At 37.6% G+C, this 47499-nt stretch carries 44 protein-coding genes and 3 pseudogenes; 36 read left to right on the top strand and 11 right to left on the bottom strand.

The genetic code is table 11. The features are described from left to right. The first annotated feature begins 224 nt into the window (after nucleotides 1–224). From cdaA to QM406_RS07965, 12 genes are all read left to right on the top strand, one after another. A complete protein-coding gene (cdaA, locus tag QM406_RS08020) occupies nucleotides 225–1082 on the top strand; it encodes a diadenylate cyclase CdaA (protein WP_414273911.1) in 858 nt (285 codons plus the stop codon). Further along, nucleotides 1069–1860: a YbbR-like domain-containing protein gene (locus QM406_RS08015; RefSeq protein ID WP_414273910.1), complete on the top strand. Its 792-nt coding sequence runs from the start codon at nucleotides 1069–1071 to the stop codon at nucleotides 1858–1860. Before cdaA ends, QM406_RS08015 begins: the two co-directional genes overlap by 14 nt. A gap of 25 nt (nucleotides 1861–1885) precedes the next feature. Continuing rightward, the gene (glmM, locus tag QM406_RS08010; RefSeq protein ID WP_414273909.1) at nucleotides 1886–3235 is read left to right on the top strand and encodes a phosphoglucosamine mutase; all 1350 of its coding nucleotides are present in this window, start codon (nucleotides 1886–1888) and stop codon (nucleotides 3233–3235) included. Nucleotides 3236–3300: 65 nt separating this feature from the next. Continuing rightward, nucleotides 3301–3675 (top strand): DUF1149 family protein, encoded by a 375-nt coding sequence (locus QM406_RS08005; RefSeq protein ID WP_001050093.1) that lies wholly within the window; start codon nucleotides 3301–3303, stop codon nucleotides 3673–3675. Nucleotides 3676–3678: 3 nt separating this feature from the next. Then, the gene (locus tag QM406_RS08000) at nucleotides 3679–4527 is read left to right on the top strand and encodes a DegV family protein (RefSeq protein WP_414273908.1); all 849 of its coding nucleotides are present in this window, start codon (nucleotides 3679–3681) and stop codon (nucleotides 4525–4527) included. A 281-nt stretch (nucleotides 4528–4808) separates the two neighbouring features. Beyond that, nucleotides 4809–5576: a 4-hydroxy-tetrahydrodipicolinate reductase gene (gene dapB / locus QM406_RS07995; protein ID WP_414273907.1), complete on the top strand. Its 768-nt coding sequence runs from the start codon at nucleotides 4809–4811 to the stop codon at nucleotides 5574–5576. Beyond that, the gene (locus QM406_RS07990) at nucleotides 5573–6772 is read left to right on the top strand and encodes a CCA tRNA nucleotidyltransferase (RefSeq protein ID WP_075232108.1); all 1200 of its coding nucleotides are present in this window, start codon (nucleotides 5573–5575) and stop codon (nucleotides 6770–6772) included. The genes dapB and QM406_RS07990 overlap by 4 nt, the downstream gene beginning before the upstream one ends. Beyond that, nucleotides 6769–8637, top strand: coding sequence for an ABC-F family ATP-binding cassette domain-containing protein (locus tag QM406_RS07985; RefSeq protein ID WP_414273906.1), 1869 nt, complete (start codon nucleotides 6769–6771; stop codon nucleotides 8635–8637). Before QM406_RS07990 ends, QM406_RS07985 begins: the two co-directional genes overlap by 4 nt. Next, on the top strand, nucleotides 8637–9233 hold the full coding sequence (locus QM406_RS07980; protein WP_414273905.1) for a hypothetical protein: 597 nt from the start codon (nucleotides 8637–8639) through the stop codon (nucleotides 9231–9233). The genes QM406_RS07985 and QM406_RS07980 overlap by 1 nt, the downstream gene beginning before the upstream one ends. Before the next feature lie 131 nt (nucleotides 9234–9364). Then, nucleotides 9365–9877 carry an adenine phosphoribosyltransferase gene (locus QM406_RS07975; RefSeq protein WP_006145170.1) on the top strand — a complete coding sequence of 171 codons (513 nt, stop codon included), beginning with the start codon at nucleotides 9365–9367 and terminating at the stop codon, nucleotides 9875–9877. Between the two features lie 192 nt (nucleotides 9878–10069). Then, nucleotides 10070–11014 carry a homoserine O-acetyltransferase MetA gene (gene metA, locus QM406_RS07970; protein WP_075232105.1) on the top strand — a complete coding sequence of 315 codons (945 nt, stop codon included), beginning with the start codon at nucleotides 10070–10072 and terminating at the stop codon, nucleotides 11012–11014. 8 nt (nucleotides 11015–11022) lie between these two features. Then, nucleotides 11023–11697: a DnaD domain-containing protein gene (locus QM406_RS07965; protein WP_075232104.1), complete on the top strand. Its 675-nt coding sequence runs from the start codon at nucleotides 11023–11025 to the stop codon at nucleotides 11695–11697. A 235-nt stretch (nucleotides 11698–11932) separates the two neighbouring features. Here the strand turns inward: QM406_RS07965 and QM406_RS07960 are convergent, their stop codons facing one another. Then, nucleotides 11933–13384, bottom strand: a complete 1452-nt coding sequence (locus tag QM406_RS07960) for an alpha-amylase (RefSeq protein ID WP_075232103.1) — start codon at nucleotides 13382–13384, stop codon at nucleotides 11933–11935. Between the two features lie 246 nt (nucleotides 13385–13630). On the opposite strand from QM406_RS07960, the gene QM406_RS07955 reads away from it, so the two are divergent. The 12 genes from QM406_RS07955 (at nucleotide 13631) to QM406_RS07900 (ending at nucleotide 24676) form a co-directional block, all read left to right on the top strand. Further along, nucleotides 13631–14794, top strand: a complete 1164-nt coding sequence (locus tag QM406_RS07955) for a class I SAM-dependent rRNA methyltransferase (RefSeq protein ID WP_075232102.1) — start codon at nucleotides 13631–13633, stop codon at nucleotides 14792–14794. Beyond that, nucleotides 14791–15468 (top strand): type I 3-dehydroquinate dehydratase, encoded by a 678-nt coding sequence (gene aroD / locus QM406_RS07950; RefSeq protein ID WP_414273904.1) that lies wholly within the window; start codon nucleotides 14791–14793, stop codon nucleotides 15466–15468. The genes QM406_RS07955 and aroD overlap by 4 nt, the downstream gene beginning before the upstream one ends. Further along, nucleotides 15458–16312 (top strand): shikimate dehydrogenase, encoded by an 855-nt coding sequence (locus QM406_RS07945; RefSeq protein ID WP_075232101.1) that lies wholly within the window; start codon nucleotides 15458–15460, stop codon nucleotides 16310–16312. The genes aroD and QM406_RS07945 overlap by 11 nt, the downstream gene beginning before the upstream one ends. 18 nt (nucleotides 16313–16330) lie before the next feature. Next, the gene (aroB, locus tag QM406_RS07940) at nucleotides 16331–17398 is read left to right on the top strand and encodes a 3-dehydroquinate synthase (protein WP_414273903.1); all 1068 of its coding nucleotides are present in this window, start codon (nucleotides 16331–16333) and stop codon (nucleotides 17396–17398) included. 9 nt (nucleotides 17399–17407) lie between these two features. Continuing rightward, complete coding sequence (aroC, locus tag QM406_RS07935; protein ID WP_075232099.1) at nucleotides 17408–18574, top strand: chorismate synthase; 1167 nt, start codon at nucleotides 17408–17410, stop codon at nucleotides 18572–18574. 9 nt (nucleotides 18575–18583) lie between these two features. Next, nucleotides 18584–19687: a prephenate dehydrogenase gene (locus tag QM406_RS07930; RefSeq protein WP_075232098.1), complete on the top strand. Its 1104-nt coding sequence runs from the start codon at nucleotides 18584–18586 to the stop codon at nucleotides 19685–19687. 10 nt (nucleotides 19688–19697) lie between these two features. Continuing rightward, nucleotides 19698–20279 carry a hypothetical protein gene (locus QM406_RS07925; RefSeq protein WP_075232097.1) on the top strand — a complete coding sequence of 194 codons (582 nt, stop codon included), beginning with the start codon at nucleotides 19698–19700 and terminating at the stop codon, nucleotides 20277–20279. Between the two features lie 53 nt (nucleotides 20280–20332). After that, nucleotides 20333–20671 (top strand): YlbF/YmcA family competence regulator, encoded by a 339-nt coding sequence (locus QM406_RS07920; protein WP_045611301.1) that lies wholly within the window; start codon nucleotides 20333–20335, stop codon nucleotides 20669–20671. 91 nt (nucleotides 20672–20762) lie between these two features. Continuing rightward, nucleotides 20763–22046: a 3-phosphoshikimate 1-carboxyvinyltransferase gene (gene aroA / locus QM406_RS07915; protein ID WP_075232096.1), complete on the top strand. Its 1284-nt coding sequence runs from the start codon at nucleotides 20763–20765 to the stop codon at nucleotides 22044–22046. Then, the gene (locus QM406_RS07910; protein ID WP_075232095.1) at nucleotides 22039–22515 is read left to right on the top strand and encodes a shikimate kinase; all 477 of its coding nucleotides are present in this window, start codon (nucleotides 22039–22041) and stop codon (nucleotides 22513–22515) included. Before aroA ends, QM406_RS07910 begins: the two co-directional genes overlap by 8 nt. Next, on the top strand, nucleotides 22512–23360 hold the full coding sequence (gene pheA / locus QM406_RS07905; RefSeq protein ID WP_414273902.1) for a prephenate dehydratase: 849 nt from the start codon (nucleotides 22512–22514) through the stop codon (nucleotides 23358–23360). The genes QM406_RS07910 and pheA overlap by 4 nt, the downstream gene beginning before the upstream one ends. Then, entirely contained in the window at nucleotides 23357–24676 is a 1320-nt protein-coding gene (locus tag QM406_RS07900) for an LCP family protein (protein WP_311522678.1), read from the top strand. Before pheA ends, QM406_RS07900 begins: the two co-directional genes overlap by 4 nt. 304 nt (nucleotides 24677–24980) lie before the next feature. Here the strand turns inward: QM406_RS07900 and QM406_RS07895 are convergent, their stop codons facing one another. Further along, nucleotides 24981–26147 (bottom strand): IS30 family transposase, encoded by a 1167-nt coding sequence (locus tag QM406_RS07895; RefSeq protein WP_414273901.1) that lies wholly within the window; start codon nucleotides 26145–26147, stop codon nucleotides 24981–24983. Between the two features lie 215 nt (nucleotides 26148–26362). Here QM406_RS07895 and QM406_RS07890 point away from each other — a divergent pair, with 215 nt between their 5' ends. The 5 genes from QM406_RS07890 to QM406_RS07870 are packed head-to-tail and all read left to right on the top strand — an operon-like array spanning nucleotide 26363 to nucleotide 31792. Beyond that, nucleotides 26363–27199 (top strand): phosphorylcholine transferase LicD, encoded by an 837-nt coding sequence (locus QM406_RS07890; protein ID WP_311522676.1) that lies wholly within the window; start codon nucleotides 26363–26365, stop codon nucleotides 27197–27199. Next, entirely contained in the window at nucleotides 27189–28292 is a 1104-nt protein-coding gene (locus tag QM406_RS07885) for a glycosyltransferase (RefSeq protein WP_414273900.1), read from the top strand. The genes QM406_RS07890 and QM406_RS07885 overlap by 11 nt, the downstream gene beginning before the upstream one ends. Before the next feature lies 1 nt (nucleotide 28293). Next, on the top strand, nucleotides 28294–29280 hold the full coding sequence (locus QM406_RS07880; RefSeq protein WP_414273899.1) for a glycosyltransferase family 2 protein: 987 nt from the start codon (nucleotides 28294–28296) through the stop codon (nucleotides 29278–29280). 15 nt (nucleotides 29281–29295) lie between these two features. Next, the gene (locus QM406_RS07875; protein WP_311522673.1) at nucleotides 29296–30762 is read left to right on the top strand and encodes an O-antigen polysaccharide polymerase Wzy family protein; all 1467 of its coding nucleotides are present in this window, start codon (nucleotides 29296–29298) and stop codon (nucleotides 30760–30762) included. Beyond that, complete coding sequence (locus QM406_RS07870; RefSeq protein WP_311522672.1) at nucleotides 30755–31792, top strand: prephenate dehydratase; 1038 nt, start codon at nucleotides 30755–30757, stop codon at nucleotides 31790–31792. Before QM406_RS07875 ends, QM406_RS07870 begins: the two co-directional genes overlap by 8 nt. A gap of 4 nt (nucleotides 31793–31796) precedes the next feature. On the opposite strand, the pseudogene QM406_RS07865 reads toward QM406_RS07870, so the two are convergent. Continuing rightward, nucleotides 31797–32613: pseudogene (locus QM406_RS07865) on the bottom strand (IS630 family transposase). A gap of 184 nt (nucleotides 32614–32797) precedes the next feature. Here QM406_RS07865 and QM406_RS07860 point away from each other — a divergent pair. The 4 genes and pseudogenes from QM406_RS07860 to QM406_RS07845 all read left to right on the top strand — a co-directional run. After that, nucleotides 32798–34312: a lipopolysaccharide biosynthesis protein gene (locus QM406_RS07860; protein WP_311522671.1), complete on the top strand. Its 1515-nt coding sequence runs from the start codon at nucleotides 32798–32800 to the stop codon at nucleotides 34310–34312. Next, nucleotides 34293–35096, top strand: a complete 804-nt coding sequence (locus QM406_RS07855) for a LicD family protein (protein WP_311522670.1) — start codon at nucleotides 34293–34295, stop codon at nucleotides 35094–35096. The genes QM406_RS07860 and QM406_RS07855 overlap by 20 nt, the downstream gene beginning before the upstream one ends. Beyond that, entirely contained in the window at nucleotides 35097–35903 is an 807-nt protein-coding gene (locus QM406_RS07850) for a phosphorylcholine transferase LicD (protein ID WP_311522669.1), read from the top strand. Between the two features lie 29 nt (nucleotides 35904–35932). After that, a pseudogene (locus QM406_RS07845) lies at nucleotides 35933–36214 on the top strand (MBL fold metallo-hydrolase); the annotation flags it as partial. Between the two features lie 76 nt (nucleotides 36215–36290). On the opposite strand, the pseudogene QM406_RS07840 reads toward QM406_RS07845, so the two are convergent. Next, nucleotides 36291–36852, bottom strand: a pseudogene (locus QM406_RS07840) (transposase); the annotation flags it as partial. Between QM406_RS07840 and QM406_RS07835 the strand changes: the two are divergent. Beyond that, nucleotides 36827–37656 (top strand): IS630 family transposase gene (locus tag QM406_RS07835; protein WP_414273898.1). Its coding sequence is split into 2 segments (ribosomal slippage): nucleotides 36827–37142 and nucleotides 37142–37656, totalling 831 coding nucleotides; the frame shifts between segments, so codons are not numbered across the junction. The pseudogene QM406_RS07840 and the gene QM406_RS07835 overlap by 26 nt on opposite strands. An 86-nt stretch (nucleotides 37657–37742) precedes the next feature. On the opposite strand, the gene QM406_RS07830 is transcribed toward QM406_RS07835, so the two are convergent. From QM406_RS07830 to QM406_RS07805, 6 genes are all read right to left on the bottom strand, one after another. Further along, entirely contained in the window at nucleotides 37743–38873 is a 1131-nt protein-coding gene (locus QM406_RS07830) for a tyrosine-type recombinase/integrase (protein ID WP_414273897.1), read from the bottom strand. A 54-nt stretch (nucleotides 38874–38927) separates the two neighbouring features. Beyond that, entirely contained in the window at nucleotides 38928–39269 is a 342-nt protein-coding gene (locus QM406_RS07825; protein ID WP_414273896.1) for a DUF771 domain-containing protein, read from the bottom strand. A 62-nt stretch (nucleotides 39270–39331) separates the two neighbouring features. After that, nucleotides 39332–40567 carry a replication protein RepA gene (locus QM406_RS07820; protein WP_414273895.1) on the bottom strand — a complete coding sequence of 412 codons (1236 nt, stop codon included), beginning with the start codon at nucleotides 40565–40567 and terminating at the stop codon, nucleotides 39332–39334. Nucleotides 40568–40755: 188 nt separating this feature from the next. Then, on the bottom strand, nucleotides 40756–41373 hold the full coding sequence (locus QM406_RS07815; protein WP_414273894.1) for a hypothetical protein: 618 nt from the start codon (nucleotides 41371–41373) through the stop codon (nucleotides 40756–40758). Beyond that, nucleotides 41370–42539, bottom strand: a complete 1170-nt coding sequence (locus QM406_RS07810; RefSeq protein WP_414273893.1) for a cell division protein FtsK — start codon at nucleotides 42537–42539, stop codon at nucleotides 41370–41372. The genes QM406_RS07815 and QM406_RS07810 overlap by 4 nt, the downstream gene beginning before the upstream one ends. Nucleotides 42540–42542: 3 nt before the next feature. Beyond that, nucleotides 42543–42902: a hypothetical protein gene (locus QM406_RS07805; RefSeq protein ID WP_414273892.1), complete on the bottom strand. Its 360-nt coding sequence runs from the start codon at nucleotides 42900–42902 to the stop codon at nucleotides 42543–42545. 184 nt (nucleotides 42903–43086) lie between these two features. Here QM406_RS07805 and QM406_RS07800 point away from each other — a divergent pair, with 184 nt between their 5' ends. Beyond that, nucleotides 43087–43686 carry a hypothetical protein gene (locus QM406_RS07800; protein ID WP_414273891.1) on the top strand — a complete coding sequence of 200 codons (600 nt, stop codon included), beginning with the start codon at nucleotides 43087–43089 and terminating at the stop codon, nucleotides 43684–43686. Nucleotides 43687–43716: 30 nt separating this feature from the next. Here the strand turns inward: QM406_RS07800 and QM406_RS07795 are convergent, their stop codons facing one another. Continuing rightward, complete coding sequence (locus tag QM406_RS07795) at nucleotides 43717–44064, bottom strand: helix-turn-helix domain-containing protein (protein WP_414273890.1); 348 nt, start codon at nucleotides 44062–44064, stop codon at nucleotides 43717–43719. Nucleotides 44065–44271: 207 nt separating this feature from the next. Between QM406_RS07795 and QM406_RS07790 the strand changes: the two genes are divergently transcribed. Beyond that, nucleotides 44272–47142 carry an SEC10/PgrA surface exclusion domain-containing protein gene (locus QM406_RS07790; protein WP_414273889.1) on the top strand — a complete coding sequence of 957 codons (2871 nt, stop codon included), beginning with the start codon at nucleotides 44272–44274 and terminating at the stop codon, nucleotides 47140–47142. The last annotated feature ends 357 nt before the right edge of the window (nucleotides 47143–47499 follow it).

The raw sequence follows: 47499 nt of genomic DNA, 5'->3' as shown, positions 1-47499 counted from the left end.
TATGTTTGGTCATAGTAGGCCTCATTTCTACCACAAACGTCTCACACTTAATTCCACCATAAAAATCCGTTTTAGACTAATTTCCACTTTGGTCAGATAAGTGGAAGTTACTTTGAGAAGTTTCCATCATATTTTCTACCAATTTAAAATGAAGTAGGGGGAAGAAAATTTTCATATAAAATGATATAATGAAGAGTAGCTTTTTTATGGAGAGGAGGCCCAGAATGAATTTTCAGCAATTATCTAATCTTCAATACTGGTCTAGTTTATTTTCCAGTCCTTGGAGTATTCTGATAAATGTGATTGATATTCTTATCGTTGCCTATATCTTATACCAATTTACAAAATCAATTGCAGGAACTAAAATTATGATTTTAGTTCGTGGGGTTTTGGTCTTTATTCTAGCTCAGATTATCGCCAACACTCTAGGTTTGACAACCATTTCCTGGTTGATCAATCAATTGATTACTTATGGGGTTATTGCAGCAGTTGTTATCTTTTCTCCAGAGATTCGGACAGGCTTGGAACGATTGGGGCGTGCAACAGAATTCTTTTCGAGTACACCCATCAGTTCAGAAGAACAGATGATTCAGGCCTTTGTTAAAGCAGTTGAATATATGAGCCCGCGAAAAATTGGAGCACTTGTATCAGTTCAGCGTGTCAGAACCTTGCAGGAATATATTTCCACGGGGATTCCTTTAGATGCTAAGATTTCTGCAGAACTCTTAATCAATATCTTCATTCCAAACACACCTTTACATGATGGTGCAGTCATTATAAAAGGTGATCGAATAGCTGTAACATCTGCTTATCTTCCACTTACTGAAGACACTGGTATTTCTAAGGAGTTTGGAACGCGACACCGTGCAGCCATTGGTTTATCTGAGGTTTCTGATGCTCTCACTTTTGTGGTATCAGAGGAAACTGGAGGTATTTCCATTACCTATAATGGTGTCTTTAAGCATGATTTAACGATGGAAGAATTTGAGGAAGAGCTACGTCGTATACTGATTCCGGAAAATTCACAAGAGCCAAGCTTAACAGAGCGTATATTAGGAGGCTGGAAGAATGAAAAAAAATAGTTTATATATCATCTCCTCACTCCTCTTTGCTTGCGTTTTATTTATTTACGCTACCTCTATTAATTATCAAAATAATAATAATGCAAGACCGGCTCGAACAGAAACCTATACCAATACGGTCGTAAATGTACCAATTGATATTCAGTACGATAGTGAGCAGTATTTTATTAGCGGTTTTAGTTCAGAAGTAACAGTATTTTTAACTGGATCCAATCGAGTAACCTTGGCTAGTGAGATGCAAGAAAGCACTCGTAAATTTAAGGTTACTGCAGATTTAACACAGGCGACAGAAGGAACCGTTGAAGTTCCCTTGACCATTGAAAATCTTCCGAGCGGTTTAACAGCCCTAGCAACACCGCAGAAAATCACCGTTAAAATTGGGAAGAAAGCAACACGGGATAATTTACCAGTCACTCCACAGATTGACTCTGGTAAGGTTGATGAACGGATTCTCATCGATAGTGTGACTGTTTCAGATGAACGCGTTTCGGTTACTAGTGATGCTGATACCTTATCCAAGATTGATAAGATTGTGGCTGTTTTACCAACTAGTGAAAAAATTACAGGAAATTATACGGGTTCAGTTCCTCTACAAGCTATTGATAAGAATGGAACAGTTTTACCAACGGTGATTACACCGTATGAAACAACCATGAAGATAACAACGAAACAAGTTCGATCAGCAAGTAGTTCTAGTTCATCAACGACAAGCTCATCTTCGGGCAGTTCGTCTTCAACTGGTTCTGAAACCAAGCCAGACTCTTCAAAAAAAGATTAATAAAACAATAGAAAAGGATAAAAAAATGGGTAAATATTTTGGAACGGATGGAGTCCGTGGAGAAGCAAACGTAGAACTTACGCCAGAATTAGCTTTTAAATTGGGACGTTTTGGAGGTTATGTTCTCAGTCAACATACGACTGAAGCACCAAAAGTTTTTGTAGGACGTGACACTCGTATCTCAGGTCAAATGCTAGAAGCGGCTTTGATTGCTGGTCTCCTTTCAGTCGGAATTCACGTTTATAAACTAGGTGTTCTTGCAACACCAGCAGTAGCTTATCTTGTTAAAACTGAAGGTGCAAGCGCAGGTGTTATGATTTCAGCAAGTCATAACCCAGCCCTTGATAACGGAATTAAATTCTTTGGTGGTGACGGCTTTAAATTAGACGATGACAAAGAAGCAGAAATCGAAGCCTTGCTTGATGCAAGTGAAGATACTCTTCCACGTCCAAGTGCAGAGGGCTTAGGTACGGTTGTAGACTACCCAGAAGGTTTGCGTAAATATGAAGCCTACCTCGTTTCAACTGGAACTCCTCTTGAAGGGATGAAGGTTGCCTTGGACACTGCTAACGGAGCAGCTGCAACAAGTGCTCGTCAAATTTTTGCAGACCTAGGTGCTCAATTAACAGTCATTGGAGAAACTCCAGATGGTTTGAACATCAACTTGAACGTTGGTTCAACTCATCCAGAAGCTTTGCAAGAACTTGTAAAAGAAAGTCAATCTGCCATTGGTTTAGCCTTTGATGGTGATAGCGACCGTTTGATTGCAGTTGATGAAAATGGCGAAATTGTCGATGGTGACAAGATTATGTACATTATTGGTAAATACCTTTCTGAAAAAGGTCAGTTGGCTCAAAATACGATTGTGACAACAGTTATGTCCAACCTTGGTTTCCATAAGGCCTTGGATCGTGAAGGAATCAATAAAGCAGTTACTGCTGTTGGAGACCGCTATGTCGTTGAAGAAATGAGAAAATCTGGCTACAATCTCGGTGGTGAGCAGTCAGGTCACGTTATCTTGATGGACTACAATACAACAGGTGATGGTCAGCTTTCAGCAGTTCAATTGACGAAGATCATGCAAGAAACAGGTAAGAGTTTGTCTCAATTGGCCTCAGAAGTGACCATTTACCCACAAAAATTGGTCAATATCCGTGTGGAAAATGCCATGAAAGAAAAAGCTATGGAAGTTCCAGCTATCAAGGCTATTATTGATAAGATGGAAGAAGAGATGGCAGGTAACGGACGCATCCTCGTTCGCCCAAGTGGAACGGAGCCACTCTTGCGTGTCATGGCTGAAGCCCCAACCACTGAGGAAGTAGACTACTATGTAGACACTATTGCTGAAGTTGTTAAAACTGAGATTGGTATTTAGTAAATCTAGCAGAAAATAAAAAAATATGGTACAATGGCAAATATATTGTACCAATGGAGATGAAAATGAATTTAAAACGTGAACAAGAATTTGTTAGTCAGTATCACTTCGATGCGCGTAACTTTGAATGGGAAAATGAAAATGGAGCACCTGAAACTAAGGTTGATGTAAACTTCCAGTTGCTTCAGCATGATCAAGAAAATCAAGTGACCTCTTTAGTAGTTGTTTTGAGCTTTATGATTGTCTTTGATAGATTTGTCATTAGTGGAACGATTTCTCAAGTCAATCATGTTGAAGGTCGTATTATCGACCAACCAAGTGATTTCAGCCAAGAAGAGGTTGAGACACTAGCTCGTCCATGTTTGGATATGCTTAATCGTTTGACTTATGAAGTAACAGAAATTGCCCTTGATTTACCGGGAATTAATTTGGAGTTTTAAGAAATGAAATTAGCGGTCATAACAGACTCATCTGCTTTTCTACAAGCGGAAACCTTGCGGAAAGAAGATTTATTTGTGCTAGACATTCCTGTGAATATCGATGGACAGGAGTATGTTGAAGGTGTAAATCTAACCGCTCAAGAATTTTATGAAAAAATGTCTTCAGCAAGCGAATTGCCAAAAACGAGCCAACCAAGTATTGCCAAGTTGGATGAAATTTTATCATCATTGAAAGATAAAGGCTATACACATGCTTTGGGGCTTTTCCTATCTTCTGGAATTTCAGGATTTCACCAAAATATCCAGTATATGAAGGATGAATATGAAGGGTTAACCATTGCCTTTCCTGATACCCGTATTACAAGCGCTCCTCTAGGCTATATGGTTGAGAGTGTCTTTAGATGGGCTGAGCAGGGAGATAGCTTTGAGTCTATCTTAGATAAGTTAGCAGAACAGATTGAAAATACTTCTGCCTTTATCATGGTGGATGATCTTGACCATCTAGTTAAGGGGGGACGACTCTCTAATGGTGCAGCCATTTTGGGGAATCTCCTTAGTATCAAGCCAATCCTATATTTCAATGACCAAGGTGTGATAGAAGTATATGAAAAGGTTCGTACAGAGAAAAAGGCTACAAAACGTTTAGTTGAAATTGTTAAAGAAGCAACCGCTAATGGGAATTACCAGATTACTGTCATTCACGGGAATGCTCCTCAAAAAGCAGCAGATTTGCGCCAGCTTTTGATAGATGGTGGAGTGGCTACAGATGTTTCAATTGCAACCTTCGGTAGTGTTATTGGGACTCACCTGGGAGAAGGAAGTATTGCTCTGGGCTATACACCCATAATCTAGACTATTTTTCATGGACAGCTAAGGTCCTTTGGATCTTAGAATTGAACACGCCTGGAACTCTGTGTGAAAAAGATAGTTCTTTTAAGGAGTAGACACTCCTTGATCAGAACTCCTATTTTCACTTTGTGTTCTTTCAGGCTTTGTATCTTAGAAATTGAACACGGACTACCTACCTCTTGAAAAAAGATGCCTGTCTTGCCTTTCGTGTAAAGTCAGCGCCATTCCCTATTTTTCATGGGCAGCTAAGGTCCTTTGTATCTTAAACAGGAGTAGAGATTGAGATGAGTATTCGAGTAATTATTGCTGGTTTTAAGGGGAGAATGGGACAATCTGCTTGTCAGATGGTTTTGTCTGATCCTGAACTTGAACTGGTAGCAGTATTGGATCCTTTCGAAACTGCAACAGAATGGCAGGGAATTCCTGTATTTAATGATAAGGCTGCCTTAGAAGGCTTTGAAGCAGATGTATGGGTGGACTTTACAACACCAGCTGTTGCCTATGAGAATACCCGTTTTGCGCTTGAAAATGGCTTTGCACCTGTCGTTGGAACAACAGGTTTCACTAGTCAAGAGATTGAAGAACTAAAAGAATTTTCTCGTTCCAAAGACTTGGGTGGCTTAATTGCTCCTAACTTTGCCTTGGGTGCTGTCTTACTCATGCAATTTGCGGCACAAGCTGCAAAATACTTCCCAAATGTAGAGATTATTGAGCTTCACCATGACAAGAAAAAAGATGCCCCTAGTGGAACAGCTATCAAAACAGCTGAGTTGATGGCAGAGGTTCGTGAGTCTATCCAACAAGGTGCTAGCGATGAGGAAGAACTCATTGCAGGTGCACGTGGAGCTAATTTTGATGGTATGCGAATCCACTCAGTCCGTTTACCAGGTTTGGTAGCTCATCAGGAAGTTATATTTGGAAATCAGGGAGAAGGATTGACCCTACGTCATGACTCCTATGATCGTAGCTCCTTCATGACAGGGGTGAATTTGGGAATCAAAGAAGTTGTCAAGCGTCATGAGCTTGTCTATGGATTAGAACACTTATTATGAGATTAACACAAATGCCTTCTGAATTTCAGAAGGCTTTACCAGTATTAGAAAAAATTAAAGAAGATGGCTTTGAAGCCTATTTTGTTGGAGGCTCTGTTAGGGATGCCCTACTTAATCGTCCCATCCATGATGTGGATATTGCGACGTCATCTTATCCAGAAGAGACCAAGCAGATTTTTCCACGGACAGCTGACATTGGCATTGAGCATGGAACCGTTTTGGTTTTAGACGGAGATGAAGAATACGAAGTAACTACTTTTCGAACAGAAGATGTCTATGTAGACTACCGTAGACCAAGTTCAGTTTCTTTTGTTCGTTCGCTAGAAGAGGACCTCAAACGACGTGATTTCACAGTTAATGCCTTTGCTTTAGATGAGACAGGGGAAATCATTGATTTGTTTGATGGTTTGAGAGATCTAGAAAATCAAGTTTTACGAGCAGTTGGTGTAGCTAGTGAGCGTTTCAACGAAGATGCCCTACGCATTATGCGCGGATTTCGTTTTCAAGCCAGTCTTGGTTTTGAACTCGAGCAAGAAACCTTTGAAGCGATGAAGACCTTAACACCACTCTTAGAGAAAATTTCTGTGGAACGTACTTTTGTTGAATTTGATAAACTTCTACTAGCTCCTCATTGGCGAGTAGGTCTGTCTTCTATGATTGCAAGTAAAGCTTATGATTATCTTCCAGATATGGCTGGTAGTCAGGAGAACCTCCAATTTCTATTTGACTTAGATGCTGATTTTACCTTTGAATCTTCTGAACAAGCCTGGGCTGCTCTATTGTGGGCTTTAGAGGTGAAGGATGCGCAACAATTTTTGAAAGATTGGAAGACTTCGCGTCAATTCGCTAAGCAGGTTCAAGATTTGTTGCTCATTTTAGCTCTGCGTGAAGAAGGTGAATTAAATAAACGTGACTGTTACCGTTTTGATCTAGATTTGCTTTTACAGGCTGAAAATCTTCGTCAGGCTCAAGGAAAAGAAGTTAATCCACAGGCTATCGAAGAGACTTACCATAGCTTAACCATCCATGATAAGAAAGAAATTCAAATCAATGGTGGGATTTTGATCAAAGAATATGGCTATCAACCAGGACCAGAAATGGGAGAAATTTTAGCAGAGATTGAGTATGCTATTGTAGATGGAGATTTGGAAAATGACCGTCAAGCCATCCATGCTTATCTGAGGGAGAAAAAATGAGTGATTTTATTGTTGAAAAACTAAGTAAATCCGTAGGAGACAAGACTGTCTTTAAGGATATTTCCTTTATTATCCATGACTTGGATCGCATCGGTCTCATTGGTGTCAACGGAACTGGGAAAACGACTCTTTTAGATGTGCTTTCAGGGGTTTCTGGTTTTGATGGTGACGTAAGCCCTTTTTCGGCAAAAAACGACTACAAGATTGGTTATCTGACCCAGGACCCAGATTTTGATGATAGCAAGACTGTCTTGGATACAGTCCTATCCAGCGATCTCAAGGAAATCCAGCTTATTCGTGAGTATGAATTGATCATGCTCAACTATAGTGAGGACAAGCAGGCACGTTTGGAACGGGTCATGGCAGAAATGGACTCTCTCCAAGCTTGGGAAATTGAGAGTCAGGTCAAGACGGTTCTTAGCAAGCTGGGGATTCAGGACTTATCTACTCCTGTTGGGGAATTGTCAGGTGGTCTGAGAAGACGGGTCCAGTTGGCGCAAGTCTTACTTGGCAATCACGACCTTTTGCTTTTGGATGAGCCGACCAACCATCTGGATATTGCGACTATTGAGTGGCTGACCCTCTTTTTGAAAAATTCCAAGAAAACGGTTCTCTTTATCACCCACGACCGGTACTTCCTAGATGCGCTCTCGACGCGAATTTTTGAGTTGGACCGTGCTGGTTTGACCGAATATCAAGGAAATTACCAAGACTATGTTCGCCTCAAGGCTGAACAGGATGAGCGCGATGCAGCTCTTCTTCACAAAAAGGAACAACTCTATAAGCAAGAATTGGCCTGGATGAGACGACAACCACAGGCTCGTGCAACCAAGCAACAAGCACGGATTAATCGATTCCATGACTTGAAAAAAGAAGTCTCAGGAACTACAGCTGAGACAGACTTGAGCATGAATTTTGAAACCAGCCGTATCGGGAAAAAAGTCATCGAATTTAAGGATGTTTCCTTTGCCTATGATGATAAACCAATTTTACAGGATTTTAGTCTCTTGGTGCAAGCCAAAGACCGTATCGGAATCGTCGGGGACAATGGTGTTGGGAAGTCAACCCTTCTTAACCTTATTGCAGGAAGTTTGAAACCGACTGAAGGAGAGGTTATTATCGGTGAAACAGTTCGCATCGCCTATTTCTCTCAGCAAATCGAAGGATTGGATGAAAGCAAGCGGGTTATTAATTATTTGCAGGAAGTGGCAGAAGAGGTTAAGACCAGTGGTGGCTCTACGACCTCTATCGCGGAGTTATTAGAACAGTTCCTTTTCCCGCGCTCAACTCACGGCACCTTGATTGAGAAGTTGTCGGGTGGTGAGAAAAAACGACTTTACCTCCTCAAGTTGCTATTGGAAAAACCCAATGTGCTACTTTTGGACGAGCCTACAAATGATTTAGATATTGCGACCTTAACTGTTCTAGAAAATTTCTTACAAGGTTTTGCAGGTCCAGTCTTGACAGTTAGTCACGATCGCTATTTTCTTGATAAGGTGGCGACTAAGATCCTTGCCTTTGAAAATGGCACGATACGTCCCTTCTTTGGCCACTATACCGATTATCTGGATGAAAAGGCCTTCGAAGAAGAAGCGACAAGTCAAGTTCAAAAGGCTGAGAAGGAAAAAGTCGTCAAAGTCCGTGAAGAAAAGAAACGCATGACCTACCAAGAAAAGCAAGAGTGGGCAAGTATTGAAGGCGATATCGAAAACTTGGAGAACCGTATTTCTGAGATTGAAGAAGAAATGCAGGCCAATGGCTCTGACTTTGGCAAGCTAGCTACTCTTCAAAAAGAGTTAGATGAGAAGAATGAAGCCTTGCTTGAAAAATATGAACGCTATGAATATTTAAGTGAGTTAGCTTAATGGAAGAAAAAATCATAAAATGGAGCAGCAAGAAAATCATCTGGAATATTACTCTCTGCTTAGTTGAGTTAGCTTTTCTGCTTTGGATACTCTCTTTTATGATGACATACCCCAAAGAAGCACCAATGGGATTTGTGGTATTAATACTCTTTGTTGGCTTCTTAATCATCATTGTTGGATGGATTTTGTATGAACGTTTTCAAATTCTTTTTTCAGATAAAGAGTATTTGAAATGTACGCCTCAAGGATTTTCCTATAAGCCTCATCCAAAAAAAGAAAGTCAGTTTTATTCTTGGGGACAAGTAGAAACATTTTCTCTTATGAGAATTAAAGGTGGTAGAAGTTCGAGGGATTTTTATCAGATTGAAATTTATTTTTTTGACAAAGACCTTGTAAAAACAAAATCTCTATGGAATCGTCTACGAAGTAGATTTACGGCTGCTAAACATTCTAACGTTTTAAAAATTCCAATCTACTTACTGGATGTCGGTTTACCGCGAAGAGTCTTTGAAGCCATGTCCTACTTTGAGCGAGAGTGGCGAATCCAACAAAATTGTCAACGCAATCAAAAATCTAAAAGCAAAAAGAAGAAATGATTTTATTAAGCGAGCAATAGTTAAAGATTTGATTAGAAGCCTTGGACTCAGTTTCCAGGGTTTCTTTCTATTTCTCTTTTCTAGGAATTATGGTATAATAGGGAGTAAAAATTTAAAAAGAAAGAAATGCTATGAACTTAAAAGATTACATTGCAAGTATTGAAAATTATCCACAAGAAGGAATTACATTCCGTGACATCAGCCCTTTGATGGCCAACGGAAATGCCTACAGCTATGCTGTTCGTGAAATTGTTCAATATGCTACTGACAAAAAGATCGATATGATCGTAGGACCAGAAGCGCGTGGATTTATCGTTGGATGTCCAGTTGCTTTTGAGTTGGGAATTGGTTTTGCACCTGTGCGTAAACCAGGAAAATTGCCACGCGAAGTCATTTCAGCTGACTACGAAAAAGAATATGGTGTTGATACTTTGACTATGCACGCAGATGCTATCAAACCAGGTCAACGTGTTCTCATCGTAGATGACCTTTTGGCAACAGGTGGTACTGTTAAAGCGACTATCGAAATGATTGAAAAACTTGGTGGTATCGTAGCTGGTTGTGCCTTCTTGATTGAGCTTGATGAGCTTAAAGGTCGCGAAGCTATCGGAGATTACGATTATAAAGTGCTTATGCATTATTAATGAAAAACAGTCCCTAGGGCTGTTTTCTCTTCATCTGATATAAAAAAAGGCTATATCTAGTTAGAGAAAAACTATAATTGAAAACTATATCTTCTTACAGTATAATAAAGGGAAGGACTTTCGTCAGCTGATTTTTCATTTGACGACTGTATTTTCGTTTGAGCCTAGAATTGATACAGTAAGGAGATTTCCATGCCGATTCGAATTGATAAAAAATTACCAGCAGTTGAGATTTTACGAACGGAAAATATTTTCGTCATGGATGACCAGCGGGCGGCTCATCAGGATATTCGACCACTGAAAATTCTGATTTTAAACTTGATGCCACAGAAGATGGTTACAGAGACTCAGCTTTTACGACATTTAGCTAATACTCCTTTGCAGTTAGATATTGATTTCTTATATATGGAAAGTCATCAGTCGAAAACAACTCGTTCTGAGCATATGGAGACTTTTTATAAGACCTTCTCGGAAGTTCAAGACCAGTATTTTGATGGCTTGATTATCACGGGAGCGCCGGTTGAGCATCTTCCTTTTAAAGAAGTGGACTATTGGGAGGAATTTACTCAGGTCATCGATTGGTCAAAGACACATGTCTTTTCAACCCTGCATATTTGCTGGGGAGCACAGGCTGGCCTCTACTATCGTTACGGCGTAGATAAACACCAGATGGCTCAAAAGCTTTCGGGAATTTATCCTCAGGATGTTTTAAAAGAAGGTCATCTTTTGCTGAGAGGTTTTGATGATTTGTATGTGTCTCCCCATTCTCGTCACACAGAAATTCTCAAAGAAGACATTGTAAATAAAACCAATCTAGAGATTTTAGCATCTGGAAAAGAGGTGGGAATCTCTATCCTTGCAAGCCGAGATTTAAGAGAAGTTTATAGCTTTGGGCATTTAGAGTATGATCGTGATACTCTAGCGAAAGAATATTTTAGAGATCTAGATGCTGGTTTAGATCCCCATATACCAGAAAATTATTTCAAAAATGATGACATCCATGAACTTCCTTGTATGCGTTGGAGTTCCTCAGCAGCTCTCTTTTTCAGTAACTGGGTAAATTATGCAGTTTACCAAGAAACCCCTTTTGAGTGGAAGAGTGCAGAAGAAGATGTCTCTCATTTTGGATATTTATAAGAGGAATTATGACATATTTAGATGCTTTCAAATCAGGGAACTTGGTATTACCAAGTGCTCTGCTCTTAAACTACAATCAACTGTTTTCATCAAGCGATGATTTCTTAGTTTGGCAATTCTTTTACCTACAAAATACAACAGCTTTAGGGGAGTTGTCCCCAAGCCAGATTGCTGAGAAAATTGGCAAGCAAGTCTTTGAAGTCAATCAAGCTATTTCGCGCTTGACAGAAAAAGGCTTACTTCAATACCGAACCATTGAACTCAATGGTGAGATAGAAGTGATTTTTGATGCGACTTTAGCTTTAGAGCGCTTAGACCAACTTTTTGAACAGCAAGAGCCTAGCCAAGCGCTACCCGCTAAAAATGATTTGAAAGACTTGGTGGAAACCTTCCAAAAAGAGCTAGGTCGTCTCCTAAGTCCTTTTGAGATCGAAGATTTGGAAAAGAGTTTGAAAGAAGACGGAACCAGTGCGAACCTGATCAAAGAGGCCCTACGTGAGGCCGTTTTGAATGGAAAACCAAATTGGAAGTACATCCAAGCTATCCTAAGAAACTGGCGTCATGAAGGCATTAAGAGTGTAGTCCAGGTAGAGGCTAAGCGTCAGGAGAGAGAAGCGACTAATCCTCAAAATGTTCAAGTTTCTGCAGATTTTCAAAATGCTATGGATCTTTGGAAAGACTAGTTTTAAGTATTGATAATAGAAAAAAATGCCTACAGGCTAGAAAGAAAATCTAGCTTGTGGGCATTTTTTGTGTGTTTTATACTCAATGAAAATCAAAGAGCAAACTAGGAAGCGAGCCGCAGGTTGCTCAAAGCACCGTTTTGAGGTTGTGGATAGAACTGACGAAGTCAGTAACACATATACGGCAAGGAGAAGCTGACGTGGTTTGAAGAGATTTTCGAAGAGTATTAATTGATTAGTTAGCCAGTCCCCATACACTAAGAGAGCGTTCTGTAACTGGGAAATCTCCATAACCTTCAGCATTTATAGTTACTTGATCTGAATGGTTACCAAGTAAATCAACAAATGTTTGGTCAGCCCATTCTTGACCAACAAACATGGATTTGCTGTTTTCTTGGTCATTTGAAATCAAGACTGCGATTGGGGATTGATTTTTAGCGCCTGAACGAACCCAACCGATACAATTAGAATCGTCAAAGTAGTCAGTCTGCTCTCCATAAGCCAAATCTTTTCGGATGGCAAGCAGACGGTCAAGGACATCCTTGAAGTCTTCCTGAGCATACTGTCCTGAAATCCCATAGTAGTCTCCGTAAAAGACACATGGTAGACCGTGCTCACGCAAAAGAATGAGAGCATAGGCTGCTGGTTTAAACCATTCTTCAACAGTAGACTCCAGAGCTTGACCTCGTTGGGTGTCATGGTTTTCGACAAAGGTTACAGCCTTATCTGGCTTGATTAGAACGAGACTATCATTAAAAATGGTACGCAAATCATAGTCTGCACCAGCTTGGCTTGCTTCAAAGAGATTCATATGGAGGCGAACATCGACAAGATCAAAGCGTTCTTCAATTTTATCGAGGTATTCTAGGTTGGCTGCTTTGTCTGGATTCCAAAATTCACCAAAAACATAAAAATCTTGGCCATATTTTTCTTTGATATCGCGAATGAAATTGCGCATAAAGAAAGAGTCAATGTGTTTAACGGCGTCCAAGCGGAAACCTGCCACACCAGTTGTTTCCATAAACCAATCTGCCCAATCGTAGATATTTTTTATCACTTCAGGATGTTTGAAATCTAGATCGGCATACATGAGATAGTCGTAATTGCCATTCTCATTGTCGACTAATTCCTCATGAGCCCAGCCTTTGTTGTCTCCCTGTATCAGATAGATTCCAGATTTACGGCGTTTAGCATCGTAGTCAGTTCCAGTAAAGTGGTACCAGTGCCAGTGGAAGTCATTGTAGGTATTTTGTCGTCCATCAAAAGTAAAACCAGTCCAGCCATTGATGGTAAAAGGTTCTCCTAGTTCCACAGTTCGATCTTCTGGATCCACTTCGATAACTTGAAAAGATTCTAAATGGTCAGCGGCTGCCTTATGATTTAAGACGATATCAGCCATTGGTTGAATCCCATGAGATTTTAAAGTTTGGATGGCATGAAGATAGTCTTCTTTAAAACCATACTTGGTACGTATAGTACCTTTCTGATTGAACTCTCCAAGGTCAAATAGGTCATAGACGCCATAACCAACATCTTTTTCATTTGTTGCTTTAAAAGCAGGTGGCATCCAAATGTGACTAATACCTAAGTTAGCTAGGTGTTCAGCGTCGTCAGCTAGGCGTGTCCAGTGATTTCCATCGTGAGGCAGATACCACTCAAAATATTGCATTAGGGTTTGATTTTTCATAGTTAATCCTCTTACTTACAGTGATGAGAATTATTGTAGCATAAAGTCAGCTTCTGCGCAAACGTTTGCGCTAAAATTAAACTCTTAAAATTTTATGTCTATTTTTCAACTAGAAGTGTTGAAATACTATAAAATAAAAATAGTAGGACTAATGGGAGGAAAAATTCTCTCAGATAGGGCAAGATGATGGATGAATCAATAGTTTCTATTTTGTGAATTGTCATAAAATTTGTTATAATAGTGTTTATGAATAAAGTATTCGTCAGTAGACGTGTTGAAAAAAAACTAAATCAAGGTCTAGTACTTTTGGAGGATATTGATTTTCCAGAACTATCTGAAACTGATCAAGAAGTTGAGTTATTGAGTCAAAACAAGCAGTTTTTGGGCAAGGCCTATTTATCTCGTCAAAATAAGGGAATTGGTTGGTTTGTAACGAACCAGAAGCTTTCTTTTAACCAAAAATTCTTTGAAAGTTTGTTTGAAAAAGCCAAACAAAAACGTTCTGCTTACTATCAAGATGAGTTGACAACTGCCTTTCGTTTGTTTAATCAAGAAGGCGATGGTTTTGGCGGAATGACTTTGGATCTCTATGGAGATTATGTTGTTTTTTCATGGTATAACTCCTATATCTATGGACTTCGCCAACAGATTTTAGCAGCTTTTGCTCAGGTTTTCCCTGAAGTATTAGGTGCCTATGAAAAGATTCGTTTTAAAGGTCTAGACTATGAGTCTGCCCATATCTATGGTCAAGAAGCACCAGAAAATTTTACAGTTCTCGAGAATGGTGTCCTCTATCAAGTCTTTATGAACGACGGTCTTATGACAGGCATCTTTTTGGACCAACATGAAGTGCGTGGTAGCTTGGTTGATGGTTTAGTTATGGGGAAATCCTTACTCAATATGTTTTCCTATACAGCAGCTTTCTCAGTTGCTGCAGCCATGGGAGGAGCTAGTGTAACAACCTCTGTAGACCTAGCCAAACGTTCAAGAGAACTGTCAGAAGCTCATTTTCATGCCAATGGACTCAGTCTTGACAGTCATCGTTTCATCGTCATGGATGTCTTTGAATACTTTAAATACGCTAAACGTAAGGGCTTATCTTATGATGTGATCGTTCTTGATCCACCTAGCTTTGCCCGTAATAAAAAGCAAACTTTCTCTGTAGCTAAGGACTATCACAAGTTGATTTCCCAGAGTTTAGAGATTTTAAATCCGGGAGGTATGATCATTGCTAGCACCAATGCTGCCAATGTTTCCCGTCAAAAATTTATAGAACAAATCGACAAAGGATTTGCAGGAAGAAAGTACCAGGTTCTTAATAAATATGGACTTCCAGCAGACTTTGTCTACAATGAAAAAGATGAAAGTAGTAATTACCTCAAGGTGATTAGCATGAAGGTAACTAAATGAAATTAGTCGTTTCAGTAATGCCAAAGAGTTTAGAAGAGGCGCAAGGAATCGATGCCATGCGGTATATTGATGCTGATATCATTGAGTGGCGTGCTGATTTTCTACCAAAAGAAGCTATTTTACAGGTGGCGCCTGCCATTTTTGAAAAGTTTGCAGGTCGCGAACTTCTCTTTACCTTGCGCACTCGTGCTGAAGGAGGAGAGATTGACCTGTCATCGGAAGACTATGTTCAGATCATCAAGGATGTGGCCCAACTCTATCAACCTGAATACCTTGATTTTGAGTATTTTGCTCACAAGGATGTTTTTGAGCAGATGCTAGATTTTCCAAATTTGGTTTTGAGTTACCATAATTTCCAGGAAACTCCAGACAATATGATGGAAATTTTGTCAGAGCTAACTAGCCTAACTCCGAAAGTAGTTAAGGTATCTGTAATGGCACATACAGCACAAGATGTATTAGACCTCATGAATTTCACACGAGGATTTAAAACCCTCAACCCTGAGCAGGAATATGTAACGATTTCTATGGGCAAAGTGGGTAAGGTATCTCGTATCACTTCAGATGTAACGGGTTCAAGTTGGTCATTTGCAAGTTTAGATGCAGCAAGTGCCTCAGGACAAATCTCACTCTCCAATATGGTAAAAATTCGGGAGATTTTGAATGAGGATTGATGGCTACACACGTCTGGCAGCTGTGGTCGCAAATCCTATCAAACATTCCATTTCTCCCTTCATTCACAATAGCGCATTTGAGGCAACAGAGACAAACGGTGTCTATCTAGCCTGGGAGGTTGAAGCGACTGACTTGGCAGAAACAGTTGCCAATATTCGTCGCTATCAGATGTATGGAATCAATCTTTCCATGCCTTACAAGGAACAAGTAATTCCTTATCTGGACCAGTTGAGCGAAGAGGCTTGTTTAATTGGTGCAGTTAATACAGTTGTGAATCGAGAAGGAACATTAATTGGATATAACACAGATGGCAAGGGATTCTTTAAGAGCTTGCCTTCTTTTAAAATATCAAGGAAAAGACTGGTTTTGTTAGGAGCAGGCGGTGCAGCCAAGGCAATTTTGGCACAGGCAATCTTGGATGGAGTGAGTCAGATTTCTGTCTTTGTTCGTTCTTCATCCATAGAAAAAACAAGACCTTACTTAGAAAAAATACAGAATGCGACTGGATTTAGAGTAGATTTATTTGCATTAGAGGATGTTCAAGAACTTCAAGACAGCATCACTAAAGCCGACCTCCTGGTCAATGCTACTAGTGTGGGCATGGATGGATCCTCTCAGCCGATCCCGACCAGCATCGTTTTACCAGAGAAGCTTTTGGTAGCTGATGTGATTTATCAACCCTTTGAAACCCCATTTTTGAAATGGGCTAGAAGTCAGGGAAATCAATCTATCAATGGCCTTGGCATGCTGCTTTACCAAGCTGCTGAAGCTTTTCAGTTATGGACAGGCAAGGAAATGCCAACAGATCAAATCTGGGAATTATTAAAACAAAAGTACCAATAAAGAAAAAGGAGACCTGCTATGAAAATTAGAATAGACCTTCCCCACCATCCTTATGATATTCAGATTGAAAAAGGAAGCTTGTCTCAAGCAGGAAAATGGTTGCGCGAACTTTGGCAACCACAAAAAATTGTTATCATAACGGATAACCGTGTGGCTTCACTCTATGCAGAAAAGGTTAAATTGAGCTTAGAGTCTGCTGGTTTTCAAGTGGCAGTTTTTGACTTTCTAGAGGGGGAAGAGCGAAAAAATCTAACCACGGTTCAAAAGGCTTATGAATTTCTAGTTAAGCAAGACTTGACTCGCAGTGATGGCATCGTAGCCCTCGGTGGTGGTGTAGTTGGTGATTTGGCTGGATTTGTAGCCTCAACCTATATGCGAGGTATTCACTTTGTTCAAATTCCGACTAGTTTGACAGCTCAAGTCGACTCTTCAATCGGGGGTAAGACAGGAGTGAATACTCCTTTTGCCAAGAATATGGTTGGAACTTTTGCTCAGCCGGATAGTGTTTTGATTGACCCAACGGTTCTTGAAACCTTAGGTAAGAGAGAGTTGATTGAAGGAATGGGTGAAGTCATCAAGTATGGCTTAATTGAAGATCCAGAACTCTGGGACTTGTTATCTGAAATGGATGGTTCTGTGGATAGTATTTGGGAGCATTCAGAAAGTTTGATTGAGCATTCTTGCCAGGTGAAACGCAAGATGGTAGTTGAGGATGAATTGGACAATGGCATTCGTCTATATCTCAACTTTGGTCATACAATCGGCCATGCTATTGAAGCAACTGCTGGTTATGGACGTGTCATGCATGGTGAGGCAGTAGCGATGGGAATGGTTCAGGTCTCTAAAGTAGCCGAACAAAAAGGCCTTATGCCAGCTGGAATCACTCAGTCTATCCGAGAAATGTGTCAGAAATTTGGGCTTCCTGTGGATTATGAAAACTGGGATGTTGATAAGCTTTATCAGGCTTTGACTCATGATAAAAAAGCGCGTGGTAACACTATGAAATTAGTCTTGGTACCAGAACTTGGTTCAGCTACTATTCACCCCGTCTCACTCGAAGAAATGAAAGATTACTTGGTAAAATAAGGAGAATGTATGAGATATTTAACAGCAGGAGAATCACATGGTCCTCGTCTGACAGCAATTATTGAAGGAATTCCAGCAGGACTGCCTTTGACTGCAGAAGATATCAATGAAGATCTCAAACGTCGCCAAGGCGGTTACGGTCGTGGTGGACGCATGAAAATCGAGAGCGATCAGGTTGTCTTTACTTCTGGAGTTCGTCACGGAAAGACGACAGGGGCTCCTATCACCATGGGTGTCATTAACAAGGACCACCAAAAATGGCTGGATATCATGTCTGCCGAGGATATTGAAGACAAACTCAAAAGCAAACGAAAAATCACACATCCTCGTCCAGGTCACGCAGACTTGGTTGGGGGCATCAAATACCGCTTTGATGATTTGCGAAATTCTTTGGAACGTTCATCTGCTCGTGAAACAACTATGAGGGTTGCAGTTGGAGCAGTAGCCAAGCGGCTTTTAGCTGAGCTTGATATCGAAATTGCTAACCATGTTGTTATCTTCGGTGGTAAGGAAATCGATGTTCCAGAAAACTTAACAGTCGCAGATATTAAGAAACTAGCTGCCCAGTCTGAAGTTTCTATCGTCAACCAAGAACGTGAGCAGGAGATTAAGGATTATATTGACCAGATTAAGCGAGATGGGGATACCATCGGAGGTGTTGTAGAAACAGTTGTCGGAGGTGTTCCGGTTGGTCTTGGTTCTTATGTCCAATGGGATCGTAAACTAGATGCAAGGCTAGCTCAAGCTGTTGTTTCTATCAATGCCTTTAAGGGTGTGGAGTTTGGTCTTGGTTTTAAAGCAGGCCATCTTAAGGGTAGCCAAGTCATGGATGAAATCCTCTGGTCATCAGAAGATGGCTATACTCGTCGGACTAATAACCTTGGAGGTTTCGAAGGTGGTATGACCAACGGCCAACCGATTATCGTTCGTGGAGTTATGAAGCCAATTCCGACTCTCTATAAGCCGTTGATGAGTGTCGATATTGAAACTCATGAGCCTTATAAAGCAACAGTAGAGAGAAGTGATCCTACTGCTCTTCCAGCAGCAGGTGTCGTTATGGAGGCAGTCGTAGCAACAGTCTTGGCTCAGGAAATTCTAGAGAAATTCTCCTCTGATAATCTGGAAGAATTAAAAGAAGCTGTTGCGAAACATCGAGAGTATACAAAGAATTATTAAGGAGTTCTTATGGCAAAAACCATCTATATCGCAGGACTAGGTTTGATTGGTGCTTCCATGGCCCTCGGAATCAAGCGGGATCATCCTGATTATGAAATTTTAGGATACAATCGTAGTCAAGCGTCTAGAGATATTGCCTTGGAGAGAGGAATGATTGACCGAGCGACGGATGACTTTGCCAGTTTTGCTCCACTAGCGGATATTATTATTTTGTCACTTCCTATCCAGCAAACACTTGATTTTATCGAGAAGTTGGCAAACTTGGATTTAAAGGAAGGTGTCATTATTTCCGATGCTGGCTCGACCAAGTCAGCTATCGTGGCTACAGCTGAGAAGTGTTTTGCTGATAAGTCTGTTCGCTTTGTCGGGGCCCATCCCATGGCAGGAAGTCACAAGACAGGAGCGGCTTCTGCCGATGTTAATCTCTTTGAAAATGCCTACTATATCTTTACGCCTTCGAGTCTGACAACTCCAGATACGCTTGAAGAAATGAGAGACTTGCTGTCAGGTCTTCATGCTCGTTTCATTGAAATCGATGCTGAAGAGCATGATCGAGTGACTTCTCAGATTAGTCATTTTCCGCATATCTTAGCATCAGGCCTGATGGAACAAACTGCAAGTTATGCTGCGGAGCATGAAATGGCTCGACGCTTTGCGGCAGGTGGTTTCCGTGATATGACTCGGATTGCTGAAAGCGAGCCAGGTATGTGGACTTCTATCCTCTTATCCAATCGGGAGACCATTGTTGAACGCATCGAGGACTTCAGGGGCCGTTTGAACGAGATTGGACAAGCTATCAGTAAGGGTGATGAAAACCAAATATGGAATTTTTTCAATCAAGCGCGTGAGCAACGTCAGGCTATGGAAATCCATAAACGCGGAGGAGTAGATAGCTCATTTGACCTTTATGTAGATGTTCCCGATGAGGAAGATGTGATTTTACGCATCTTGGAATTGCTACGTGGAACTTCTTTGGTCAATATCCATATCAATGAGGAAAACCGTGAAGATATTCACGGGATTCTACAAATTTCATTTAAAAATGCTCAAGACTTGGAACGAGCCGAGCACCTCATAACAGAAAACACCGACTATACAGTCGTTGTCAAATAAGGAGAAAAATATGCCTAAAATAGAGCCTAGATTCATATTTGGTATTATCTTTATTTCTTTTATCTTACTTAGAGCTTACACTGTTAAAAAAGATGTGAAAACTACTTCAGAAGAAAGTGTTGAGACAAAAAATGAACCATCCAAGAAAGAAACAAGTTCAGAGAAAACTAATTCAAAGTATGTAGACGATAGGATTATTAATGATTTTATTAACAGCTATAATCAAAATTCTAATAGCCCATTAGAAAATATCAAAAAAGGAAATATAAAAATAAAATATTTCGCATCAAGCTACGGATATTACTTGGAGCTTTTACATGCAAATGATACTGATAAAATCAATGTAACAATTAATCAGACAAATGAAAATAGTGAATCTGGTGTTGCAGGAATGAAAGAAGTATTTCATGATATTGTTAAATCGATTGAATCATCCTTATCTGATGATGAGATAGATAACTATTTTGATAATCTTATGTCAAATGAAATAAAAACAGGTTCTAATTTAGGAACTTTGAAGATAGAGTATATACCAGATAAGGAATTAAGCAATGGACATTCAAGAGGTCATATAAAAGTGATTGCACAATAATAATGACCACAGAGTGACTAGTAATTTTAAAAGAAATAAATAAGGAGAAAATCATGTCAAATATTTACGATAGTGCAAACGAACTTAGTCGCGGTCTACGCGAATTACCAGAATATAAGGCTGTTAAAGCAGCTAAAGATGCTATTTCAGCAGATGCTGAGGCGAGCAAAATTTTTACAGAATATGTTGCCTTCCAAGAGGAAATTCAAAGACTGGCTCAGACAGGTCAAATGCCAGACGCTTCTTTCCAAGCTAAGATGGAAAACTTTGGCAAGCAGATTCAAGGGAACAGCCTCTTGTCAGAATTCTTTACCAAGCAACAACAATTGGCAATTTACCTTTCTGACATTGAAAAAATTGTTTTTGAACCAGTTTCAGAATTGCTAAAATAAGAAAATAACTATCCTAAAGTCAGGAATTTTTAAGAAATTTCTGACTTTTTATGATAAAATAAGAAAAAGTATTGTCAGTATGAGGTCTAGTATGAAGTTGAAAACAAACGTTAATCATTTGAATGGTAGCATTCGCGTACCAGGTGATAAATCCATCAGTCATCGCTCTATTATTTTTGGAAGCTTGGCTGAAGGTGAGACTAAAGTTTATGATATCTTGCGTGGCGAAGATGTTTTGTCAACCATGCAAGTATTTCGGGACCTCGGTGTTGAGATAGAGGACAAGGACGGTGTCGTTACCATTCAAGGTGTTGGCATGGATGGTTTGAAAGCCCCTCAGAATGCTCTGGATATGGGGAATTCTGGGACCTCTATTCGCTTGATTTCAGGCGTCCTTGCTGGTGCAGAATTTGAAGTAGAAATGTTTGGAGATGATAGTCTTTCTAAACGCCCCATGGATCGTGTGACCCTTCCTTTGAAAAAAATGGGAGTTAGCATTTCTGGTCAGACAGAGCGAGACTTGCCACCTTTGCACTTAAAAGGTACAAAAAATTTAACACCTATTCATTATGAATTGCCAATTGCCTCTGCCCAAGTCAAGTCAGCCTTGATTTTTGCGGCTTTGCAGGCTCAGGGGCAATCTGTCATCATTGAGAAGGAGTGCACTCGTAACCACACAGAAGATATGCTGCATCAATTTGGTGGAGACTTGAGTGTTGATGGTAAGAAAATCACAGTCCAAGGACCACAGAAACTAAGTGGACAAACAGTTGTCGTACCAGGAGATATTTCTAGTGCAGCCTTTTGGTTGGTGGCAGGTTTGATTGTTCCTAATTCTCGTGTCGTGCTGAAGAATGTGGGCATTAACGAAACTCGTACAGGGATTATTGATGTTATCCGCTCTATGGGTGGGAAATTAGAACTTACTGACATTGACCCGATTGCTAAGTCTGCAACTTTGACTGTTGAGACATCAGACCTAAAAGGAACTGAGATTGGCGGAGCCTTGATTCCACGTTTGATTGATGAATTGCCAATTATCGCCCTTCTTGCTACCCAAGCTCAAGGTCAAACAGTCATCAAAGATGCAGAAGAGCTCAAGGTTAAAGAAACTGACCGTATTCAAGTTGTCGCAGATGCCTTAAATAGCATGGGAGCAGCTATTACTCCTACAGCAGACGGCATGATTATCAAAGGGAAATCTGCTCTTCATGGAGCCAGAGTAAATACCTTTGGTGACCACCGTATCGGCATGATGACAGCCATTGCAGCTCTTTTAGTGGCAGATGGAGAAGTTGAATTGGATCGAGCTGAAGCTATTAATACTAGCTACCCAAGCTTCTTTGATGATTTGGAGACTTTGATTCATGGCTAAGGTTTTACTAGGTTTTATGGGTGCAGGAAAATCTACTATTGCTAGAGGATTAGATCCTGATTTTGTAGACATGGATTCCTTGCTCGAAGACCGACTGGGGATGCCGATTGCTCGTTTCTTTGAAGAAAAAGGAGAAGCAGCCTTCCGTCAGGTAGAATCAGAAATTTTAGCTGATTTATTAAAAACAGACCAAGTCGTGTCAACTGGGGGAGGAGTAGTCATTTCTCCGCGTAATCGTGATTTACTCAAGCAAAATCCAGAGAATATCTACCTAAAAGCAGATTTTGAGACCCTTTACCAACGAATTTCAGCTGATAAGGACAATCAACGCCCACTATTTCTGAACAATAGCAAGGAAGATTTGGCTGCAATTTTTAATGAAAGACAGGCTTGGTATGAGGAAGTGGCTAGTAAAGTTATCGATGTGTCCAAGCTAAGCCCAGAGGAAATTATAGAGGAACTGAAATGAAAATTGCCTATCTAGGTCCCAAAGGATCTTTTTCGCACCATGTGGTGCAGACGGCTTTTCCTCATGAGGAACTGGAGCCATTTTCAAATATTACAGACGTTATCAAGGCCTATGAACATGGATTGGTAGACTATTCAGTAGTGCCAGTTGAAAATTCCATTGAAGGTAGTGTTCATGAGACACTGGACTATCTTTTCCATCAAGCTCGCATTCAAGCTGTGGCAGAGATTGTTCAGCCAATCCACCAACAATTGATGGCAGTACCCGGGCAATCTAAAATTGAGAAAATCTTTTCTCACCCACAAGCATTGGCACAGGGGAAGAAATTTATTGACGAGCATTATCCAGATGCGCAACTAGAAGTCACTGCCAGTACAGCCTACGCTGCGCGCTATGTTTCTGAACATCCTGATCAACCATTTGCGGCGATTGCTCCAAGAAGTTCTGCAGAGGAATATGGTTTAGAACTCATCGCTCAAGATATTCAAGAAATGGAAGCCAATTTTACTCGTTTTTGGGTTTTGGGACCTAACTTACCACAAATTCCTTTGAAAGCAAGTTCTGAAAAGATGAGTCTAGCTTTGACCTTGCCAGATAATCTTCCAGGTGCATTATACAAAGCACTTTCTACCTTTGCATGGCGTGGGATTGACTTGACTAAAATTGAGAGTCGTCCCCTAAAAACAGCCTTGGGCGAATACTTTTTTATCATTGATGTGGACTATGCTGATAAAGAACTGGTCCACTTTGCTCAAAAAGAATTAGAAACGATTGGAATCCAGTATAAAGTACTAGGTGCTTATCCTATCTATACAATACAGGATAAAGGAAAGGAGAAGGAATGACTAGAGAGAATCCTTTGACACACCATGAAAAACTGAGATATGACTATCTTTTGAAAAATATTCATTATTTGAATGAGAAAGAAAAGAGAGAATTTGACTTATTACATGCTAAGTTAGAAGGTCAAAAAAGTTCAGCGGAAGTTTTCAATCCAGAAACTAAAGAACAACTTCTTTCAGACTCTGGTATCGACCTGCCAACCTATGCTAATCGTAGTCGTTCTAGCCGCCGTAGTGGTGGAACTCAACTGGAAACGAAGGTTCCAAAAGCTAAGAAGCCAAAGAAAAAAAGAGGTTTTCGTTTTAAACGATTATTTGCTTGGTTAGGGATGTTATTGCTTTGTGTAGCAGTAGGAATGATCGTCATGTTCTTAAAGGGATTCCAATCGGCGAATCCTAATAGCTCAAATGGGCCCAAAGATGCCAAAGCTGCTCAGGTTGAGGTTTTTAATGGACAGGATACCCGAGATGGTGTTAATATTCTTATTTTGGGAACAGATGGACGTATCGGACAGAATAGTGCAGAAACACGGACAGATTCCATTATGGTTCTGAATGTAAGTGGCAAAGATAAAAAATTGAAGCTCGTTAGCTTTATGCGTGATAACTTAGTCTATATTGATGGGTATAGCCAAGTTATCAATGGTCAAAAACAGACCGACCATAAATTAAACTTAGCCTACGAATTAGGGGAACAAGAAGGTAAACAAGGGGCTGAAATGGTCCGCAAGGTTCTCAAGGATAATTTTGATCTAGACATCAAATATTATGCCCTTGTCGATTTCCAAGCCTTTGCGACAGCCATTGATACGCTTTTCCCTGATGGTGTGACCATTGATGCTCAGTTTTCAACTCTAAACGGGGTCCCAGTGACAGAAGCGACTGTAGGAGATGATTTGCATGCAACGGAAACTGAATCACCGACTCAAACCATTCGAGCTGGGAAACAACAGATGAATGGTTCGACTCTTCTCAACTATGCACGTTTCCGTGATGATGATGAAGGGGATTATGGTCGTACTCGTCGACAACAGCAGGTCATGACAGCTGTTTTACAGCAAATTAAAGATCCGACAAAACTTTTCACAGGCTCAGAAGCACTAGGAAAAGTATTTGCCATGACCTCTACAAATCTTCCATATACTTTCTTATTGACTAACGGATTATCAGTCCTTGAAGGAGGTCAGAATGGTATTGAAAGATTGACAGTTCCAGAACTTGGAGACTGGGTAGACGACTTTGACGTATACGGTGGTCAATCACTTCGAGTAGATCAAAAAGCTTACCAAAATAAATTGGCCCAGATGGGATTTAGGTAAACTGAAAAAAACGAATCAGAGCTTGGAATACCTATGGCAACAGGTGTCTCGGGCTAAATTCCCAAACTAAGTTCCACCGCTATTAGAAGTGGAAGTTAATCTGATAAAAATCCTAAAAACCAGTGGAAATCCGTGTCAGGGTAAGTTCCACTGGTTTTAATAATGCTTGATTTCATCGCTTCTGTAGCCAAAATGAATCGAAAAAAAGAGCGCACAAAATCCCCACATCTGAAAGCGTTTCAGATTAAGTTCCGCTATGGTGGAAGTTAGTGTGAGACGTTTGAATGGGGTTGAAGGTTAGTTTTTAGATCTTATGTTGGAGTAATTTAGAAGACTGACAGACGTCTTCTGCAGGTATTTTAGAAATGCCGAGAAGCTTAGGAATTTCTTCTCCGTAAGTAAAAGCAAAGAGTTCATAGGCTGATTTTCCATTCAAAGCAGCGCGCTTGACGCTATTGACATGTGAACAAACGAGATTGATGTCCTCTTGAGTTAAATTGTTAAATGAAGTTCCTTTAGGTAGAATGTCGCGAATCAGCGTATGATTTTTCTCAATTCTCCCTTTCTGGTCAGAGCGATTAGGGTCACAAAAGAAAAGCTTACTCTCTCCTCGCACATCCATTTCGATGTCATCAACCCTGGCAAACTCCCCACCATTATCGGTAAGAATGACAGGAAAGAGATGGAAGAAGCCTTTATCCGCTTGGTGAAGAGTGTTCTTGATGTCATAGAGGTGTTTGGTAACCTCAAGGGCAGTTTTATTATTCAGGAGTCTAGCGAAGATAAAATTACAGAAAGATAGATTGAAGGTGAGTAGGACTTTACCTCCCATCCTGCCCATAACTGTGTCCATTTCCAGCCAAGATTCTAGTTGATTAAGGGTTAAATAGTTTTGGAAATCCTCATAGGAACGGCCTTCTTTAGCTTCTTTAGGGATGGAAGGTAGCTTACTTTTTTTTCTTTCTTTAAATTTAACGGCTCTGGCTAGATCAATAGGAGCGATAGACAGGTATCCTTTTCGGATGTGTCTATAGACGGTTGAGGAGCTGACATCAAGGTTATGGGTTTTGAGAATATGATAGATGTGTTGTCCCTTTTTAACACCATCAGAAATGACTTTGTCCATATCCCAGAAGGTCTTGGAATTAAGGGGAGTCCCTTCACGAGATTCAACAAGAGTTTGTTCGTACTGCTTTTGAGCTTGTTTAGCGAGGTAGAAGATTTTCTGATAGCCACAGTTTTGTCTTCTTTTAGAGCACCCATTACAGACAAAGAGAGCTTTATCAAGTAGAGGGCAAGGAAGGTTGTTAGAGGTAGAGTCTCTAATTTGTTTGTTTCGTTTGACTTCTTTAGAAATAGTAGTCGGGTCTTTCAGAATAAGTTGCCCAATAGATTTGAAGGTTTCACTGCGCTCTAAACCTAGTTGGATATCATGACGGTCTGAAAGTGTAAGGTGTTTATGTTTTGTCATAGTGGACCTCATTTCTAACTCAAATGTCTCACACTTAATTCCACCATAAAAATCCGTTTTAGACTAATTTCCACTTTGGTCAGATAAGTGGAAGTTACTTTGAGAAATTACCACAGGTATTTCGGGCTTTGATTTTTCCATAATCAGATGGATTTTTTGACCATTTTTATGGTATAATGAGATGATATAATTCTATAGAAGAGGAAGAGAATAAGATGAGTGATTTAAAGGCAATTCAAACTCGTAGCTTAGAGATGGCTGAATATTTTGTCGCCTTTTGTAAAGAACACGATTTACTCTGTTATTTGTGTGGTGGAGGAGCTATTGGTGCTCTACGAAATAAAGGTTTTATCCCTTGGGATGATGACTTAGACTTCTTCATGCCCCGCAAGGATTATGAAAAATTAGCAGAGTTATGGCCTCGTTATGCGGACGAGCGTTACTTCCTATCAAAAAGTGATAGAGACTTTGTTGACCGCAACCTCTTTATCACTATTCGAGACAAGGAAACAACTTGCATCAAGCCTTACCAACAAGATTTGGACCTCCCACACGGCTTGGCTCTGGATGTTCTTCCCTTGGACTACTACCCTAAAAATCCAGCTGAACGTAAGAAACAAGTACGTTGGGCTTTGATTTATTCCCTCTTCTGTGCACAAACCATTCCAGAAAAACATGGAGCCCTCATGAAATGGGGCAGCACGATTTTATTAGGATTAACTCCTAAATCCCTTCGTTATCGTATCTGGAAAAAAGCTGAGAAAGAAATGACCAAGTATGGTCTAGCAGAAAGTGATGGCATCACGGAATTATGCTCAGGTCCAGGATACATGAAAAAGAAATATCCAATTCAAGCATTTGAAGATAATATTTTCCTACCATTCGAAGGAACAGAAATGCCTATTCCAGTTGGTTATGATGCCTATCTCAGCACATCTTTTGGTGACTACATGACACCACCACCGGCAGACAAGCAAGTGCCTCACCACGATGCCCTTATAGCAGATATGGATAAGAGTTACACTGAATATAAGGGAGAATATGGTGAATAATAAGAAAATTCTATTTTTTATGTGGTCTTTCTCACTAGGAGGAGGTGCCGAAAAAATCCTTTCTACGATTGTTTCAAACTTGGATCCGAAAAAGTATGATATTGACATCCTCGAAATGGAACATTTTGATAAAGGATACGAACCAGTACCTGAAAATGTGAGAATTTTAAAATCCTTACAAGACTATCGTCAACCAAGATGGCTAAAATCGCTTTTGTGGAGATTGAGAATTTATTTTCCAAGACTCACCAGACGTTTACTTGTAAAAGATCAATATGATGTAGAGGTTTCCTTTACCATTATGAATCCTCCTCTTTTATTTTCTAAACGACAAGAAGTGAAGAAGATTTCTTGGATTCATGGAAGTATTGAAGAATTTTTAACAGATAGTTCGAAGCGTGATTCTCATAGACGACAATTGGATGATGCTGATAGGATAGTAGGAATTTCAAAAAAAACCAGCAATTCTATCAAAGAAGTTTATCCAGATTACTCGCAGAAATTAGTAACAGTCTATAATGGTTATGATTTTGAAAGCATTTTGGAAAAATCAAAAGAGAAGGTGGCTATTGAGATAGCTCCTCAGAGCATCTGTACTATTGGACGTATTGAAGAGAATAAGGGTTCTGATCGAGTAGTAGAAGTTATACGACTGTTGCACCAGCAAGGCAAGAAATACCATCACTACTTTATAGGTGCTGGTGACATGGAAGAGGAGTTGAAAAAACGAGTCAAAGAGTATCAACTTGAGGATTACGTTCATTTCCTTGGTTATCAAAAAAATTCGTATCAGTATCTTTCTAAGATGCAAGTTCTTTTATCCATGTCCAAACAGGAAGGTTTTCCTGGAGTCTATGTCGAGGCCTTGAGTCTGGGAGTTCCCTTTGTATCTACTGAAGTTGGGGGAGCAGAGGAATTATCTCAGGAAGAACGATTTGGTAAAATCATTAAAAGTAATCAAGAAGCAGCTCAAGCAATTGAGAACTACATGACAGCTGCATCAAGCTTTAATGTCAATGAAGCCAGCCAATTTATTCAACAATTTACGATTGCTAAACAAATTGAACAAGTAGAAAAACTAATAGAGGAGTAGCATGGAAACTGCATTAATTAGTGTCATCGTTCCAGTCTATAATGTGGCGCAATACCTTGAAAAATCAATAGCATCCATTCAGCAACAAACCTATCAAAATCTTGAAATCATTCTTGTTGATGATGGGGCGACAGATGAAAGTGGTCGCTTGTGTGAACAAATTGCTGAACAAGATGAACGAGTTTTGGTTTATCACAAGGAAAACGAAGGCTTGTCTCAAGCTCGAAATGATGGATTGAAGCAAGCCCACGGAGACTATGTTATTTTTATAGATTCGGATGATTATATACATCCTGAAATGATTGCTAGCTTATATCAACAATTAGTCAAAGAAGACGCAGATGTTTCCAGCTGTGGGGTTATGAATGTCTATGCCAATAGCGAGAGCCCACAGTCTGAAAATCAGGATGATTATTTTATATGTGATACAGAAACATTCCTTAGAGAATATTTAATTGGTGAGAAAATACCTGGTACTATTTGTAACAAACTCATCAAGAAGAAAATTGCAGCACAGTTAACTTTTCCAAAAGGTTTGATTTATGAAGATGCCTATTATCATTTTGATCTCATTAAAGTAGCTAAAAAGTATGTTGTTAATACCAAACCGTACTATTATTATTTCCACCGAGGAGATAGTATTACTACCAAACCATATGCGGAAAAAGACTTAGCTTACATTGATATTTATCAAAAATTTTATACTGAAGTCGTTAAGGAATATCCAAACTTAACAGAAGTAGCTTTCTTTAGACTGGCATATGCACATTTCTTTATCTTGGATAAAATGCTTCTAGATGATAATTTCAAAGAGTTTAAAGACTATCCACGGATTTATGGCTACTTAAAAAAACATGCCTTTGCTATTTTCAAAAATACCATTTTTAGAAAAGGAAGACGTATTAGTGCTTTAGCCTTATTTGTAAATGTAAGATTGTATAGAATATTATTGTTTAAAAATATTGAGCAATCGAAAAAAATTAATTAGAAAAGGAGGGCTGAGATGGTTGATGGGAAACGAATGTTGCTAACGGTTACGATTCTAAGCTATATCGTAACCATAATAAGCGGAATCACTTATTTGTTTACCAGTAACAACGTAGGACTTCTGACAACTTTGCTTTTGCTCTTAATTAGCAGTCTGCTACTTTGCTGGAATAATATCAAATACTATTTGATTCACTTTATATTCTTTATCACAATTTTTATATTTTTGGTATCCAGACCCACCATTGATTATTTTAGAGATGGAGCGCTAGACACCTACCAACCAATTGCCTATCGATTTGCTTTCCTAGTTGTCATTGTTTCTATTTTAGGACTGACAATAGGTGGTTTTATAGAGAATTATTATCTTGCTCGAAAAAGCAAAGCTCCTGTAAAAGTAGAAAAAACAGTAAATGTCAATTATATAAAAAAATTACGTTTTGTTTCATTGAGTGTATTTCTACTCACCTATCCATTTTATTTTCTAAGACTGTTTGAGCGCTTACTATACCGTTTGCAAACTTCTTATTATAATTATTATGCAAATTTTGAAAGTCAATTGCCCTACTTTACCTATATCTTATCGACTTTCACGGTTTATGCCATGTGTGTTTACTTAGCAACCAAACCTAAAAAATCACATGCGACAATGGTTTTAGTTGCCTATATCGCGGCTAACTTGATTCACTTAGTAATTGGTACCAGAAATCCCTTTATTCTAAGTTTGATTTTTGCCTTTGTTTACTACTTTATGCGTGAACAAACGGAGAAAGGGAAATGGATTGGTTTCAAAGAAAAAATGGCTATTTATCTTGGAACACCTGTTCTCATGCTTGCGATGGGAGCATTAAACTATGTTCGTGATAATGCTCAAGTATCCCAGAGTGGAGTTTTTGATTTATTACTCGATTTCATTTATAAACAAGGAACTAGTTTTGGAGTTTTAGCGAGAGGATTCCTGTACAATAGTAGTCTTCCTTATAGAGACTTCCGAAATTTCACTTTTGGTCCGGTTGTTGACTATTTTGCGAGAGGTAGTATCGGAATCATATTTGGTGCCAAACCATTTGAACATACGACAAATAGTATTGAACTAGCGATTGACAGTAATAGTTATGCCCACAATTTATCTTATCTTGTTCTAAATAAAGAATATTTAAGAGGCCATGGTATTGGAAGTAGTTATATCATGGAATTGTATACTGATTATGGTATGTTGGGACTATTTCTACTAAGTATCTTACTTGGTATGCTATTTATAGCTATGCTGCAAGTAGCTTATCGCTCAAGAACAATCTTATTTGCATTATCTTTGCTAATCTTGAATAATTTATTCTTTATGCCTAGAAGTAGCTTCTCAGAAAGTTTCTTTAATCTTTTTACAATGCAATTCTGGGGAATTGTTCTAATTATCATTTTCGTGGCAAAAATGCTTACAAAAGAAAATCATCACTTAATTAAAAAAGGGGAAATACATGTTTGAACATTATTCTGTAGCTGATTTGTTCGCAAATCTTTATAAAAAACGTAAAGTGAATTTGCTAGCTTTACTAGCCTTATTTGCTCTCATAGCTGTACCATTTACTTTAAAAGCTATTAAAAATAAAAATACAGTCAAAGATTCTACTAGTTATTCTACTTATATCACCTATAAAATAACTGCTCCAGAAACATCATCAAAAACAATTTTGAATCATCAAGTTGGTGGCTATAGTGACTTCTATGCAAAACTAATTGATGGTAATCTAAACGGTGCCTTTCTTTTCAATGATGTTGATTCTGATAAGATGAAGGAAATCGCAAAAGATTTAGATACCACAGAAACAGCATTGAAGAATTCTGCAAGTGACTATTGGACAAAAAAATTAACCATTAACCCATTGATTGATGATGCAGGTGTAACTGTTAAAATTTTAACTCCAAGTAAGGAAGTAAATGATTTCCTTGAAAGCAAATTTGATTCATTGATTGACAAGTTCAAGTCTACCTATACAGACGTTAAGATTGAAAAACTTGAAACAGTTAACTCTAAAGAATTGACTCCGAATGGAGAAGTTGCTCTTGGCTTTAACTTGAAAAATTTGATCTTGCGCTTAGTGATTATTGGTATTCTCTGTGTCATCCTAGTGATCATGGCGAATGTTCTAGTATACCTCTTCAACCCAACTATTAATCGTGCAGGCGATTTCTCTGCTTATCAAGTAGACTTCGTTTCAACTATTACAACTCTTGAAAATCTTTCTGAACTATTGAGTTACAAGTGTCAAGGTCAACCACTAGCAATCGTAAGTTCAGATAATCGTATTTTGAATAAATTACAAGCAGAATACAAATTGAATCTTGAGGGGGTTCAGTTTGTTAACTTGCAAAATGTCAAAGATCTTTTAGCATTTGAGAATGTCCTTTTCGTAGAAGAATATGGTGTTACTCGCTATAAGAAATTTGAAGAAAGCATGCAAGAAGTGAGAAATCTAAACCGTTCAGTTTTAGGTGTGATTACTTTTGCACTCTAATGATTCAAAGATATTTGGGTACTTTCCTTAATAAATATGTCACTTTCTTTTTCAAGACAGCCCAAGCTTGCTCAATGGGATTCAAATCTGGTGAATAAGGTGGTAGAGGTAAGAAAAAGTGTTTATCTTGGATACAAAGTTCATCCAAGATCTTCTTGGGATGAAAACTAGCATTGTCTATGACAATGACATGAGGTGCCTTCAAAGCAGGCAGGAGTTGCGTTTTGAACCACTTCACAAAGAAGTCGCTCGTCATACTTTCCTTGTAAACCATAGGAGCTATAAACTCTCCATCTACTTGTCCTGTAACGATTGAAGTCCGCTCAAAACGCCATCCGCTAATCTTTTCATAGACTTCCTCTCCTCTAGGAGCCCGTGCATGAGGACGATAGAGGTAGCGGTCTATTCCTGTTTCGTCAATATATACGACTGGTAAATCTTTTAAGTTATCCAAAATATCAAGAAATTCAGCGACTTTCTCTGGATCTTGTTCCTTAAAGCTAGTCGTCTTTTTTTAAAGTGACATTGATCCGCTTTAAAGCTGCCCATACTGAAGAAACAGCACAATCAAAATGTGCCGCAATTTCCCGTAAAAAAGCATCTGGATGAGCCTCTACAAAGGCCTTCAACTCCTCCAAAGGAATCTTTCGGCTTTTGGCGACTCGCTTTTTCCGCTCTAAGTGCCCTTGTTCACGTAATTTCTTTTCCTACATAAAAAGAGTTCTGACACCAACATCAAAAACTTTGGCCGCCTCGACATGGCTGTGTCCCTCTTTGATGTAATCTAATGCTCGTTGTTTAAAATCTGTACTATATGCCATATCTTTATTATAACATGTATTTTATAAACTAAGCAACTATAAAAGAATGATGTAGAAAAGACTTCCTAGAGGATTTGGATAAGATTTCGTCAGGGAGGACAAACATGGCTTGAGGAACAGATTTCCCAGTCAAATAGGTTTTTTAACTAACTTTATGATATAATAAATCAACGAGGTAAATTGAATGAAAAGTATAAAATTAAATGCCCTGGCTTATATGGGGATTCGTGTTTTAAATATTATTTTCCCAATTTTGACGGGTACCTATGTTGCGCGTGTTCTAGATCGAACAGATTATGGTTATTTCAACTCTGTTGATACCATTCTGTCTTTTTTCTTGCCCTTTGCAACCTATGGAGTCTATAATTACGGACTTCGAGCTCTTAGTAATGTAAAAGATAATAAGAAGGAATTAAATAAAGTCTTTTCATGTCTTTTTTATTTGTGTGTAACTTGTACGATTATTACAAGTATCGTATATCTTTTCTCCTATCCCTTATTCTTTAATAGTAATCCTGTCATCAAAAAGATCTTTTTAGTAATGGGAGTCCAACTGATTGCACAAATCTTCTCAATCGAATGGGTGAATGAAGCGCTTGAGAATTATAGCTTTTTATTTTATAAAACAGCCTTCATCCGTATTCTCATGCTGGTATCCATCTTTTTATTTGTGAAAAATGAGCATGATATTGTTGCCTATACATTGATTATGAGTCTTTCAACTCTCATCAATTATCTCATTAGTTATTTTTGGATTAAAAGAGATATCCAGTTTGTTAAGGTTACATTAGAAGAATTTAAACCTCTTTTCCTACCTTTGACAGCCATGCTGGTCTTTGCCAATGCCAATATGTTATTTACCTTCCTGGATCGTCTCTTTTTGGTAAAAACTGGAGTTGATGTAAATGTCAGTTACTATACGATGGCACAACGGATTGTAACTGTTATCGCAGGTGTTGTTACGGGTGCGATTGGAGTCAGTGTTCCTCGCTTGAGTTACTATCTAGGTATTGGAAAAAAAGAAGAGTATGTAAATCTGGTGAATCGGGGAAGTCGCATTTTTACCTTCTTCATCCTCCCTCTTAGTTTTGGTTTGATGATTTTAGGTCCCTATGCAATACTTCTGTATGGCAGTGAAAAATATATTGGTGGTGGAATCTTGACCTCCATCTTTGCATTTCGTACCATTATTCTTGCTTTAGAAACTATTTTAGGATCTCAAATTCTCTTTACAAATGGATTTGAAAAAAGAATTACAGTTTATACGCTATTTGCTGGTGGATTGAACCTAGTTCTGGATAGTCTACTCTACTTTAATAATATTATTGCACCGGAGTATTATTTGATTACGACGATGTTATCGGAAAGTTTTCTCCTAGTGCTTTATGTTGTATTTATTCATAAGACCAAGCTCATTAACCTAGGACATATCTTCAAATATACGGTTCGTTATTCACTTTTCGCATTGACATTTGTTCCGATCTACTTTTTAGTCAATTTTGTTTATCCGGTCAAAATGGTTATCAATCTACCTTTATTGGTCAATATGTTGATCATCATGGTCTTATCAGCTCTTAGCTATATTGGTTTACTAGTTTGGACAAAAGATAGTATCTTTTATGAATTTTTAGGATATTTTGTTTCTCTCAAAAAACGTATAAAAATCTTAGGAGGATTAGATGAGAAGATTAAGCATTGAAGAAGCTAAGCAGATTGAACTTGATATTTTAGCTTTTATTGACTCGTTTTGTAAGAAGCATGATATTGATTATTTTATCAATTATGGCACTTTGATTGGAGCTATTCGTCACAAGGGTTTTATCCCCTGGGATGATGATATAGACCTTTCTATGACACGTGAAAACTACGAACGTTTTATCCAGTTATTTCATCGAGAACAATCTAAATATAAGATTTTAGCCCTAGAAACTAATGATCAATATTATAATAATTTTATTAAGGTTATAGATTCGACAACGAAAATAGTGGATACACGAAATACAAAAACGTATGATTCTGGTATTTTCATTGATATTTTTCCAATGGATTCATTCAACGATCGTAAGGTTATCGATGTTTGCTATAAGTTGGAAAGCTTTAAATTACTGTCTTTCAGTAATCATAAGAATATTGTTTATGGAGATAGTAATTTAAAAGACCTAATTCGTACCTTCTTCTGGCTTCTTCTGCGTCCGATTTCTCCGCGATTTTTCGCGAATCAAATCGAAAAGCAAATTAAAAAATATAGGGTAGAAGATGGGAAACACCTAGCTTTTATACCATCAAAAGCTAAGGAAAAGGAAGTTTTTCCAAGTGATTTGTTTGATGAACTGATTGAAATACCTTTTGAAAATCTTCTTCTTCCAGCTCCCAAGCAATTTGATGCTGTCTTAAAACAATATTATGGTGATTATATGACTCTTCCACCAAAAGAAAAACAGTTTTATAGTCACGAATTTGAAGCCTATAAATTGGAGGATTAAATGCAGTACTTAGAAAAAAATGAGATTAAAGAAATTCAACTAGGTATTTTGGATTATGTCAATGAAATTTGTAAAAAAAATGACATTCCTTATTTCCTTAGTTATGGAACCATGCTAGGGGCTGTTCGTCATAAGGGAATGATTCCTTGGGATGATGATATCGATATTTCACTGTATAGAAAAGACTATGAGCATCTATTAAAAGCGATTGAGGAAGACCAACATCCTGTATATCGAGTCCTTTCCTACGATACCTCTTCATGGTATTTCCATAATTTTGCAGCTATTTTAGATACATCAACAGTTATTGAAGATAATGTAAAATACAAACGTCATGATACAAGTTTGTTCATTGATGTCTTTCCGATTGATCAATTTTCCGATTTGAGCATCGTTGACAAAAGCTATAAATATGTTGCCTTGCGTCAGCTTGCCTATATCAAAAAAGAACGTGTGGTTCACGGTGATAGCAAATTAAAAGATTTTCTCCGATTGTGTACTTGGTATCCGTTGAGATTTGTCAATCCGAGATATTTCTATAAGAAAATAGATCAATTAGTAAAAAATAGTGTGGCGGAAAATCCTGCTTATGAAGGAGCTATTGGAGTTGACAAAGAGGGAATGAAGGGTGTTTTTCAAATAGATACTTGTAAAGAATTAATTGTAACAGAGTTTGAAGGAAGAATGATGCCAATTCCAAAGAACTATGATGCTTTTCTGACACAAATGTATGGTGATTACATGACTCCGCCATCAAAAGAAATGCAGGAGTGGTATAGCCATAATATAAAGGCTTATCGAAAGTAAGTGTAAATGTATTGAAATAAATTGCAATTAGTGGAGCTATGGAGACTGGCTGGAAACAACTGAATGGCAATTGGTATTATTTCCAAGCAGATGATTCCTTATTGAGAAATGCTACAACACCTGATGGCTACAAGGTCAATCAAGATGGCATTTGGAGCTTGAATCCTGATAAAGTAGAAGTTCAGGGAAGTCAAGAAGATCCTAAGAAAGATTCTGATAAGCCAATAGAAAAGGAAGAAAAATTAGCAGAAGTCAATGAAAAAGATGAAGCTGCTGAAACAAAACCGACTTTTAAGGCAGCTAAAGAATAATCTTAGTTGTTTTGCTAGAAAGCTGATTAGGTGCTACCGTTCAGATCTGTCAGATACTTTTCTTTTAAAATAGTATTTATATACATCTCAGAGAATCGATCAGGGTTTTATTTGAAAAAAACAGTAAAAAAGCGCAAAAAATTACTTCCTGTGAACTGCTTCCTGTCAAGTGGACAATGAAATAATAAAAAATATTCAGAGCGATGAAAATTCGTTTCTTAAAGTTGTCAAAGTTCCTAAAAACAAAGGCATTACGCTTGATAAGTTTAATAAGATTATTCGTTGCTTCCAATTTGGCGTTGGAATAAGGTGATTGAAGGGCGTTGACAATTTTCTCTTTGTCCTTGAGAAATGTCTTAAAGACAGTCTGAAAAAGAGGATGAACCTGCTTTAGATTGTCCTCAATGAGTCAGAAAAATTTCTCGGGCTCTTTATTCTGAAATTGAAAAAGCAATAGTTGATAGAGTTCATAGTGATCTTTTCGGAATAGCTTAAACGCTTGTCTAGAATCTCTTTATTCGTCAAGTGCATACAAAAGTAGGGTGATAAAAGCATTTATCGCTGAGTTTACGATTATCCTGTTGAATGAGCTTCCAGTAGCGTTTGATAGCCTTGTATTCATTAGATTTTCGTAAAAAAGTTCTCGCTTATTGTGAGCGAACAGGTAGTATAACAGAAGCATCACACATTTTCCAAATCTCACGTAATACCATTTATGGCTGGTTAAAGCTAAAAGAGAAAACAGGAGAGCTAAACCATCAAGTAAAAGGAACAAAACCAAGAAAGGTTGATAGAGATAGACTTAAAAACTATCTTACTGACAATCCGGACGCTTATTTGACTGAAATAGCTTCTGAATTTGGCTGTCATTCAACTACTATCCACTATGCTCTCAAAGCTATGGGGTACACTCGAAAAAAAAGAATCACACCTACTATGAACAAGACCCAGAAAAAGTAGCTTTATTTCTTAAAAAATTTAATAGTTTAAAGCACTTAGCACCTGTTTATATTGATGAAACAGGATTCGATACTTATTTTTATCGAAAATATGGTCGCTCATTAAAAGGTCAGTTAATAAGAAGTAAAGTATCTGGAAGAAGATATCAGAGGATTTCTTTGGTTGCAGGGCTAACAAATGGCGAGTTAATCGCTCCAATGACTTACGAAGAGACGATGACGAGCGACTTTTTTGAAGCTTGGTTTCAGAAGTTTCTCTTACCAACATTAAACATACCATCAGTTATTATTATGGATAATGCAAGATTCCATAGAATGGGTAAGCTAGAGCTCTTATGTGAAGAATTTGGGTATAAACTTTTACCACTTCCTCCCTACTCACCTGAGTACAATCCTATTGAGAAAACATGGGCTCATATCAAAAAGCACCTCAAAAAGGTATTGCCAAGTTGTAATACTTTTTTGGCTCTCTGTCAACTGTAGTGGGTTGATATAATAGTATTAGACCTTGATTTTTCAAGGTCTTTTTTGAATTTGGTCAATTTTTGGTCAACTTTTGTTAGAAAAAATTATTGACTTAAAAACTCTCTAACACGTTTGTTTTCTGACTCTTCTTTTTCTCTGATTAAGTGACCATATGTTTGAGTGATTTGTGTAATATCTTTGTGTCCCATATTTGAAGCTATAACCCAGATATCGATTCCATAACCTAACATAATACTTGCGTATGTGTGCCTAATACCTGTAGCTGATAAATCGATTGGTTTGAGTTTTAACTTCTTGAGATGTTCTCTTAAACGCTTATTCACTTCATGATTTGTAGGAACAACAGTATACACATCGAAAAAGATATGATTTTCTTTATTTTTAATATTTGTTTGTTCAATATCTCTACTTTGAATTTCTTTTAATTGATTCAAAACATTCAATGTTTCTGAATCAATTGGAATAGTTCGAACAGAAGTAGCTGTTTTTGGTGGTCGCCATTCTTGTTTTCGAGGGTCATACCGCCTATATGTTTTGATTTCTTGAGTTTCGTTCAAAATACAGTCCCACGACAACCCTAGCACCTCACCGAAACGCAAGCCAGTTTTTAATTGAGTGAAGAGAAGATAGTCAATAATATTAAACTTCAGTTCAATGTTATGTTTTACTTCTTTCAATAACTTATGATAATCAGCTGAACTCTTGATAGCTTTTTCTTTTTTTATCTTTCGACTTGCTTGCCCTGTAATAACAACACCATCTGTAAAATCAATGATTGATAACTTATCTTTTTTCGCAAATTGAATGACTTTTCTAACTTCCGCATTTAATCGCCGAACTGTATCTTTTCCAACCCTCTTTGCATATTCGTTGATAAATTCTTGATACTCACTAAAATTGATTTTAGTAGCGGATTTATCATTGAAATATTCTAGAATAAGTTTTCCCCTATGTTTATGATGTGCAAGTGTTCCTTCACTTTTGTTTAGGGGAACAATTTGCAGATTATACCATTTCTGCCACAATTGATAGAGAGATATATTTGAATCAATTACATTACCGTTTAATAACTCTAATTCAATTTTACTTGCTTCCAATATTGCTTCTTTTTTCGTTTGAAATCCTGAAGCTGAAGCAACTACTACTTTTTCTTTATTAAAAATCCTATAATCCCAAGTTTTCTTTTTACCTCTTTGTCTATATGAAATTGCCATATGATTATCCTTTCTTTTTAAAAAGATAACCAAGACATCGTCTTGGCTATTATATCATGTTTCTTTCAATAACTCTGAGAAATGCTGTTCAAAAAATGCTCTTGTTTTGGAAGCGAGGAAGATATATTTTCCACCTTGATTCTGAGGATACTTTACAAAACCATCTTTGTTTTTATCAATATCGATTTTTGAGCGAATATCAGACCGATAAAGAACATTTTCTAACAGCCAAGGTCTAGAGACTGAAACCATCTCTAAAACCTCTGATAGGCTCATATACTGCCCTTGTGATGCCTTGTTTTTTAAGTCAAGATATTCATCTTTCTCTACTATAATGTGTGTTTGAGGAAGATTTACTTCCAAATTTTCTATTTTAATTAAAATCTTATCTGTCATATATTTTTCCTTATTCTATGATAAAATAGGAGCAGAAATAGTATTTATTATTTCCACTAATTTTAGTTATCGCTGTTTTTTTCTGTTTGGTCGATAGAGGAATCAGCGATTTCTTTTTTTATTTCTGATAAAACATCGTCAGTAACAATATTTATACCTTTACTAATTAATTTTTGAGCAATATCTTCAATACATTGTTTTTGTTCTATTAGCTCAAGATATTGTTTCATTTCAAACGTTAATTCCTTGTACTGATTATCATCAATCTTGACATGATAAACAATGTAATGAATACGTCTATAAAGCTGATTTATAGGGTCGTTTTTCTGTTTATCTGGAGAAACTAACATCTTGTAAATTTGGTATGGACTGAAAATGCTAGAAATATGAACCTTATCCCATAACGCGTATACATTACTATAACGGGCATGGACTTGATTGGGATATACGTCTAAGATTTTCAAAAAAGCTTGATAATCAATATCCCCTTTAAATTCGTCCATAAATAAAATTGATTCCCCCATATAATTATCTAGCCCACCTGTACCATAATCTGATAAAACATAAACATCTTCTATACCAAATATTTCTTTCAATCGGACTTGCATATAACTTTTTCCTGTTCCTGAACCTCCCAAATGCCAATAGACCTTCATTTTCTTGACTAATGGAGCGTTAGCCACTTGCAATTGATAATAATGCTCCTTAATCATTTTTGAAAATTTGCGATAAGATAAATTTTGACGCATGATTTCTTCAGGGGATAGACCTGCTTCAAGTAACTCTTGAATTACTTCTAAGTCTTTTCTTTTTCCTTGTTGATTTGCTTCAATGATACCATGATTCATCATCTGAACAACTGTCGTATGAGCTTTCTCCTCGTGTTTTCCCGTCTTGTTTAGATATGCTATGACTTGTTCACGAGTTCCACGAGTCAGTTCAACATGGATAGTAGGGTAGAGCTTTTTGATAGCTGAAAAACGTGTCTGATTTTTTGCTTCTAAAATCAGATGGGAGTGATGATTACCATTATCTCCTATCTCATAATTTGCAGCTGCTGAACGAGTTTCTTCTTTACCGTCTACCCAGAGATAAATTAGATGTTCAACCATTTCTTCAGGACTATATTTTTTATTCGCTTCAAGATTATTTCGAAATTCTTCTACTTGTTTTCGAGTTTCATCTGAATATTTTTCATCATTAAAACTTGTATCATTAACATCAAAGAGCTTATCAATATTGTTGAGAGTACAACAAAATGAATTCGCTTTAAATTGAGAGTTGAGTTCTTTTGACATAATATAAATTTCCTCCGTTTTTGTCTTTGTCTTGATAGTAAAAAACTCTTTTTGACTTGTCGATTTGTGTCTTTGTCTTTGATGTTGAGTAAAGGTAATACTAGCTTTACTCAACAACCTAGACATATAACGAACCGCGTATATGTGCTGGTGTACCTGCTTACCTTCGGTAGCAGTACACCGCACTATTAACCATCATTATTTTTAATAGGATAGACTTCACCAATATTACATTTAGCAACAGATGAAAAATTTTTACCTTCAGGGTCTCTAATAATATCGTTGAATTGATAATCTTTATCTAAATAATTTAATTCCTTTTTTATTTTTGGAAATAATTTTTCAATAATATCAGCACTTTCATTATTTGAGGGCAATCTTCCATTTAATACTGCATAATCTTTATAATAAGTGACAGTCAATGCTTTTAATGAACGATTGGCTTTCTTTACAATGACTTGTTTTGTATTCAAATAACGTGAAGATTCTTCCATTGACGGCTCTACATTGATGTGAGTACAATAACGACGAATTTTCCTAGTAGCTAGATAGGATTTTATGCCATTGATGAAAGAATCAGAATCAGCACTTCGAGATATAAAATCTATACCAATTGTTATTAATAAGACAGAAAATGCACTTACTGTAATTAAACGCAATATCCAAATAGACATTACAAAATAATAGAACGTTTCTAAGTGAATTTGAATAATTAAAAACGTTGCTAAACGTTCAAAAATAAAGAAGATTAATGAAATAAAAATTGTAAAATTAATTACATTATACTTGTTCAAATAATTTTTCATGAAATTTTTTCCTTTCCGATATCATATGTTGGGGTAAGCAAGGGCATGATGTGAGTTCTGTGTTCATTATCTGTAAACTTGACAATACCTGTACCAATACCAGAAGGGACTACAATATTATCGACATTGATGTTGGGCAATAAGAATTGGCAAGTATTCGCATTTATCTCACCTAGAATAAAGATACAGTTGATTTGTTCACGTACTGCTGTATTCCCTGCAAATGCAGTTGCATCAAAACGTTGACTGCATAAAATGAGTGAAATCGAAGTCTGACGACCGAGAAGAGCAATCGTCCCAAGCAATTGCCCAAATGCTTCACGTGCTTGTTTTGAACTACCTTGCACCAATGCCAACAGCTCATCAATAACAATATAAATGCGTTCGAACTTAGTATCTGGTTTTGTTAATAATATCTCTCCTCGTTCATAAATCTTTCTGATGATTTTTGATAAAGTCTCATTCACTACAGTCAGGAAGCTGTTCAAATTTTCCCCTTGACTTGGAGCTAATACTTCCAAACCTAATTCTTTACTTAATAAATAAATGTCAGAAAGTTTTGGGTCAACGCAAATAATTTGGTTAGTAAATGATTTTAGACAACTAATCAAATAACGTAAAAAGTGTGTCTTACCTGAACCGGATGCCCCGCTGACTGCCAAATGTGTAACCGATTTCAAAGAGATATTACAAATGTCATTTGCCATTATTGGAAGAGCATTTTCTGACACGTTCTCTTTAATAAAAGATGGAAGATTATCAATCTTTAAACGCGTTGGAATACCGTCCAGCCATGGAAAGAAGAAAGCTCGAGCTAAGTTTGGATTAGTAGTGTCGTACGGGATAAAGAAAGCATTATTTTGAGGTAAGAGTGTCTTATAGGGGTAGAGTATACCAGAACAAATTGCAAATATATTAAAGTAAAGTTGCGAATCAAGTGAGTACGAGACCGGGAGATTTGCAATGTAAAAGAATCCCGTGTCATTGCTTGCGACTTTAATATTAAATGAACCTAAATATGATGATTCATTATTAATATCTAGAGCATTATTCAAATTTCTTAAAATAAATTGTTCTAACTCGAACTTGTCTTTGCCAAATTCAGCCACACCAGCAGAAGTTGCTGATGTAGCTTGAGTTTGGCTTTTATTCATTAAAAAAGCCATGCCTTATTTTCCTTTCTTCTTAATATCTTTTGCTCTGAAATAAAGTTGTCCGTACTGGTTTTCAAAAGCTTCTAAATCTTCAAATTCAACAATATCTCCGATTTCGATTTTTGATAAGTCTGGTTTATGTTCTGGTAAAAACTTTATTTTGAAGGGATTGTGATTGTCAGTTGCAACGTAGACTTGATAAGCTTGAATGTTATCTGTACGTTTCATTTTTTCTTTACCGTTGACAATTTCGCCCGATTTTTCAAATTCATATTGAATCTCAAGTTGTTTACCAACCAATTTTACAACTTCATCTGAAAGAGCTTGTTCTGCTAGGCTAGCACTGTAGCCGTTAACTTTTTTAAAAAATGCCATATTTTACACCTCTTTTAAAAATTTTTTTTAAAGTTTTGCTACGAGAGCAGTAACTTTATGAGTCTATTCTAGCAATAATTTTTCCTAAAATCTACAAAATGTGTATTTTGAATTTGACAAATCAATACTTACGATATATAATTTAGATATACGATATACATTAGAAGGTGTTGAGGAATAAAAAATGACTAATTTAAAACTAAAAAGATTATCTGAATTTATTGATGACATGATACAAAAGTATCAAATTGAGGAAACAAAAAATATTAAAAAAAGTTTACGTAGAAAATTTGTTACAGAATTGGAAGCTATGGGAGAATGGGATAAGGCTAAATATAAAACTTTTGGTAGAAACAGAACAAAGGTATTCAATTATGAAATTCTTGATAGATTAGAGAAACGGTGTGAACGATATTTAGTTAAGAAGAGCGGATATGATTTTGATAAGTTCAAAGATTATAAAAACAACATAGATAGTGAAAACTATTTTGAAGAACTAACAGAAGATGAACTAACAGAAGATGAACTAAAGGATATGCATGAAAAAGCTGTTTTTAGGTCATGGGCTGGCTCTATCTCAAAAGAAGAGATTCGAGATGTTATGCTAACAGCTTTATTTGAAAAATTTTTTACTTCTATTGATATTGAACAGTGGCAAAAAGATAGCGATATTTTAACAATTGTCGATGTTTATGATGATAGAAAATCTAGTTTCGAATATTACAAGGCTATGGAGCGTTATTCGTCTCACAATAAATCTGCATATTATAAGGAAAGAAAATAAATGAATAAAAAATAACCGCTAGGATTTTTCTTAGCGGTTTGGTTTTTCTTTTACGGTTTTTATTAGTAATTGGAAGGCTTCTAAGAGCTGTTCTTGACTTGTTTGTGGAAGTTGAGTTAATTGGTCAGCTAATAACTCTAGATGTGGATTCTTTGGGGTTATACGGCTTTCAAATAGTTCTGATGGTGTGATATTAAGAGCTGTGATAATCTTTTCTAGTGTATCAATCTTTATATTTGACCCTTTTGTTTCAAGGTTGGAAATATAATCTATGCCCACACCAGCCTTTTCGCTGAGATTTTGCTGACTTAAATTTTTTTCTTTACGTATGATTCGTATTCGTTGTCCGATATACTTTTGTAAGGGAATTGATTTCATAAGCTACCTCGTTTCAATACAATGATACAAGGAAGACAACTGTAAAATAACCCATATACAAACAAAGTTTTGTCAAAATATTGTCTACAAACTAAAAATGTGTTAAAATAGTGCTATAAAATATATAAAATTGCATGATATACTACATATATCATGGTTTGACTTAACAGTCAAACCAATCCTATTAGCTCTTACAAGGAGAAAACGATGAAAAAACTGCAAACCCTCACAACTTCAACAGCAATTGCACTTGCATCAGTTGGTGCGCCTGTATTTGCTCAAGAAGCTCAAGCGACTTCAGTACCTACTGACACTGCTGTCAATGAACCAGCTCTTGTTGCTAAGTCACAAGTGAAACCACTTGAAAAGAGTGAAGTTCCTGCGCCTTCTACAGTGAAACCTGCTCTTGACGCTCAAAAAGAAGTCGTTAAGACTGCTGAAGCTAAGATTGACACAGCTAAAGCTGATGTAAAAGCAAAAGAAGCGACTGTTGCTTCAACTGAAAAAGAAGTCGCTACAGCTACACAAGCTGTTAACGATGCACAAGCAATTGCTTCTCAAGTAACACCTGCAAAAATTGCTAAAGTCAAAGATGCTCAAGCTAAGAACGTTGACGCTCAAAAAGCTAATCAAACAGCAACTGAAGCTGTAAATGAACAAATTAAAGCTGAAACAAAATCTCTTTCAGACGAACAAGCTAAAGTTGCTACTGCTCAAGGAAACCTTGACCAAGCTACAAAAGATGTCCAAACTGCTGAACAAGCCGTAACAAACGCACAATCTGCCCTTGACGGTAATGGACTTGCTTCTGCTCAAAATGACTTGAAAGACGCTCAAAAAGCTGTCAAAGACGCTGAAGATACAGTCGCTGACGCACAAACTGCGTTCAAAAATGCAACAAAAGCAGATGCAGATCGCGACCAAGCTATTAAATCAGCTGAAACAGATGTCAATACTAAAAATGATGCTGTCAAATTGGCAAAAGATAAATTAGCTTCAGCTACAGAACATGCTACAAATGTCGAAAACAAATTGCAATCAGCTCAAGCTGAATTGAAATCTGCTCAAGACAAATTGGCAAATACTAGTGTTGATACAGTAACAATTGCAGACTTGACTCAGTTCAAGAGAGATAAAGCCGAAGGCGACTCAGACTTCATGACTGACTCTGGTGCAACTGTTATCGAAAACTCTTCAACAAAAATCAGTGAAGCTGATAAGAAACGTACAGTTGACCTTGACAATTTGACTGATGATCAACAAAAAGAAATCAGCTTATACGCTGCAAAAGTATTGACTGAAATTCATAAACAATTTGGATTGAACGAAGTTAATGTTACAGACTCTGACCTTCGTATTGCTCGTGAACAAGCTAAAAAATATGTAGCTCGTGGAATTGCAGTAAATAAAGCTGGACACATCAATGGTGCTTACCATGGTGAAAATGTCTCACTTGCAAATGAAACAAAATCTATGACTATGTACGAACTTAAACAAAAAGTATTCGATGCAATCATGGGACAAACATTTGCTGATGCACCATCTAAGTGGGGACACTCACGTAACAACTTTGTTAATAACACTGTTGGAATTGCAACTGCTAATGTAGACGGACGTTTGCATATCATCTCAACTCTTGATTTAGCTGGCGGAAATGTCATCAAAGACGAAACCGACACAGCCTCTCTCGAAAAAGCTGTCGCAACAGCTGAAGCAAACCTTGCACAAGCTAAAACTGCATCAGAAAATGCTAAACGAGCTTTGACAAAAGCTTCAACTGATTACGCAAGCGCACTCAGCTTGAAAACTGAAGCTGAAAAAGTCCTTGCTGACGCAATGGCTACGCCATTGCAAGCCCAAGTTGCTGAAAACAACCTACGTTTGGCAAACATTGCTCTTGAAAATGCTAAGAAACGTGAAACTCAAGCAAGTGAAGCAGTCGCTAACTTCTCAGCAAGTCTAGCTGACAAGAAATCTGCTCTTGAAAAAGCTCAAGATGCACTTAAAGAAGCTAAAACTGTTCAAACAATTGCGTCACAAGCTCTTGAAAATGCTTCAGCTAAACTTGAAGACCAAGAAACTAAACTAGACAACTTGAACAAACAAGTTACAAAACTTCTTGCTGAAAAAGATGCACTCGTAAAAGAAGCCAAAGAATTGGCTGAAACCTTGCAAGCATATTTGGACGCACCAGTTGCTCTAGCAAATGCTCAAGACACTCAAGCTAAAGCTGAAGCTAAACTTGAAACAGCAAAAGCTGAACTCACTACGGCACAGTCTACTCTTGAAGACTTGTTGTCTGCGTATCGTACAGAATATGCTAAGTTGGTTGACTTGCAAACAGATTACGATGAACTCGTTGACCTTGCAGAGAAAGCTCAAGAAAATGTTGTTGCCAAATTACCTGACGGAACAGTAATTGCTATCCCTAAAGGTGCTCCAACTGCTGAAGTGCTTCCTGAACTAAATCTTGAAGAACTTGCTAAAGAAGATGCGAAAGATAGCATTGTGAAACAACTTCCTGACGGAACAATTGTTGCTGTCCCTAAAGATGCACCAGTTGCTGAAACTCTTCCTGAATTGAATCTTGAAGAACTTGCTAAAGAAGATGCTAAAGGTAGCGTTGTTAAAACACTTCCTGACGGAACAATCGTAGCTGTTCCTAAAGATGCACCAGTTGCTGAAGAACTTCCTACTGTCAATGTTGACGAATTGAAGAAAGCTCTTGATGCAGGTAAAGAAGTTACTGTAGATGCACAAGGGAATGTTGTTGTACGTGATACCAAACCAGTTGCTGATGGAAAACCAGGGACTGTTGACCGTCCGCAAGATAATAATGAAAAATCAAATAAAGTTTATGCAAGTGATAAAAACGTTACTATTGATAACAAAGGAAATGTTATTGTTAAAGGTCAAACTTACACAAGTCAGCAACAAGCATCAAGTAAGTCGACTTATTCACGAGTAGAACGTGCAAAAACATTACCAAATACAGGAGAAACTTCAAGTGTTGCGATGTTGATAATCGGTGCAATTTTAGGAACATTTGGACTCGTAACAGTACGTAGAAAAAATTAGAATAATAAAAAATCTTCTTATTATATAGGAAGATTTTTTGGATTCACAAAACTAGTTTAAAAGACTACGCTATTTAAACCAATTTTGAGAATGAATATATAAGGATATTCAGAACCTTAGTTGGTCAACCTTTGGTCAACTTTTGTATTTTGAATATACCTTAGATTGTGACGATGTCTTGGTATATCTGATACTCACTTACATATTCTAACTTATTTTAACTAAGATAAAACTGTAGTGGGTTGAATAAAAAGCTAACATCTGGAGAGGACAATCGTTGTCCTCTCTATTTTTATATTAAGAGCGATGAAAATTCGTTTCTTAAAGTTGTCAAAGTTCCTAAAACCAAAGGCATTT

The organism is Streptococcus infantis (assembly GCF_047465035.1).
In the GTDB taxonomy this organism is placed as follows: domain Bacteria; phylum Bacillota; class Bacilli; order Lactobacillales; family Streptococcaceae; genus Streptococcus; species Streptococcus infantis_T.
This window is presented reverse-complemented; position numbering and strand designations above follow the sequence as displayed.

Bases quoted from the DNA above. Each gene is read 5' to 3' on its own strand.
- cdaA (WP_414273911.1), top strand. From the start codon at position 225: ATGAATTTTCAGCAATTATCTAATCTTCAATACTGGTCTAGTTTATTT.
- QM406_RS08015 (WP_414273910.1), top strand. From the start codon at position 1,069: ATGAAAAAAAATAGTTTATATATCATCTCCTCACTCCTCTTTGCTTGC.
- glmM (WP_414273909.1), top strand. From the start codon at position 1,886: ATGGGTAAATATTTTGGAACGGATGGAGTCCGTGGAGAAGCAAACGTA.
- QM406_RS08005 (WP_001050093.1), top strand. From the start codon at position 3,301: ATGAATTTAAAACGTGAACAAGAATTTGTTAGTCAGTATCACTTCGAT.
- QM406_RS08000 (WP_414273908.1), top strand. From the start codon at position 3,679: ATGAAATTAGCGGTCATAACAGACTCATCTGCTTTTCTACAAGCGGAA.
- dapB (WP_414273907.1), top strand. From the start codon at position 4,809: ATGAGTATTCGAGTAATTATTGCTGGTTTTAAGGGGAGAATGGGACAA.
- QM406_RS07990 (WP_075232108.1), top strand. From the start codon at position 5,573: ATGAGATTAACACAAATGCCTTCTGAATTTCAGAAGGCTTTACCAGTA.
- QM406_RS07985 (WP_414273906.1), top strand. From the start codon at position 6,769: ATGAGTGATTTTATTGTTGAAAAACTAAGTAAATCCGTAGGAGACAAG.
- QM406_RS07980 (WP_414273905.1), top strand. From the start codon at position 8,637: ATGGAAGAAAAAATCATAAAATGGAGCAGCAAGAAAATCATCTGGAAT.
- QM406_RS07975 (WP_006145170.1), top strand. From the start codon at position 9,365: ATGAACTTAAAAGATTACATTGCAAGTATTGAAAATTATCCACAAGAA.
- metA (WP_075232105.1), top strand. From the start codon at position 10,070: ATGCCGATTCGAATTGATAAAAAATTACCAGCAGTTGAGATTTTACGA.
- QM406_RS07965 (WP_075232104.1), top strand. From the start codon at position 11,023: ATGACATATTTAGATGCTTTCAAATCAGGGAACTTGGTATTACCAAGT.
- QM406_RS07960 (WP_075232103.1), bottom strand. From the start codon at position 13,384: ATGAAAAATCAAACCCTAATGCAATATTTTGAGTGGTATCTGCCTCAC.
- QM406_RS07955 (WP_075232102.1), top strand. From the start codon at position 13,631: ATGAATAAAGTATTCGTCAGTAGACGTGTTGAAAAAAAACTAAATCAA.
- aroD (WP_414273904.1), top strand. From the start codon at position 14,791: ATGAAATTAGTCGTTTCAGTAATGCCAAAGAGTTTAGAAGAGGCGCAA.
- QM406_RS07945 (WP_075232101.1), top strand. From the start codon at position 15,458: ATGAGGATTGATGGCTACACACGTCTGGCAGCTGTGGTCGCAAATCCT.
- aroB (WP_414273903.1), top strand. From the start codon at position 16,331: ATGAAAATTAGAATAGACCTTCCCCACCATCCTTATGATATTCAGATT.
- aroC (WP_075232099.1), top strand. From the start codon at position 17,408: ATGAGATATTTAACAGCAGGAGAATCACATGGTCCTCGTCTGACAGCA.
- QM406_RS07930 (WP_075232098.1), top strand. From the start codon at position 18,584: ATGGCAAAAACCATCTATATCGCAGGACTAGGTTTGATTGGTGCTTCC.
- QM406_RS07925 (WP_075232097.1), top strand. From the start codon at position 19,698: ATGCCTAAAATAGAGCCTAGATTCATATTTGGTATTATCTTTATTTCT.
- QM406_RS07920 (WP_045611301.1), top strand. From the start codon at position 20,333: ATGTCAAATATTTACGATAGTGCAAACGAACTTAGTCGCGGTCTACGC.
- aroA (WP_075232096.1), top strand. From the start codon at position 20,763: ATGAAGTTGAAAACAAACGTTAATCATTTGAATGGTAGCATTCGCGTA.
- QM406_RS07910 (WP_075232095.1), top strand. From the start codon at position 22,039: ATGGCTAAGGTTTTACTAGGTTTTATGGGTGCAGGAAAATCTACTATT.
- pheA (WP_414273902.1), top strand. From the start codon at position 22,512: ATGAAAATTGCCTATCTAGGTCCCAAAGGATCTTTTTCGCACCATGTG.
- QM406_RS07900 (WP_311522678.1), top strand. From the start codon at position 23,357: ATGACTAGAGAGAATCCTTTGACACACCATGAAAAACTGAGATATGAC.
- QM406_RS07895 (WP_414273901.1), bottom strand. From the start codon at position 26,147: ATGACAAAACATAAACACCTTACACTTTCAGACCGTCATGATATCCAA.
- QM406_RS07890 (WP_311522676.1), top strand. From the start codon at position 26,363: ATGAGTGATTTAAAGGCAATTCAAACTCGTAGCTTAGAGATGGCTGAA.
- QM406_RS07885 (WP_414273900.1), top strand. From the start codon at position 27,189: ATGGTGAATAATAAGAAAATTCTATTTTTTATGTGGTCTTTCTCACTA.
- QM406_RS07880 (WP_414273899.1), top strand. From the start codon at position 28,294: ATGGAAACTGCATTAATTAGTGTCATCGTTCCAGTCTATAATGTGGCG.
- QM406_RS07875 (WP_311522673.1), top strand. From the start codon at position 29,296: ATGGTTGATGGGAAACGAATGTTGCTAACGGTTACGATTCTAAGCTAT.
- QM406_RS07870 (WP_311522672.1), top strand. From the start codon at position 30,755: ATGTTTGAACATTATTCTGTAGCTGATTTGTTCGCAAATCTTTATAAA.
- QM406_RS07860 (WP_311522671.1), top strand. From the start codon at position 32,798: ATGAAAAGTATAAAATTAAATGCCCTGGCTTATATGGGGATTCGTGTT.
- QM406_RS07855 (WP_311522670.1), top strand. From the start codon at position 34,293: ATGAGAAGATTAAGCATTGAAGAAGCTAAGCAGATTGAACTTGATATT.
- QM406_RS07850 (WP_311522669.1), top strand. From the start codon at position 35,097: ATGCAGTACTTAGAAAAAAATGAGATTAAAGAAATTCAACTAGGTATT.
- QM406_RS07830 (WP_414273897.1), bottom strand. From the start codon at position 38,873: ATGGCAATTTCATATAGACAAAGAGGTAAAAAGAAAACTTGGGATTAT.
- QM406_RS07825 (WP_414273896.1), bottom strand. From the start codon at position 39,269: ATGACAGATAAGATTTTAATTAAAATAGAAAATTTGGAAGTAAATCTT.
- QM406_RS07820 (WP_414273895.1), bottom strand. From the start codon at position 40,567: ATGTCAAAAGAACTCAACTCTCAATTTAAAGCGAATTCATTTTGTTGT.
- QM406_RS07815 (WP_414273894.1), bottom strand. From the start codon at position 41,373: ATGAAAAATTATTTGAACAAGTATAATGTAATTAATTTTACAATTTTT.
- QM406_RS07810 (WP_414273893.1), bottom strand. From the start codon at position 42,539: ATGGCTTTTTTAATGAATAAAAGCCAAACTCAAGCTACATCAGCAACT.
- QM406_RS07805 (WP_414273892.1), bottom strand. From the start codon at position 42,902: ATGGCATTTTTTAAAAAAGTTAACGGCTACAGTGCTAGCCTAGCAGAA.
- QM406_RS07800 (WP_414273891.1), top strand. From the start codon at position 43,087: ATGACTAATTTAAAACTAAAAAGATTATCTGAATTTATTGATGACATG.
- QM406_RS07795 (WP_414273890.1), bottom strand. From the start codon at position 44,064: ATGAAATCAATTCCCTTACAAAAGTATATCGGACAACGAATACGAATC.
- QM406_RS07790 (WP_414273889.1), top strand. From the start codon at position 44,272: ATGAAAAAACTGCAAACCCTCACAACTTCAACAGCAATTGCACTTGCA.